The 55,658-nt window shown below is 69.4% G+C and carries 59 protein-coding genes (1 of these 59 running past the window's edge); 46 read left to right on the top strand and 13 right to left on the bottom strand.

Going from position 1 to position 55,658, the window contains the following annotated elements:
* From C5E10_RS19150 to C5E10_RS09470, 17 genes are all read left to right on the top strand, one after another.
* On the top strand, window positions 1-1,522 hold the 3' portion of the coding sequence (locus tag C5E10_RS19150; protein WP_181062713.1) for a primosomal protein. Its footprint begins 1,235 nt before the window's first position; 1,522 of the gene's 2,757 nt are visible here — the last part of the coding sequence; the start codon falls outside the window, past its left edge; it ends in the stop codon at window positions 1,520-1,522.
* Between the two features lie 180 nt (window positions 1,523-1,702).
* A complete protein-coding gene (locus tag C5E10_RS09540; protein WP_104331439.1) occupies window positions 1,703-2,740 on the top strand; it encodes an HAD-IIA family hydrolase in 1,038 nt (345 codons plus the stop codon).
* Window positions 2,737-2,910: a hypothetical protein gene (locus C5E10_RS19145; RefSeq protein ID WP_181062712.1), complete on the top strand. Its 174-nt coding sequence runs from the start codon at window positions 2,737-2,739 to the stop codon at window positions 2,908-2,910. The genes C5E10_RS09540 and C5E10_RS19145 overlap by 4 nt, the downstream gene beginning before the upstream one ends.
* Entirely contained in the window at window positions 2,907-3,788 is an 882-nt protein-coding gene (locus C5E10_RS09535) for a TlyA family RNA methyltransferase (protein WP_258071066.1), read from the top strand. Before C5E10_RS19145 ends, C5E10_RS09535 begins: the two co-directional genes overlap by 4 nt.
* The gene (locus tag C5E10_RS09530) at window positions 3,785-4,708 is read left to right on the top strand and encodes an NAD kinase (protein ID WP_104331438.1); all 924 of its coding nucleotides are present in this window, start codon (window positions 3,785-3,787) and stop codon (window positions 4,706-4,708) included. Before C5E10_RS09535 ends, C5E10_RS09530 begins: the two co-directional genes overlap by 4 nt.
* Window positions 4,705-6,453: a DNA repair protein RecN gene (gene recN, locus C5E10_RS09525; protein WP_104331444.1), complete on the top strand. Its 1,749-nt coding sequence runs from the start codon at window positions 4,705-4,707 to the stop codon at window positions 6,451-6,453. Before C5E10_RS09530 ends, recN begins: the two co-directional genes overlap by 4 nt.
* A gap of 11 nt (window positions 6,454-6,464) precedes the next feature.
* Window positions 6,465-8,186: a CTP synthase gene (locus C5E10_RS09520; protein ID WP_258071065.1), complete on the top strand. Its 1,722-nt coding sequence runs from the start codon at window positions 6,465-6,467 to the stop codon at window positions 8,184-8,186.
* Window positions 8,183-8,827 carry an NUDIX hydrolase gene (locus tag C5E10_RS09515; protein WP_104242279.1) on the top strand — a complete coding sequence of 215 codons (645 nt, stop codon included), beginning with the start codon at window positions 8,183-8,185 and terminating at the stop codon, window positions 8,825-8,827. The genes C5E10_RS09520 and C5E10_RS09515 overlap by 4 nt, the downstream gene beginning before the upstream one ends.
* Window positions 8,828-8,838: 11 nt before the next feature.
* Entirely contained in the window at window positions 8,839-9,801 is a 963-nt protein-coding gene (gene xerD / locus C5E10_RS09510) for a site-specific tyrosine recombinase XerD (RefSeq protein ID WP_104331437.1), read from the top strand.
* Window positions 9,798-10,670 (top strand): ParA family protein, encoded by an 873-nt coding sequence (locus C5E10_RS09505; protein WP_104242275.1) that lies wholly within the window; start codon window positions 9,798-9,800, stop codon window positions 10,668-10,670. Before xerD ends, C5E10_RS09505 begins: the two co-directional genes overlap by 4 nt.
* A complete protein-coding gene (locus C5E10_RS09500) occupies window positions 10,654-11,520 on the top strand; it encodes a ScpA family protein (RefSeq protein WP_104331436.1) in 867 nt (288 codons plus the stop codon). The genes C5E10_RS09505 and C5E10_RS09500 overlap by 17 nt, the downstream gene beginning before the upstream one ends.
* Entirely contained in the window at window positions 11,513-12,109 is a 597-nt protein-coding gene (gene scpB, locus C5E10_RS09495) for an SMC-Scp complex subunit ScpB (protein ID WP_104331435.1), read from the top strand. The genes C5E10_RS09500 and scpB overlap by 8 nt, the downstream gene beginning before the upstream one ends.
* Before the next feature lie 103 nt (window positions 12,110-12,212).
* On the top strand, window positions 12,213-13,118 hold the full coding sequence (locus tag C5E10_RS09490; RefSeq protein WP_104331442.1) for a pseudouridine synthase: 906 nt from the start codon (window positions 12,213-12,215) through the stop codon (window positions 13,116-13,118).
* Window positions 13,115-14,209: a prephenate dehydrogenase gene (locus C5E10_RS09485; RefSeq protein ID WP_104331434.1), complete on the top strand. Its 1,095-nt coding sequence runs from the start codon at window positions 13,115-13,117 to the stop codon at window positions 14,207-14,209. Before C5E10_RS09490 ends, C5E10_RS09485 begins: the two co-directional genes overlap by 4 nt.
* Window positions 14,206-14,997 (top strand): (d)CMP kinase, encoded by a 792-nt coding sequence (gene cmk / locus C5E10_RS09480; protein WP_104331441.1) that lies wholly within the window; start codon window positions 14,206-14,208, stop codon window positions 14,995-14,997. Before C5E10_RS09485 ends, cmk begins: the two co-directional genes overlap by 4 nt.
* The gene (gene der, locus C5E10_RS09475; protein WP_104242269.1) at window positions 14,990-16,537 is read left to right on the top strand and encodes a ribosome biogenesis GTPase Der; all 1,548 of its coding nucleotides are present in this window, start codon (window positions 14,990-14,992) and stop codon (window positions 16,535-16,537) included. Before cmk ends, der begins: the two co-directional genes overlap by 8 nt.
* 199 nt (window positions 16,538-16,736) lie before the next feature.
* The gene (locus C5E10_RS09470) at window positions 16,737-18,188 is read left to right on the top strand and encodes a glyceraldehyde-3-phosphate dehydrogenase (protein ID WP_104331433.1); all 1,452 of its coding nucleotides are present in this window, start codon (window positions 16,737-16,739) and stop codon (window positions 18,186-18,188) included.
* Window positions 18,189-18,271: 83 nt separating this feature from the next.
* On the opposite strand, the gene C5E10_RS09465 is transcribed toward C5E10_RS09470, so the two are convergent.
* Window positions 18,272-19,774, bottom strand: a complete 1,503-nt coding sequence (locus C5E10_RS09465) for an APC family permease (protein WP_104242265.1) — start codon at window positions 19,772-19,774, stop codon at window positions 18,272-18,274.
* A 233-nt stretch (window positions 19,775-20,007) separates the two neighbouring features.
* Between C5E10_RS09465 and C5E10_RS09460 the strand changes: the two genes are divergently transcribed.
* From C5E10_RS09460 to C5E10_RS09435, 6 genes are all read left to right on the top strand, one after another.
* Window positions 20,008-20,556: an RNA polymerase sigma factor gene (locus tag C5E10_RS09460; protein WP_104242263.1), complete on the top strand. Its 549-nt coding sequence runs from the start codon at window positions 20,008-20,010 to the stop codon at window positions 20,554-20,556.
* Entirely contained in the window at window positions 20,553-21,128 is a 576-nt protein-coding gene (locus tag C5E10_RS09455; protein ID WP_146080222.1) for a hypothetical protein, read from the top strand. The genes C5E10_RS09460 and C5E10_RS09455 overlap by 4 nt, the downstream gene beginning before the upstream one ends.
* Window positions 21,125-21,421 carry a hypothetical protein gene (locus tag C5E10_RS09450; protein ID WP_104306405.1) on the top strand — a complete coding sequence of 99 codons (297 nt, stop codon included), beginning with the start codon at window positions 21,125-21,127 and terminating at the stop codon, window positions 21,419-21,421. The genes C5E10_RS09455 and C5E10_RS09450 overlap by 4 nt, the downstream gene beginning before the upstream one ends.
* 69 nt (window positions 21,422-21,490) lie before the next feature.
* Complete coding sequence (locus C5E10_RS09445) at window positions 21,491-22,972, top strand: S1C family serine protease (RefSeq protein ID WP_104331432.1); 1,482 nt, start codon at window positions 21,491-21,493, stop codon at window positions 22,970-22,972.
* A gap of 58 nt (window positions 22,973-23,030) precedes the next feature.
* Entirely contained in the window at window positions 23,031-23,456 is a 426-nt protein-coding gene (locus C5E10_RS09440) for an NUDIX domain-containing protein (RefSeq protein WP_219820346.1), read from the top strand.
* Window positions 23,457-23,570: 114 nt separating this feature from the next.
* Window positions 23,571-24,227 carry a PadR family transcriptional regulator gene (locus tag C5E10_RS09435; RefSeq protein WP_104331430.1) on the top strand — a complete coding sequence of 219 codons (657 nt, stop codon included), beginning with the start codon at window positions 23,571-23,573 and terminating at the stop codon, window positions 24,225-24,227.
* Window positions 24,228-24,283: 56 nt separating this feature from the next.
* On the opposite strand, the gene C5E10_RS09430 is transcribed toward C5E10_RS09435, so the two are convergent.
* Entirely contained in the window at window positions 24,284-24,880 is a 597-nt protein-coding gene (locus C5E10_RS09430; protein WP_146080221.1) for a hypothetical protein, read from the bottom strand.
* A 71-nt stretch (window positions 24,881-24,951) separates the two neighbouring features.
* A complete protein-coding gene (locus tag C5E10_RS09425) occupies window positions 24,952-26,400 on the bottom strand; it encodes an alanine--tRNA ligase-related protein (RefSeq protein ID WP_104331428.1) in 1,449 nt (482 codons plus the stop codon).
* Window positions 26,401-26,507: 107 nt separating this feature from the next.
* Here C5E10_RS09425 and C5E10_RS09420 point away from each other — a divergent pair, with 107 nt between their 5' ends.
* Window positions 26,508-27,221 (top strand): RraA family protein, encoded by a 714-nt coding sequence (locus tag C5E10_RS09420; protein WP_219820345.1) that lies wholly within the window; start codon window positions 26,508-26,510, stop codon window positions 27,219-27,221.
* A 37-nt stretch (window positions 27,222-27,258) separates the two neighbouring features.
* On the opposite strand, the gene C5E10_RS09415 is transcribed toward C5E10_RS09420, so the two are convergent.
* Window positions 27,259-28,185, bottom strand: coding sequence for an SDR family NAD(P)-dependent oxidoreductase (locus C5E10_RS09415; protein WP_104331427.1), 927 nt, complete (start codon window positions 28,183-28,185; stop codon window positions 27,259-27,261).
* A gap of 89 nt (window positions 28,186-28,274) precedes the next feature.
* Between C5E10_RS09415 and C5E10_RS09410 the strand changes: the two genes are divergently transcribed.
* From C5E10_RS09410 to C5E10_RS09395, 4 genes are all read left to right on the top strand, one after another.
* A complete protein-coding gene (locus C5E10_RS09410) occupies window positions 28,275-28,682 on the top strand; it encodes a MarR family winged helix-turn-helix transcriptional regulator (RefSeq protein WP_104242245.1) in 408 nt (135 codons plus the stop codon).
* 34 nt (window positions 28,683-28,716) lie between these two features.
* Entirely contained in the window at window positions 28,717-29,565 is an 849-nt protein-coding gene (locus C5E10_RS09405) for an oxygenase MpaB family protein (protein ID WP_104331426.1), read from the top strand.
* A 135-nt stretch (window positions 29,566-29,700) separates the two neighbouring features.
* A complete protein-coding gene (locus C5E10_RS09400; RefSeq protein ID WP_104331425.1) occupies window positions 29,701-32,007 on the top strand; it encodes a glycoside hydrolase domain-containing protein in 2,307 nt (768 codons plus the stop codon).
* Window positions 32,004-33,293, top strand: coding sequence for a glycosyltransferase (locus tag C5E10_RS09395; RefSeq protein WP_104331424.1), 1,290 nt, complete (start codon window positions 32,004-32,006; stop codon window positions 33,291-33,293). The genes C5E10_RS09400 and C5E10_RS09395 overlap by 4 nt, the downstream gene beginning before the upstream one ends.
* Before the next feature lie 167 nt (window positions 33,294-33,460).
* Here the strand turns inward: C5E10_RS09395 and C5E10_RS09390 are convergent, their stop codons facing one another.
* The 3 genes from C5E10_RS09390 to C5E10_RS09380 all read right to left on the bottom strand — a co-directional run bounded on the left by C5E10_RS09390 (window position 33,461) and on the right by C5E10_RS09380 (window position 34,994).
* Window positions 33,461-33,946 carry an SRPBCC family protein gene (locus C5E10_RS09390; RefSeq protein ID WP_104331423.1) on the bottom strand — a complete coding sequence of 162 codons (486 nt, stop codon included), beginning with the start codon at window positions 33,944-33,946 and terminating at the stop codon, window positions 33,461-33,463.
* Window positions 33,943-34,344: a helix-turn-helix transcriptional regulator gene (locus C5E10_RS09385; protein ID WP_104331422.1), complete on the bottom strand. Its 402-nt coding sequence runs from the start codon at window positions 34,342-34,344 to the stop codon at window positions 33,943-33,945. The genes C5E10_RS09390 and C5E10_RS09385 overlap by 4 nt, the downstream gene beginning before the upstream one ends.
* 89 nt (window positions 34,345-34,433) lie before the next feature.
* Window positions 34,434-34,994, bottom strand: a complete 561-nt coding sequence (locus C5E10_RS09380; RefSeq protein ID WP_104331421.1) for a TetR/AcrR family transcriptional regulator — start codon at window positions 34,992-34,994, stop codon at window positions 34,434-34,436.
* Between the two features lie 54 nt (window positions 34,995-35,048).
* On the opposite strand from C5E10_RS09380, the gene C5E10_RS09375 reads away from it, so the two are divergent.
* From C5E10_RS09375 to moaA, 4 genes are read left to right on the top strand one after another with little or no spacing between them, the layout of a single operon-like run.
* Window positions 35,049-35,453: a DUF1304 domain-containing protein gene (locus C5E10_RS09375; RefSeq protein WP_104331420.1), complete on the top strand. Its 405-nt coding sequence runs from the start codon at window positions 35,049-35,051 to the stop codon at window positions 35,451-35,453.
* A 44-nt stretch (window positions 35,454-35,497) separates the two neighbouring features.
* Window positions 35,498-36,019 carry a molybdenum cofactor biosynthesis protein B gene (locus C5E10_RS09370; protein WP_104331419.1) on the top strand — a complete coding sequence of 174 codons (522 nt, stop codon included), beginning with the start codon at window positions 35,498-35,500 and terminating at the stop codon, window positions 36,017-36,019.
* Window positions 36,016-36,438 (top strand): molybdenum cofactor biosynthesis protein MoaE, encoded by a 423-nt coding sequence (locus C5E10_RS09365; RefSeq protein WP_104331418.1) that lies wholly within the window; start codon window positions 36,016-36,018, stop codon window positions 36,436-36,438. The genes C5E10_RS09370 and C5E10_RS09365 overlap by 4 nt, the downstream gene beginning before the upstream one ends.
* A complete protein-coding gene (gene moaA, locus C5E10_RS09360; RefSeq protein ID WP_104331417.1) occupies window positions 36,435-37,553 on the top strand; it encodes a GTP 3',8-cyclase MoaA in 1,119 nt (372 codons plus the stop codon). Before C5E10_RS09365 ends, moaA begins: the two co-directional genes overlap by 4 nt.
* Before the next feature lie 16 nt (window positions 37,554-37,569).
* Here the strand turns inward: moaA and C5E10_RS09355 are convergent, their stop codons facing one another.
* From C5E10_RS09355 to C5E10_RS09330, 6 genes are read right to left on the bottom strand one after another with little or no spacing between them, the layout of a single operon-like run.
* Window positions 37,570-37,818, bottom strand: coding sequence for a MoaD/ThiS family protein (locus C5E10_RS09355; protein ID WP_104331416.1), 249 nt, complete (start codon window positions 37,816-37,818; stop codon window positions 37,570-37,572).
* Window positions 37,815-38,096 carry a DUF6457 domain-containing protein gene (locus C5E10_RS09350; RefSeq protein WP_104331415.1) on the bottom strand — a complete coding sequence of 94 codons (282 nt, stop codon included), beginning with the start codon at window positions 38,094-38,096 and terminating at the stop codon, window positions 37,815-37,817. The genes C5E10_RS09355 and C5E10_RS09350 overlap by 4 nt, the downstream gene beginning before the upstream one ends.
* Window positions 38,097-38,121: 25 nt before the next feature.
* Window positions 38,122-38,883 carry a molybdenum cofactor guanylyltransferase gene (locus C5E10_RS09345; RefSeq protein ID WP_104331414.1) on the bottom strand — a complete coding sequence of 254 codons (762 nt, stop codon included), beginning with the start codon at window positions 38,881-38,883 and terminating at the stop codon, window positions 38,122-38,124.
* A complete protein-coding gene (moaC, locus tag C5E10_RS09340; protein WP_104331413.1) occupies window positions 38,865-39,338 on the bottom strand; it encodes a cyclic pyranopterin monophosphate synthase MoaC in 474 nt (157 codons plus the stop codon). Before moaC ends, C5E10_RS09345 begins: the two co-directional genes overlap by 19 nt.
* Window positions 39,339-39,340: 2 nt before the next feature.
* Entirely contained in the window at window positions 39,341-40,600 is a 1,260-nt protein-coding gene (gene glp, locus C5E10_RS09335) for a gephyrin-like molybdotransferase Glp (RefSeq protein WP_104331412.1), read from the bottom strand.
* Window positions 40,597-41,850, bottom strand: a complete 1,254-nt coding sequence (locus C5E10_RS09330; protein WP_104331411.1) for a ThiF family adenylyltransferase — start codon at window positions 41,848-41,850, stop codon at window positions 40,597-40,599. Before C5E10_RS09330 ends, glp begins: the two co-directional genes overlap by 4 nt.
* A 200-nt stretch (window positions 41,851-42,050) precedes the next feature.
* On the opposite strand from C5E10_RS09330, the gene fdhD reads away from it, so the two are divergent.
* The 14 genes from fdhD to C5E10_RS09260 all read left to right on the top strand — a co-directional run bounded on the left by fdhD (window position 42,051) and on the right by C5E10_RS09260 (window position 55,630).
* Window positions 42,051-42,995 carry a formate dehydrogenase accessory sulfurtransferase FdhD gene (gene fdhD / locus C5E10_RS09325; RefSeq protein ID WP_104331410.1) on the top strand — a complete coding sequence of 315 codons (945 nt, stop codon included), beginning with the start codon at window positions 42,051-42,053 and terminating at the stop codon, window positions 42,993-42,995.
* Entirely contained in the window at window positions 42,986-43,471 is a 486-nt protein-coding gene (locus C5E10_RS19140) for a hypothetical protein (RefSeq protein ID WP_181062711.1), read from the top strand. The genes fdhD and C5E10_RS19140 overlap by 10 nt, the downstream gene beginning before the upstream one ends.
* A 99-nt stretch (window positions 43,472-43,570) precedes the next feature.
* Window positions 43,571-43,984, top strand: coding sequence for a molybdopterin-binding protein (locus tag C5E10_RS09315; protein ID WP_104331408.1), 414 nt, complete (start codon window positions 43,571-43,573; stop codon window positions 43,982-43,984).
* A 118-nt stretch (window positions 43,985-44,102) separates the two neighbouring features.
* Complete coding sequence (gene modA, locus C5E10_RS09310) at window positions 44,103-44,813, top strand: molybdate ABC transporter substrate-binding protein (RefSeq protein ID WP_219820344.1); 711 nt, start codon at window positions 44,103-44,105, stop codon at window positions 44,811-44,813.
* A gap of 56 nt (window positions 44,814-44,869) precedes the next feature.
* Window positions 44,870-46,423, top strand: a complete 1,554-nt coding sequence (locus C5E10_RS09305; protein ID WP_104331406.1) for an MDR family MFS transporter — start codon at window positions 44,870-44,872, stop codon at window positions 46,421-46,423.
* Window positions 46,424-46,558: 135 nt separating this feature from the next.
* Window positions 46,559-47,026, top strand: a complete 468-nt coding sequence (locus C5E10_RS09300; protein ID WP_104242204.1) for an SRPBCC domain-containing protein — start codon at window positions 46,559-46,561, stop codon at window positions 47,024-47,026.
* Window positions 47,027-47,220: 194 nt separating this feature from the next.
* On the top strand, window positions 47,221-48,234 hold the full coding sequence (locus tag C5E10_RS09295; RefSeq protein ID WP_104331405.1) for a dimethylarginine dimethylaminohydrolase family protein: 1,014 nt from the start codon (window positions 47,221-47,223) through the stop codon (window positions 48,232-48,234).
* Window positions 48,235-48,237: 3 nt separating this feature from the next.
* Complete coding sequence (locus C5E10_RS09290; RefSeq protein ID WP_104331404.1) at window positions 48,238-49,914, top strand: thiamine pyrophosphate-binding protein; 1,677 nt, start codon at window positions 48,238-48,240, stop codon at window positions 49,912-49,914.
* Window positions 49,911-50,504: a helix-turn-helix domain-containing protein gene (locus C5E10_RS09285; protein WP_104242199.1), complete on the top strand. Its 594-nt coding sequence runs from the start codon at window positions 49,911-49,913 to the stop codon at window positions 50,502-50,504. The genes C5E10_RS09290 and C5E10_RS09285 overlap by 4 nt, the downstream gene beginning before the upstream one ends.
* A 172-nt stretch (window positions 50,505-50,676) precedes the next feature.
* Complete coding sequence (locus tag C5E10_RS09280) at window positions 50,677-51,567, top strand: ABC transporter substrate-binding protein (RefSeq protein WP_104242197.1); 891 nt, start codon at window positions 50,677-50,679, stop codon at window positions 51,565-51,567.
* Between the two features lie 41 nt (window positions 51,568-51,608).
* A complete protein-coding gene (locus C5E10_RS09275; protein ID WP_104242195.1) occupies window positions 51,609-52,574 on the top strand; it encodes an amino acid ABC transporter permease in 966 nt (321 codons plus the stop codon).
* Window positions 52,574-53,356: an amino acid ABC transporter ATP-binding protein gene (locus C5E10_RS09270; RefSeq protein ID WP_308471710.1), complete on the top strand. Its 783-nt coding sequence runs from the start codon at window positions 52,574-52,576 to the stop codon at window positions 53,354-53,356. The genes C5E10_RS09275 and C5E10_RS09270 overlap by 1 nt, the downstream gene beginning before the upstream one ends.
* Before the next feature lie 10 nt (window positions 53,357-53,366).
* Window positions 53,367-54,341, top strand: a complete 975-nt coding sequence (locus C5E10_RS09265) for an NAD(P)-dependent oxidoreductase (protein ID WP_104331403.1) — start codon at window positions 53,367-53,369, stop codon at window positions 54,339-54,341.
* Window positions 54,338-55,630 carry a M20 family metallo-hydrolase gene (locus C5E10_RS09260; protein WP_104331402.1) on the top strand — a complete coding sequence of 431 codons (1,293 nt, stop codon included), beginning with the start codon at window positions 54,338-54,340 and terminating at the stop codon, window positions 55,628-55,630. The genes C5E10_RS09265 and C5E10_RS09260 overlap by 4 nt, the downstream gene beginning before the upstream one ends.
* Window positions 55,631-55,658: the final 28 nt, after the last annotated feature.

Raw genomic sequence — 55,658 nt, 5'->3', positions numbered from 1 at the left:
TGGCGAGCGCAAGTCGTACCCGCCTCGTGATGGTGAGCGCAAGACCTACGCGCCTCGTGATGACAACCGCGGCGAGCGGAAGTCCTACCCTCCCCGTGACGGCGAGCGTCGCTCATCCGGTCCCCGTGGAGACAGCCGTGGCGGACGCGACGATCGCGGCTTCTCCGGCGGCCGCGGACGTCCGGCGCCTGAGCGTCCGGAGCTGACCGAGGAGGAGCTGCTCGCACGTGAGCTCCGCCCCGTTCGGGCAGAGCACATCGACCCCATCGTTCCCGACGAGGTCAGCGAGTCGGATCTCCCCAAGGGCGCCCGCAACGAGCTCAAGACGCTCGAGGCGACCAACCAGGAATTCGTCGCCAGGCACCTCGTGATGGCATCGGTCCTGATCGACAGCGATCCCGAGCTCGCGCATCAGCATGCCGTCTCGGCGGCACGCCGCGGCGGACGTATCGCCATGGTGCGCGAGACCCTCGCCATCACGGCGTACACGATCGGCGACTACGCGCTGGCACTCCGCGAGCTGCGCACCTACCGTCGCATCAGCGGCAAGGAAGACCAGCTGGCGCTCATGATCGACAGCGAGCGCGGCCTCGGCCGCCCGGACCGGGCCCTCGAGCTCGGTCGCGCCGCCGACCGCACGGGGCTCGGCCCGGCCGAACTGGTCCAGGTCGCCATCGCCATGTCCGGAGCGCGTCTCGATCAGGGCGCCGCCGACCTCGCGCTTGCTGAACTCGAGATCCCGCAGCTCGACCCGAAGCGCGCCTACTCGTACAGCCCGGCCTTGTTCGCCGCCTACGCGACCGTGCTCGAGGAACTCGAGCGCACCGGAGAGGCCGAGCGCTGGACTGCCCTCGCCACCAGGGCGCAGGATGCTCTCGACGCCGTCAAGCACGACGAGCACGAGACCATCGAAGTCGTCACCGAAGGCGAGTTCCCCCCTCTCGAGGAGGACGAGATCGACGGGGACGGGATCGCAGCCGAGACTGAGATCGCGGGCGGCGTTTCGACGAGCGCTGTCGAAGGCTCGGGAAGCGTCGCAGATGGCGAAGCATCCGAGGCCGCGGAGTACTCGCGTGACGAGGACGACCTCGAAGCCGAGGTAGATGAGCTGCTCGCGGCGGCCGGTGACACGGTTGCAGCTGAGGCCGAATCGGAGGCTGAGGCTGAGGCCGACGTCATCGACGAAGCCGCTGCCGTGCTCGACGACGAACTGGTCGCCGAGGTCGAGGAAGAGGCGGACGAGATCGTCGCCGCTGCCGAGGATGCCCAGGAACTCGAGACCGACGAGCACGACATCGACGAGCACGAGAGCGCGCCTGTCGCCGTCGACGTCGAGCTCGATGTCGTCCCGGCGCCTGCTGAGGCTGAGGTCGCATGGGAGTCAGACGCTGACGCCGCGACTGCCGATGCTGCACCGGCGGCTGCTGACAGCAACGCTGAGAACAGTGACGCTGAGGACGACGACGAAGACGAGGAGAAGAAGCGCAAGGGCGACGAGCCCGAGCCCCTCTTCGACCTGTGATCGGAAGCGGGGCGGCGGATTCACGCCGCCGCCCCGCGCCCGCCTGCAGGACCTGCAGCGCCCGCTGCGCCTGTACCTCGCGCGAAGTGCGCGAACGGCGTCGATCCTGCCTGGGTCGGCGGCAAGATCCCAAGAGTCAGGCTGCCGAAGCCGACGAGCTGAGAGAGACGAGAGATCCTGATGGCTTTGTTCAAGAAGAGCACCGGAACCGGACCTTCCCCGCTCGACGGCGTGGACGTGGTGCTGGCGGATCTGGACGGCGTCGTCTACCGCGGATCGAACCCGGTGCCGTACGCGGTGGAGAGCCTGAACGCGCTTGCCACCGCTGGGCTCCGCTCTGGGTACATCACGAACAACGCCTCCCGCACCGATGAGCAGGTCGCGCAGCATTTGCGCGAGCTGGGGCTCACGCTGACGGCCGAGGACGTCGTGACGAGTCCGCAGGCGGCGGTGCGTCTCCTAGCTGACCAGGTAGCCCCCGGCGCGCTTGTGCTCGTCGTCGGTGGGGACGGTCTCATCGACGAGCTCGCCAAGGGTGGATTCCGCGTGACGCGATCCGCGGACGACGAACCCGACGCGGTCATCCAAGGCTTCGCGCCGCACGTCGGCTGGGAGCACCTCGCGGAGGCCTCGTTCGCGCTCGCGCGCGACATCCCGTGGGTCGCGACGAATCAGGACTGGACGATCCCTGTCGCTCGCGGCATCGCCCCGGGCAACGGAACGCTGGTGTCGGCCGTGCACACGGCGGTGCAGAAGCTGCCGCTCGTCGCCGGGAAGCCGGAGAAGGCGATCTTCGACGAGGCGGTGCGCCGCTTCGACGCGAAGAAGGCGCTGTTCATCGGCGACCGACTCGACACCGACATCAAGGGTGCCTCGAACGCCGGCATGGCCTCGGCGTTCGTGCTCACGGGCGTCGACCGCCCCAAGCAGCTCATCGCGGCGCCCCCTGGTCAGCGTCCCGACTTCATCTTGAGCGACCTTCGCGAGCTCTCGCAGCCGTACCCGAAGGTCGTCAGCGAGCGTCCACAGGCCGAGGTGGCCGTTGCACGCGTCGGCGACGCGCAGGTCACGGTACGTGGCATCGACGTCATCGTCGACCGCGCCGGCTCCTCGCCCATCAACCTCCTGCGCGCTGGCTGCGCGGCGATCGCGGCCTCGGAGAAGCTCATCTACGCGCTCCGGGTGCCGGAGGTGCTGTACTCGGAACTCGCGTCGTGAGCATCGACGCAGGCGGGACCGGCGACGACTCGGAGCTCGCCCCCGAGCTCGATCGCATCTCTTCCCTGCCCGTCTCGGAGCGTGCGGCTGAGTTCTCGCAGCTGCACCAGCAGCTGGGGGAGCTCCTGGAGAGCACTCCCGTGCAGCTCTTCGACGGGGACAGCGCGTGAACGGTCCGATCACGAGCCCCGAGGGTGGGCCACTCAAGCGTCTCGACACCGAACTCACCCACCGCGGGCTCGCGCGCAGCCGCACGGCCGCGGCGCGCCTCATCGAGGCCGGACTGGTGTCCGTGAACGGTGCGCAGGCGAGCAAGACGGGCCTTCGCGTCGCCGACCACGACGAGCTGACGATCGCTGGGGGAGATGACTTCGTCTCGCGAGCCGCGCACAAGCTCGTCGCGGGTCTCGACGCGGTGCCGACGCTCGACCCCACTGGTCGAGTGGCGCTCGACGTGGGCGCATCCACCGGCGGCTTCACACAGGTGCTGCTCTCTCGCGGCGCACGTCACGTCGTGGCACTCGACGTCGGGCACGACCAGCTGGCGCCCTCGGTGCGCGAAGATCCTCGCGTCTCGAACCTGGAAGGCGTCAACGCCCGGTTCGTCGACGCCGAGCAGCTCGACGAGCTGCTCGCGGCCGCGGAATCGCCCGTGCGGTCCGCCGACATCGACCTCGTCGTCGGCGACCTCTCGTTCATCTCCCTGACCAAGGTCATCGCCCCCATCCTGGCGATGGCGCCCGGGATCGTCGACGCCGTGCTGCTCATCAAGCCGCAGTTCGAGGTCGGGCGGACGGGCGTGAAGGGCGGCATCGTCCACGACCGCAGGCTGGTCGCGCCCGCACTCGAGCGAGTGCTCGTCGAAGCCGCCGGCTGCGGGCTCGAGCTCGTCTCGCTGCGGCCGTCTCCCATCGTGGGAACGCACGGGAACTCGGAATTCGTCGCCGTCTTCCGCACGTCGAGAGGCTCGAGTCCAGCGGATGCTGACAGACTCGACACTCTGCGGCGAGCCATCGTCGAAGCGGAGGACTTGGAGGCAGATCGATGAGCGGGAACTCGAAGCGGCGGATCCTCGTCGTCAGCCACGTCGCACGCGAAGACGCCATCGAGGCGGCCATGACGGTGCTGCAGCTGCTCGACGATGCCGGTGTGGTTCCCGTGCTCGAGCCTTCGACGCACCGCGAGCTGCTGCGCCTCGACAGGAACCGGGTGCCCCGGACGACCATGGCGCTCGGCGATCAGCTCGCGGCCGACGAAGTCGAGATCGCCATCGTGCTCGGGGGCGACGGCACCATCCTGCGTGCCGCCGAGCTGGTGCGCGATGCCGGGGTCCCGATTCTCGGGGTCAACCTCGGTCACGTCGGCTTCCTCGCCGAGAGCGAGCGAGACTCGCTCGCGGACGCCGTCGGACGAGCCCTCGATCGCGACTACGAGGTCGAGGAGCGGATGACGCTCGACGTCCAGGTCACGCTCGGCGGCCAGACCGTCTACGAGACCTGGGCCCTCAACGAGGCATCCATCGAGAAGGCCAGCCGTGAGCGGATGCTCGAGCTGGTTCTCGAGGTCGACGGGCAGCCGCTGCTCAGCTTCGGCGCCGACGGCGCGATCTTCTCGACGCCGACCGGCTCCACCGCTTACTCGTTCTCGGCGGGCGGCCCCATCGTGTGGCCGACGGTCGAAGCGCTGCTGCTCGTGCCGATCAGCGCGCACGCCCTCTTCGCGAGGCCCATCGTCGTCGGCCCGAGCTCGACGCTCGCCGTGGAGATCATTCCTCGCACCGGCACGCCGGGTGTGCTGTGGTGCGACGGGCGGCGCACGTACGACCTCACGGCGGGCTCCCGCGTGACGGCGACGCGGGGAGGCGCCCCGATCCGTCTCGCGCGACTCCACAGCGCGCCGTTCAGCAAACGACTTGTCGAAAAGTTCCAACTCCCGACTTCAGGATGGCGAGGACCCGCACGCGCATGATTCTTGACATCGACATCTCCGGCCTCGGCGTCATCGAACGCGCCGAGCTTCCCCTCGGCCCCGGCTTCACCGCGATCACGGGTGAGACCGGCGCGGGAAAGACCATGATCGTCACGGCGCTCGGCCTGCTCCGCGGCGGGCGCGCCTCCGCGGACGCGGTGCGATCGGGCGCGAGCAAGGCAGTCGTGGAAGGGCGCTGGCAGCTCGACGCCGATAGCGCCGCAGCGCGCCTCGCGGCAGATGCGGGCGCAGAGCTCGACGAGAACGATGAGCTCCTCGTGGCCCGCCAGGTGAGCGCTGAGGGGCGCAGCCGAGCCTGGCTCGGCGGGCGCGGGGTGCCAGCCTCGATTCTCGCCGACCTCGGAGAGCGCCTTGTCGTGGTGCACGGGCAGAGCGACCAGTGGCGACTTCGCAGCGAGGGAGCGCAGCGTGCCGCGCTGGATGCGTTCGGCGGCGCCGAGCTGCGCGGCGCACGCACCACGGTTCGCGAGGCGCATGTTCGCCGGGGCGAGCTGCGCGCCGAGCTGCAGACGCTGAGCGATGCTGAGGCCGAGCGCGAGCTCGAAGCCGCCCGACTGCGTCGGGCACTCGCCGACATCGAGCCGGCCGAGCCGCAAGCGGGGGAGGACGTGACGCTCCTCGCCCGCATCGAGCGGCTCTCCAACCTCGAGGCGCTCCGGCGCGACGTCGGCCAGGCGCACGAGCTCCTCGCCGGTGACAGCTCCACAGGCTTCGGTGGACAGGGCGGTGCGAGCTCCACCGAGCTGGTCTCGCAGGTGCGGGCCCTCATCGACAGCGCGACAGCGAGCGACCCCGCACTGGGTGAGCTCGGACAGGCGGCGGCCGACATCTCGTTCGCAATCGACGAGCTCGGCCTGCGCCTCGCCAGCTACCTCGACGGACTCGAAGCCGAGGGAAGCGGTGAACTGGCGGAGCTCAACGAGCGGCTCACGCTGCTCACGAGCCTCACGCGCACCTACGGACCGACGCTCGACGACGTGATCGAGCTCGGCTCCCAAGCGGGCATCCAGCTGCTGGAACTCGAGAACGACTCGACGCGCATCCAGCAGCTCGAGGCGCAGATCTCCGAGGCGGAGGAAGCGCTCGCCGCCGCGGCTGCGCGCCTCACGGCACTCCGGACCGCGACGGCTGCGGTGCTCGAGGAGCGAGTCACGGAGGAGCTCCACGCACTGGCCATGCCGGCAGCCCAGCTGACCGTGGCGATCTCCCCGCTCGACGAGATCGCGGCCCACGGTGGAGACCGGGTCGCCTTCATGCTCCGTCCGCATCCGGGAACCGAGCCCGCCCCGCTCGGCAAGGGCGCGTCCGGCGGCGAGCTCTCTCGCGTCATGCTCGCGCTCGAAGTCGTGCTGGCGGACGTGAGCTCGGTGCCGACCCTCGTGTTCGACGAGGTCGACGCCGGCGTCGGCGGGTCCGCGGCGATCGAGATCGGGCGCCGCCTGCAGCGGCTCTCCGCGAACGCTCAGGTCATCGTCGTCACGCACCTGGCGCAGGTCGCGGCGTTCTCGGACAACCACATCAGCATCGAGAAGTCGAGCGACGGGCAGTTCACGACCTCCAGCATCCGCCAGATCAGCGGTTCAGACCGGACGCAGGAGATCGCCAGGCTCCTGTCGGGGCTCTCCTCCAGCGAGACCGGGAACGCCCACGCAGAGGAGCTGCTGGAGCTCGCCGCGGCGAATCGCACAGCGTCAGGCGCAGACGGATCGCGGTCCGTCGGCTAATATGGAATTCCGTGACTAGCGCAGATATCCCAGTTGCGGGAAACGACCAGGCCGTTGTCAAGCAGATCTATGTGACCGGGGGCGTGGTCTCCTCTCTCGGCAAGGGCCTGACCGCTGCCAGCTTGGGCAACCTCCTGAGGGCCCGAGGCCTGCGCGTCGTCATGCAGAAGCTCGACCCGTACCTCAACGTCGACCCGGGCACCATGAACCCGTTCCAGCACGGCGAGGTGTTCGTCACCAACGACGGGGCTGAGACCGACCTCGACATCGGCCACTACGAGCGCTTCCTCGACGTCGACCTCGCGCAGTCGGCCAACGTCACGACCGGGCAGATCTACTCGAGCGTCATCGCCAAGGAGCGCCGCGGCGAGTACCTGGGCGACACGGTCCAGGTGATCCCGCACATCACCGACGAGATCAAGCGACGCATGCGCCTCCAGGCCAGCGAGGAGCCTCGCCCCGACGTCATCATCACCGAGGTCGGCGGCACGATCGGCGACATCGAGTCGCAGCCCTTCATCGAGTCTGCCCGCCAGCTGCGCCACGAGCTGGGACGCGACAACGTGTTCTTCGTGCATGTCTCGCTCGTCCCGTTCATGGGAGCCTCAGGCGAGCAGAAGACCAAGCCGACCCAGCACTCGGTCGCGGCCCTCCGCTCCGCGGGTATCCAGCCGGACGCGCTCGTACTGCGCAGCGACCGCCCCGTGACCGAGAGCAACAAGCGCAAGATCGCCCTCATGTGCGACGTGCCGGAGCGCGCGGTCGTGAACACCATCGACCTGCCGTCGATCTACGACATCCCCCGCGTCCTGCGCGAGCAGGGACTCGACGAGTACATCATCGAGCAGCTCAAGCTCCCCGCCGAGCCCATCGAGTGGAGCGCCTGGGAGCGACTGCTCGAGGTCGTCCACCAGCCGAAGCACCAGATCACGGTCGGCCTGGTCGGCAAGTACATCGACCTCCCCGACGCCTACCTGTCCGTGACCGAGGCGCTGCGGGCCGGCGGCTTCGCGAACCAGACGCGCGTCAAGCTGCGCTGGATCCCATCCGACGAATGCGAGACGGCAGAGGGCTCCGCAGCACAGCTGAGCGATGTCGACGCGATCTGCGTGCCAGGTGGCTTCGGCATCCGCGGCATCGAGGGCAAGCTCGGCGCGCTGCGCTTCGCTCGCGACAACGGCATCCCCACGCTCGGGCTGTGCCTCGGCATGCAGTGCATGGTCATCGAGTACGCGCGCAACGTCGTCGGCATCACCGACGCGAGCTCGTCCGAGTTCGACCCGGAGACGCCGAACCCCGTCATCGCGACCATGGCCGAGCAGGTCGACATCATCGAGACCGGCGACCTCGGCGGCACGATGCGCCTCGGGTCCTACCCGGCAGCCCTCGACGAGGGCTCCATCATCGCCGAGCTCTACGGCTCGACCCTCGTCGAGGAGCGCCACCGTCACCGCTACGAGGTGAACAACGCGTACCGCGATCAGATCTCGGATGCGGGTCTCCACTTCTCGGGACTCTCACCTGACGGCACTCTCGTCGAGTACGTCGAGCTGCCGCGCGAGGTGCACCCGTTCTACGTGGCCACGCAGGCGCACCCTGAGCTCAAGTCGCGCCCCAACAGCGCGCACCCGCTGTTCTCCGGCCTCGTCGCCGCCGGCCTCGAGCGTCAGCGCTCCGGTCGCCTCGTCGATGTCGAGGAGAGCGTCCAGGACGTGGACCAGGTCCAGCAGTGACCTCGTCCGCCGAATCGGGGCCCTTCGCCGACGCTGTCGCGGAAGACACGGTGCTCGAGTCGAGCGTCGTCTTCCGCGGCGCCGTCTGGGACATCGTCCGCGAGCGGTTCCGTTTCGGCGGAGAGGTGCTGACGCGGGAGTTCATGTCGCACACGGGAGCGGTCGCAGTGCTCGTGCTCGACGACGCCGACCGCATCCTCTTCATCCGCCAGTACCGTCACCCGGTCGGGAGGCGCGACTGGGAGCTGCCGGCAGGGCTCCTCGACGCGCCAGGCGAGGACCCGCTCGACGCCGCGAAGCGCGAGCTCGGCGAGGAGGTCGACCTGCTCGCGGACCGCTGGGACGTGCTGCTCGACCAGTACACCTCGCCTGGGGGCAGCAGCGAGAACGTGCGCGTCTACCTCGCCCGCGGTCTCTCGGCCACTCCGGAGGCGTTCGATCGCACCGGCGAGGAGGCCGAGCTCGAGCAGCGCTGGGTTGCGCTTCCCGACGCGCTCGAGGCCGTCCTCGACGGCTCCGTGCAGAACCCGTTCGTCGTCTCGGGCGTCATGGCCCTCCACCTCGCGAAGGAGCGCTCCTTCTCGACGCTCCGACCCGCGGATGCGGCCTGGCCGACCCGCTCGCCGGGGCGCCCGGAGTAGTCGGCCAGCCCATGGCCGCGGATCCGGGCGAGGCCACGTCGGACGCGGCCCGCCTCGACACCTACCTCAGGCATCTGACGATCGAGCGCGGCCTCTCCGCCAACAGCCTCGGGGCCTACCGCCGAGACCTCGTCAAGTACCTCGACTGGCTCGAGCAGGGTGACCGCGGCCCGGTCGCGGCCGCGAAGCCCGAGGACGTCACCGCCTTCCTCGCGCACCTGCGCGACGGCGAGCAGCTGGCCGCCTCCTCCATCTCGAGGACACTGTCCTCGGTGCGCGGCTTCCACCGGTTCCTGCTCGACGAGGGCGTGCTCGAGGTGGACGCCACCGCGCGGGTGCGCGCGCCGAAGCTGCCGTCGCGGCTCCCGAAGGCGCTCACCGTGGCGGAGGTCGAGCGGCTGCTGCAGGCAGCAGACGGCGAGACGCTCGAGGCGATGCGCGACACCGCGCTCGTCGAGCTCCTGTACGCGAGCGGCGCGCGCATCTCCGAACTCGTCGACCTCAACGTCGACGACCTGCTCGAGCCCGGCATCCTCCGGGTGCGGGGCAAGGGCAACAAGCAGCGCATCGTGCCGGTCGGCAGCTTCGCGCAGCGAGCCCTCGACCGCTACCTCGTTCGAGCGAGACGCGAGCTCTCCTCGCGGGGGAGCGCAACCCCGGCGCTGTTCCTCGGCACGCGCGGCGCGCGGCTCTCCCGGCAGAGCGCCTTCAACCTGCTCGACGCGATCGCAGCGCGGGCGGACCTCGCTGGGCGTGTCTCCCCGCACACCCTCCGCCACTCGTTCGCGACGCACCTGCTCGAGGGTGGGGCGGACGTGCGCGTCGTGCAGGAGCTGCTCGGCCACGCCTCCGTCTCGACGACGCAGATCTACACGCTCGTGACGGCCGACACGCTCCGGGACGTCTACGCGACGAGCCATCCGCGCGCCACCCTCGGCGGAGGCCAGGCCGGGGATAGGATGCAGAGGTCATGAGCGAAGAGACCATCGAATCCACTCCCCGCAGCGCAAGCGCGGTGTCGACGCGACTCTATAACCACTTCGACGTGCCAGAGGAACTCGACGACCACGGCCCTGCGCGCATCATCTCGATGTGCAACCAGAAGGGTGGCGTCGGGAAGACCACGACGAGCATCAACCTCGGCGCCTCGCTCGCGCTGTACGGCCGCCGTGTGCTCGCCGTCGACTTCGACCCGCAGGGTGCGCTGAGCGCGGGCCTCGGCATTCGCACCTACGACGCCCCGACGGTCTACGACCTGCTCATCGGCACGGTCAAGGACCCGCACGAGGTCATCCAGCCGACGGCCTTCCCCGGCCTCGACGTGATGCCCGCGAACATCGACCTCTCGGCGGCGGAGGTGCACCTCGTCACCGAGGTCGCGCGCGAGCAGATCCTCGCGAGCGTGCTGCGCAAGGTCTCGAGCGAGTACGACGTCATCATCGTCGACTGCCAGCCCTCCCTCGGACTCCTCACAGTCAACGCCCTCACCGCGAGCCACGGCGTGATCATCCCGCTCGAGTGCGAGTACTTCGCGCTCCGCGGCGTCGCACTGCTCGTGGAGACCGTCGACAAGGTGCGCGACCGCCTCAACCCCTCGCTCGAGCTCGACGGCATCCTGCCCACCATGTACGACGGCCGCACCCTGCACTCGCGCGAGGTGCTCGACCGCGTCTACGAGGCGTTCGGCGACCGCGTCTTCGACACGGTCATCGGCCGCACGGTGAAGTTCCCCGACGCCTCCGTCGCCGGCGTGCCCATCGTCAGTTTCGCTCCAGAGCACACCGCGGCGAAGGCCTACCACCAGCTCGCGCGCGAGTTGGTCGAACGTGGCGCCGTCGCCTAGCACGCTGACCGCACGGGCCGCTCCGGCCAGGCAGGGGAGCTCGGCCGCCGCCGACATCGAGGCGGCCCCTGACGCGGACTTCCGTGTCTCCCTCAGCAACTTCGAGGGCCCGTTCGATCTCCTGCTGACGCTCATCTCGAAGCACGAGATGGACATCACCGAGGTGTCGCTCAGCCGCGTCACGAGCGAGTTCATCGGGTACCTGAACGACCTGTCCACGCCGGAGGAGCTCGATCGGGCGAGCGAGTTCATCGTCGTCGCGGCCACGCTGCTCGACATGAAGATCGTCAGCCTGCTTCCGCAGGGCGAGTACGTGGATGCGGAGGACGTGGCGATCCTCGAGGCACGAGACCTCCTGTTCGCGCGCCTCCTGCAGTACAAGGCGTTCAAGGAGGTCTCCGCATGGTTCGCGGCGGCGCTCGGCGTCGAGGGGCAGCGCACGACGCGTGCCGTGCCCTTGGAGGCGAAGTTCCGAGAGCGCATCCCGGAGCTCGTCTGGACGCTGTCCGCCGCCGACTTCGCTGCGCTCGCGACGCTCGCGCTCGCGCCACGGGAGATCCCGACCGTCGGCCTCACCCACCTCCACGCCCCCAAGGTGAGCATCCGGGAGCAGGCCCGCATCCTCGTCGCGGTCCTCCAGGACGGCGAACCGCGCACCTTCAGGGAGCTCGTCGCTGACGCCAGTGCTCGCGGTGTGGTCATCGCCCGCTTCCTGGCCCTCCTCGAGCTGTATCGCAGGGCCGCGTTGAGCTTCGAGCAGGAGACCCCGCTCGGTGAGCTCATCGTGCAGTGGGACGCGCAGGACTGGGATGCGGCGCAGCTCTCGAGCCTCGGAGACGACGATGACTGACCTCACCGCGACCGAGCAGTCCTCCGACCGGGGAGAGCAGCCAAGCGTCGAACTCGACCGTGCCGTCGAGGCGATCCTCTTCGTCGCCGACGAGCCGCTGTCGCTCGTGACCATCGCCGGCGCGGTCAGCCGCCCCGTCTCCGACGTCCGTGCGTCCATCGGCCGGCTCGTCGCCGACTACAACGGCGACCTCGGCGGGCCGGAGCGCGGCTTCGAGCTGCGCGAGGTGGGCGGGGGATGGCGGCTCTACGTGCGCGAGACGCTCGATGACATCGTCGCCGACTTCGTGCTCACCCGCCAGCCGTCGAGGCTCTCGCAGGCCGCGCTCGAGACGCTCGCCGTCATCGCCTACCGTCAGCCCATCACCCGTTCGCAGGTGGCGCAGGTCCGCGCTGTGAACGTCGACTCGGTGGTGCGTACTCTGGTAGCACGTGGCCTCATCGCAGAAGACGGCCACGACGACGTGACCGGGGCCATTCGCTACGTCACGACCCAGGCGCTTCTGGTGCACCTGGGACTCAACTCGCTCGACGAGCTGCCAAAGATCTCACCTCTGCTCGACGAAGGACAGGACGGATTCCATGAGTGATCAGCGAGGGCGCGCACCGCGCCGCGGCGACACCGACCGCACCGCCGACGAAGCCGCGGCGCTCCGCCAGGCTGCGCAGGCGCGACCGGAAGGCGGCTACTCGATGGACGACTTCGCCGACATCCCGCTGCCCGGCCGCGACGTCGCCCCGGTGGAAGAGCGCAACGACGGCGTCCGTCTGCAGAAGGCGCTCGCGGCGGCAGGCGTTGCCTCCCGTCGTGTCTGCGAGCAGTACATCACGCAGGGACGCATCGAGGTCAACGGGGTCGTCGTGACCGAGCTCGGCAGCCGCGTCTTCCCCGACCGTGACGAGGTCGCGGTAGATGGGACCCCCATCCAGCTCGACCCGAGCAAGCGCTACGTCCTCCTGAACAAGCCCACCGGCGTCGTCTCGACGATGCGCGACGAGCAGGGCCGCCCTGACCTGCGCGAGTTCACGAGCGAATTCGAGGAGCGGGTCTACAACGTCGGCAGGCTCGACATCGACACGAGCGGCCTGCTGATCCTCACGAACGACGGCGAACTCGCGCACGTGCTCGCGCACCCGTCCTTCGGCGTGGAGAAGACGTACATCGCCCGTGTCGAGGGTCGCGTGTCCGCGAAGTCCCTGCAGCGCCTTCGCCAGGGGTTCGAGCTCGAGGACGGCTTCATCAAGGCCGACAGTGCGAGGCTGCTCGCCGATCAGCCGAGTCACACGGCCTCGCTCGTCGAGATCGTGCTGCACTCCGGCCGCAACCGCATCGTGCGTCGCATGCTCGAAGAGGTCGGGCACCCCGTCAGCGCGCTCGTTCGCCGGAGCTTCGGGCCGTTGAACCTCGGCACGCTGCGCGAGGGGGAGATGCGCGAGTTCACTACACTGGAACTCGGCCGCATCCTGAAGCTCGCCCGGCGAGCCGGTGAGCAGCGCGAGAGCGGCGCCCCCGCGCAGTCAGCAGCCCCCGAGCGCGGGGCGAGGCAGGGGAGAACCGCGCGGCAGACGCCGTCTGCCAAGTCGAAAGGTCGTCGATGACGCCAACTCGAACCAACTCCCCGGTGCGGGTGGTCGGTGCCGGGCTGCTCGGCACGAGTGTCGGTCACGGGCTCCGGAGGCTCGGTGTCGACGTCCAGCTCGACGACATCTCGCCGTCTGTGCTGCAGCTCGCGGTCGACTACGGCGCGGGAACCCCCGCGGCGGATGCTGCCGGGGGAGAGCCACCCCGCATCGTCGTGGTCTGCGTGCCGCCTGACGTGACGGGGCAGGTCGTCGCGGCCGAGCTCGAGCGCTGGCCAGACGCCATCGTGACCGACGTCGCGAGCGTGAAGTCGGCACCGCTCGCCGAGCTCGTCGCTCGGGGAGCCGACATCAGCCGGTACCTCGGCTCGCACCCCATGGCCGGCCGCGAGACGGGCGGGCCGCTCTCGGGCCGCGCCGACCTCTTCGTCGGACGCCCGTGGGTCATCGCGCACCACGAGCAGACGAGCGTCTTCGCGCTGCAGGAGGTCGAAGGCCTTGCGCTCGACCTCGGCGCGACTCCCGTCGCGATGACGGCCCACGACCACGACCGTGCCGTGGCGCTCGTCTCCCACGTCCCCCAGCTGGTCTCCACGCTGCTCGCCTCCCGCCTCGTCGACGACGAGGACGGCGCGACCGCGCTCGCGGGCCAGGGGCTGAGAGACCTCACGAGGATCGCCTCGAGCGACCCCGTCCTGTGGACCCAGATCCTCACCGCGAACGCGGCCCCGACTGCTGAGGTGCTCCGCAAGCTGCAGGCCGACCTCGACAAGGTCGCGAGTGCGCTCGAGCGCAGCCAGGAGCGCGGCTCCGGGCGCATCATCGCGGAACAGCTCGCGACCGGCAACGCCGGCGTCGCGCGCCTGCCAGGCAAGCACGGCTCCTCGCGACGCGAGTTCGACTCCGTCACGGTCATGATCGACGACAAGCCCGGCCAGCTCGCACGCCTCATGGGCGATGTGGGCGACGCGCAGGTCAACGTCGAGGACTTCCGGATGGAACACGCGCAGGCATCGAACGTGGGCCTCGTCGTCATCTCCGTCGTGCCATCGGCAACGGCGAAGCTCGTCGAAGAGCTCGAGCAGCGAGGGTGGAGGATCGCCGCATGAGCGCGCCCGCCTCACCGCTCGCCGCCTCCGTCGCGGTCACCCCCCTTGTCGTCGCCGTCGACGGCCCGGCCGGGTCGGGCAAGTCCAGCGTGTGCCGCGAGAGCGCGAGGCGCCTCCGCTTCGGCTACCTCGACACCGGCGCCGCGTACCGCGCGCTCACCTGGTTCGCCATCGAGCGGGGCTGCGACCTCGACGACGCCGCGACCATCGTCGCCCTGCTGCCCACCTTCATCGCCGAGTACCGCATCTCGCAGAGCCCGGACGAGCGCTGGGTTCGCGTTGGCGAGACCGACGTCTCGGAGCACATCCGCGACACCGCCATCTCCGGCGAGGTCTGGCGGGTATCCCGGGTGCCAGAAGCCCGTGCGGCCCTCACGGCGCTCTTCCGGAGCACCATGGCCGAGACGGCAGCTGCCGGCATCATCGCCGAGGGCCGGGACATCACGACGGTCGTGGCCACGGATGCGCCCGTGCGCATCCTCATGACCGCGGACGAGGCCGTTCGCATCGCACGCAGGGCAGGCGAGAAGGCAGGCGAGGCGGTCTCCGCCGTGGCCGAGTCCGTCTCGGCGCGCGATGCCCGCGACGCCAAGGTCACCAACTTCACCGAGGCCGCCGACGGCGTCACGGTGCTCGACACGACGAGGCTCGATTTCGAGCAGTCGGTCGAGGAATTCCTGCGAATCGTCGCCTCGGCGCCCGGTTCGCACCAGACGACAGCACCGTCGCTGATAGCCGCCCCGAGCGCGCTGTCAGACACGACAACACGAAGGAGTCACGATGACTGACGACCAAGGGAACAACGACGAGGCCACCCAGGCCTCAGACGAGTTCGACGCAGCAGGAGGCGAGGAGCTCGTCTCGCGCCTGGAGGGGCTCGACGAATCCGTCGTCGAGCAGCGCACCAACGCGCTGCGCCAGAGCCTCGACGACTACGAGCTCGAGGAAGACGACCTCGAGGTGCTCCTGGGCGCCTCCGAGGACGGCGACGCCATCACGTACCTGCCGGCGCTTCCCGTGCTCGCGGTCGTCGGCCGACCCAACGTCGGCAAGAGCGCGCTCGTCAACCGCATCATCGGCCGGCGCGAGGCCGTCGTGGAGGACACGCCAGGCGTGACCCGCGACCGCGTCTCGTACAAGGCCGAGTGGAACAACCGCTGGTACACGATCGTCGACACCGGCGGATGGGAGCCCGACGCGAAGGGCATCGACCTGTCGGTCGCCCAGCAGGCGGAGATCGCCGTCGAGCTCGCTGACGCCGTGCTCTTCGTCGTCGACGCGAACGTCGGCCCCACCGCCACGGACGAGCACGTCGTGAAGCTGCTCCGCAAGACGGACCGGCCCGTCATCCTCGTCGCGAACAAGGTCGACGACGCCGTCCAGGAGCCGAACGCGGCGCAGCTGTGGAGCCTCGGGCTCGGCGAGCCGTGGCCGGTCTCGGCAGTCCACGGCCGCGGTGTCGCCGACCTCCTCGACAAGGTCATCGAGATCCTCCCCGAGGTCTCCAAGGTCGCGAAGGAGGAGATCGGCGGACCCCGCCGCGTCGCCATCCTGGGACGCCCGAACGTCGGCAAGTCGAGCCTCCTCAACAAGGCGGCCGGCGAAGAGCGTGTCGTCGTCAACTCCCTCGCCGGCACCACTCGCGACCCCGTCGACGAGCAGGTCGAGCTCGGCGGCAAGATCTGGCGCTTCGTCGACACGGCGGGCATCCGCCGTCGCGTGCACCTGCAGCAGGGCGCGGACTTCTACGCGTCGCTGCGCACGACGGCCGCCCTCGAGAAGGCCGAGGTCGCCGTCGTCGTCCTCGACGTGACCGAGGCCGTCAACGTGCAGGACCTGCGCATCATCGACCTGGTGCTCGAATCCGGGCGCGCGCTCGTGCTCGCCTTCAACAAGTGGGACATGCTCGACGACGAACGCCGCTGGCAGCTCGAGCGTGAGGTCGAACGCGACCTCGCCCACGTCGCCTGGGCGCCGCGCGTCAACATCTCCGCGAAGACCGGCCGCCACCTCGAGAAGCTCGTGCCGGCCCTCGAGCTGGCCCTCGACTCGTGGGACACGCGCATCCCCACGGGCAAGTTCAACGCGTTCCTCGCGGAGCTCACGGCGGAGTTCCCGCACCCGCTCCGTGGCGGCAAGCAGCCGCGCATCCTGTTCGGCACCCAGGCACAGACGCGTCCGCCGACATTCGTGCTCTTCACGACCGGATTCCTCGACCCGGGCTACCGTCGCTTCATCCAGCGTCGACTCCGCGAGGTGTACGGCTTCGAGGGTTCGCCGATCATCACGAACATGCGTGTCCGCGAGAAGCGGGCGAAGCGCAGCTAGCGAGTCCGCCAGCGCCGAGGGGTCCGTTCCGCAGTCGCGGGACGGGCCCCTCGTGGCAAATTCGGCCCTTTTTTCCTCATCGTGAATACGGGCGTGCCCCTCGACCCGGATTCCCGCATGTCAGCCAGCGCAGAACCGTAGGATTTTTCGTGAGCCTGGCTTTCAGGCGTGAACTTTCGACGTTGAGGGGTCCCATTCGATGATGGAAAAGTCCGAGAAGACGCAGCACGAGTGGCTGGAGAAAGTCGGCATCGCCGAGCGGATGATCCCGCTCATCGGGAACCTCTACCGCACCCGCAACGTCGTGACCTCCATCTACGGTCACCGCCTCATCAACCTCTCCGCGATCGACATCATCAAGGCACACCGCTTCGCGCGCCGCATCAACGACGTCGAGCTGTCGCTGGATGCGACGCTGCCCCTCCTCGAGCGGCTGCAGGAGTTCGACCTCGGCACGGCCTCGATCGATCTCGGCGAGCTCGCGACCCGATTCGCGGCGCAGGCGGAGGACCTCGACACCTTCCTCGCGAATCAGCTCCTCGAAGTCATCGGCACCGGCTCGCCGGACTCCGGCGCCGACGTCGTCCTCTACGGATTCGGCCGCATCGGCCGCCTGCTCGCCCGCATCATCATCTCGCACGCCGGCACCGGGCGCGGGCTGCGCCTCCGGGCCATCGTCGTGCGCAAGGGCAGCGATAACGACCTCGAGAAGCGGGCGAGCCTGCTTCGACGCGACTCCGTGCACGGCGCCTTCGCGGGGTCGATCTCCGTCGACCAGGCAGCCTCGACGATCCAGGCCAACGGCACCGTCATCAAGGTCATCTACTCGAACGACCCGGCCACCGTGGACTACGCGTCGTACGGGATCCGGGACGCCATCGTCGTCGACAACACGGGCCGCTGGCGCGACGCCGAGGGCCTCGCGCAGCACCTGCAGAGTCCCGGCGTGCGCCGGGTGCTGCTGACGGCGCCGGGCAAGGGCAAGCTCAAGAACATCGTCTACGGCATCAACAACGCCGGCATCACGGACGACGACCGCATCCTCTCGGCAGCATCCTGCACGACCAACGCCATCACGCCCGTCCTCAAGGTCATCGACGAGCGGTACGGGGTCGTGCACGGACACGTCGAGACGGTGCACTCGTTCACCAACGACCAGAACCTCATCGACAACTTCCACAAGGGAGACCGACGCGGACGCGCCGCGGGACTCAACATGGTCATCACGGAGACCGGCGCGGCGAAGGCGGTCGCGAAGGCGCTCCCGCACTTCGAGGGCAAGCTCACCGGCAACGCCATCCGCGTCCCGACGCCGGACGTCTCCATGGCCGTGCTCAACCTCACGCTCGAGCGCCCGACGACCCGCGGCGAGGTGAACGACTTCCTCCGACAGATCTCGCTCAGCTCCGTCCTCCGTCAGCAGATCGACTACATCGAGTCGAGCGAGGTCGTCTCCACGGACTTCGTGGGCACGACCCGGGCCGGCATCGTCGATGGGCTCGCGACCATCGCCGAGGGCAAGAACCTCGTGCTCTACGTCTGGTACGACAACGAGTTCGGCTACTCCACCCAGGTGGTGCGCATCATCGAGCAGCTGGGTGGCGTGCAGCCCCCGATCGTGCCGCACCGCAAGGAGCTGTCGCAGATCTAGCTCCGCGCCGCGGCACGCAGCGAGACGGCCCCCGTCCACCGGAAGGTGGACGGGGGCCGTCTCTGCGAGCAGGGACCCACCGGCTACTTCAGCTCTCCGGAGCCCAGCTTGTCGGCGAGCGAGTGCTGCTCCTTGCCGAGGCGCGAGTTGCGGCGGCTGTAGAGGAAGTAGATCGCGAGGCCGATGACGAGCCAGATGGCGAAGCGCAGCCAGGTGAGCGTCGAGAGGTTGAGCATGAGCCAGAAGCACAGCACCGCCGAGAGGATCGGCAGGAACGGCGACCACGGCATGCGGTAGGCCAGTTCACGATTCGGGTACTTCTTGCGCAGCACGAGGATGGAGAGGCTCACGAGCACGAACGCGGAGAGCGTGCCGATGTTGATCATCTCCTCGAGCCAGTCGACGTTCGTGAGCCCAGCGAGCAGCGCGACCGCGACGCCGACGCCGATCTGCAAGCGGATCGGCGTCTTGCGCTTCTCGCTCGTGATGCTCCACGAGCGGGGGAGCAGCCCGTCGCGGCTCATCGAGAACAGCACTCGGGCGAGGCCCATGAGGAGCACGAGGATGACGGTCGTGAAGCCCAGGAGGATGCTGATCGAGATGATCTGCGCGGCCCAGTCGGCCCCCACGAGCACGAATGCCGTCGCGAGCGACGGGGTCTCGGAGGCCGCGAGGTCGGTGTAGGACACCATGCCCGTGATGACGAGGCTCACCGAGAGGTAGAGCACGGTGACGATGGCGAGGCCGAGGAAGATGCCGCGGGGCAGGTTCTTCTTGGGGTTCTTGACCTCTTCCGCGCTCGTCGCGACGACGTCGAACCCGATGAACGCGAAGAACACGATGGAAGCGCCGGCGAGGAGGCCGAAGACGCCGTACATGCTCGGCTCAGCACCGGACATGAAGGAGAACAGCGACTGGTGCCACGCATCCGCTCCCGAGTCCTGCGCGGGCTGGGACGGCGGGATGAACGGCGTGTAGTTCTTCACGTTGACGAAGAAGGCGCCGACGACGATGACGAAGAGCACGGTCGCGACCTTCAGGATCGTCAGGACCGCGCTGACGCGAGAGGACAGCTTGGTGCCGAGCGCGAGCAGCGTCGTGAGGACGGCGACGATGAAGAACGCGGCCCAGTTCAGCTCGAAGAGCCCGAAGATGCTGAGCTTCGGGGGGATGTCCCAGCCCCAGATGTTGACGACCTCCTGCAGGTACACGCCCCAGTAGCTGGCGATGACGGCGGAGGCGGAGAGCATCTCGAGGATGAGGTCCCAGCCGATGATCCACGCGAGCAGCTCTCCGAGCGTCGCGTACGTGAACGTGTAGGCGGAGCCGGCGACGGGCACCGACGACGCGAACTCGGCGTACGCCATGATCGCGAGACCGCACGTGACGGCCGCCAGGAGGAAGCCGATCGTGATCGAGGGGCCGGCGTTGTTGGCGGCCGCCTTCGCTCCGACGGAGAAGATGCCGGCGCCGACGGCAACGGCGACGCCCATGATGGCGAGGTCCCACACGCCGAGGGAGCGCTTGAGCGACCGTCCCTCGGAGTGCGAGTCCGCAAGTGATGCCTCGATGCTCTTCGTGCGCATCAGGCTTTCGAAAAAGCTCAAGGAGTTCCCCCAGGATTGTCGCAAGCGCGCGTGGGCACGCGCGCGCGAGTGGAGTTTACCTGTTGGAAACACGATGGTGGACGCTCGAATTCGCCGCTTTCGTCGGCGGTCTCCCCGGGCACCAGGCATTGGCAGGAAGCGGCGAGGATCGGTGTCATAGGGTTGCTCGAAGTGGAGCCGCCTGGTCCACTGGTTTTCGCGAAGGAGGGGCCATGCCTGACCTCGCCGAGGCGCCGGACGCGCTGCTCGTCGCCCGCGCCAGAGACGGTGACCAGCGCGCGTTCGAGGTGCTCATCCGTCGCCACTGGGGGCTCATGATCGCCACCGCGATCCGACTGCTCTCGTCCCGCGCCGACGCCGAAGATGCGGTGCAGGACGCCTGCATCGTCGCCTGGAAGCGACTCGACCTCCTCCGCGAGCCCAGCGCCGTGCGCGCGTGGCTTGTGCAGATCGCGGCTCGCAAGGCGACCGACCTGCTCAGGAAGAGGAAATTCGAGCAGGACATCGACGACGTCGTGGCACCCGCCGCCAAGGAGCTCGGGCCGTCGGCCCAGCTCGAGCTGAACGCCAAGCTCGATACCGCATCCCGAATCCTCGGCACGCTCCCCGAGCTCCAGCGGCAGTGCTGGGTCCTGAAGGAGACGGCGGGCTTCACCTACGCCGAGATCGCCGAACAGCTCGAAACGAACACCTCGACGGTGCGAGGGGCCCTGTCGCGGGCCAGGCTCGCGCTGCTGCGGGGAATGGAGGAATGGGCATGAGCGAAGACGACGAACCGACCATCGGCGCGGCGGGGTACACCCTCACGCAGCTCTCCGAGTATCTGGAAGCCGGTCGCGTGCCCTACAACGCCGACATCGAGAGCGACCCGGAGTGCGAGCGCGCGCTCGAAGCCCTCGAGCGCGTCACGCGCGCCTCCCACGACCTCATCGAAGCCGAGTCGGCAGCGACACCAGGGCCGAGCGGAGCGTGGCTGCAGTCGATGCTGCGTGGCATCGCGATGGATGCTCGTGCAGGCCGTGAGATTCCGCTCACCTCGGTTGAGCCCGAGTACGAGTTCTCGCAGAGCGAGGGCGTCGTGCGTGAGATCGTCCGGCGCACGGGCGATGCCCTGGACGGCGTCCTGATCGGTCGCTGCGTGCTCGACGGCGAGGTGACGGAGCCAGGCGCCCCCGTGCACCTCACGGTCTCCGTCACAGTTCTGGGCTTGAGACCGCTGCATCCGCTGGCCGACCGCGTGCGGGAGGCGATCGCCGAGGCGCTCGCCGTCCACACGACCCTGCAGGTCACCGGCATCGACATCGTCATCGCCGACGTGAGGAGCGCCGAATGATCGATCGCGAGCGTATCGCCGAAGCCGTCGAGGCGGCGACCATCGGTGCCCCCGGGGTGGTGGAGCTGCTGCCCATCACGAGCATCCATCTCGGATCGCTGCACGTGGAGGTCGGCACGTCGGGCGACGCCACGACCGTCGCCGTCCGGGTGCGGGTCGAGGCATCTGCGCCGCAGGCGCAGATCCTGGAAGGCCTCGCCGAGCGCATCAAGGCGGCTGCGCTCACCGTGCTCCCGCCCGGATCTCTGGTGCGGGTGCGGATCAGGGTGCACGCGCTTGCGGGTCGAAGCTGAGCCACAGCTTCGCCATAGGAAGGCCATAGCCCCGGGTTGGATGCTCAGTGGTGTCGAAAGGAACCACACATGTCCACCCCCTCCTTCCCGGAAACGAACCCGCAGGACGGCGCCAAGCCGCACCTCGAGTCCTCCGCTCAGCAGCCCTCCTCGTCCTCGCAGTCGCACGCCTTCGCGCCGCAGTACTCCTCCGGCCCGTACCAGCCCGGCCAGTACGCGCCGGCCGGCTACCAGGCGCCCCAGTACCAGGACTACTCGGCGCCCCAGTACTCGACCCCGGACTACGCGGGCGCCGAGTACCCGTCGAACAGCTTCGGCCCGGCAGGGTCGCCGGCAACGGCGCAGGCCCCGAAGCCCCGCAAGCGCCGCTTCGGCACGGTTGCGCTCCTCACCGCGGGCCTCCTCGTCGGCGGCGTCGTCGGTGGAGGCGTTGGCGGAGCCGTCGTCGGCGGCTTCGGCTCGTCCCAGGTGGCCGCGGGCTCTTCCAGCTCGCAGTCGATCACGGTCAACAACCCGCAGGACGCAACGCTCGTGACGAGCATCGCCGCGGTGGCCTCCCCGAGCGTCGTCACGATCTCCGCATCCTCCGGTCAGACGGGGGCGAGCGGCTCCGGTGTCGTCGTCGACGGTTCCGGGTACATCGTCACGAACAATCACGTCGCGACGATCGACGGCGCAACCGGCAACGCCGAGCTCTCGGTCCAGACGAGCGACGGCCGCCTGCTGCCTGCGACCCTCGTCGCCGGCGATCCTGTGCTCGATCTCGCGATCATCAAGGTCGAGGACACATCGCTGACCCCCATCACGTTCGCCGACTCCGACTCGCTCAATGTGGGCGATGTCGCCGTGGCCATCGGCGCTCCGCTCGGGCTCTCCGACTCGGTGACCGAGGGCGTCGTGAGCGCCCTCGACCGTGGCATCCTCGTCAGCTCCTCCGCGGTTCCGGAGGAGGTCCAGTCTGACGGCACCCAGGAGGACAGCCCGTACAACTTCTGGCGCGGCGACCCGAACTCGTCCGAGGGGCAGACCAGCACCCAGGGCTCGTCGTCCGTCGCCCTCCCGGTCATCCAGACCGATGCCGCCATCAACCCGGGCAACTCGGGTGGCGCGCTGGTCAACCAGGACGGTGCCCTCATCGGCATCAACGTGGCGATCGCTGGCGCCGGCAGCAGCAGCAGTGGCGCGTCCGGCAACATCGGCGTCGGCTTCTCGCTGCCCTCGAACCTGGTGAAGCGGGTGGCGGAGCAGCTCATCTCGAGCGGCGCCGTCTCGCACGGATTCCTCGGAGCGAGCGTCAGCGACCCGACGGCGGCAGACTCGAGTGTGGCCGGGGCGTACGTGACGCAGCTCACCGCAGGAGGGCCAGCGGCGCAGGCAGGCGTCCAGGCCGGTGACGTGATCACCTCGTTCGGTGGGCACCGAGTCTCCAGCTCGACGGACCTGACGGCCCAGATCCGCGCTCTCGAGCCCGGTACGCAGGTCGAAGCCGTGCTCATGCGCGGCGGCCAGGAGCAGACGGTCCGGGTCACGGTGGGCGAGCTCGGGCAGTAGCGGCAGGAACGGCGACGCCTCCTTTCGGCGCCAGCGGGCACGCACCTATCCTTGGTGCGTGCCCGCTTCTGTGTTGACTGTCGCCGCCATCTGCTTCGAGGATTCCGAGGGGCAGGTGCTCACGGTCCGCAAACGCGGGACGACGAAGTTCATGCTCCCCGGCGGGAAGCTCGAGCCGGGGGAGTCGCCGAAGGCGGCGGCTCTTCGCGAGATCGAGGAGGAGGTGGGGATCGTGCTCGACGACGCCGACGTGACGCTCCTCGGGGAGTGGACGACGGCGGCCGCGAACGAGGAGGCAACCGGCCTCATCGGCACGGTGTACCTGGCAGAGCTGACCGGGACGCCGCTGGCTCGCGCCGAGATCGCGGAGCTGCGCTGGGTGGATGCCTATCCGGCCCCTGGAGCTGACCTGGCCGACCTCGCGCCGTTGCTCAGCGAGTGCGTCATGCCCGAGCTCCGGAGGCGCCGCGACGCGCGTGGCTGAGCACTTCCCGAACCGCTCGAACATTCTCCGATATATCGCTTGACAGCGACTCTTCTCCGATATATCGTCGAGCTATCGGAGTTGCATCGTGCAGCTCCGGCAGAAAGGTTCATCATGCGAAAGCACTTCACCCACAACCATCACCCGTTCGACGCAGACCGAGGCCGCTCCTACGAGCAGGGCCACGGGTTCGGCCACGAGGCCGCTCAGGACGAGCGCGTCCGTCGCTTCTCGCACGGATTCGGCCCAGGACGAGGATTCGGTCCCGGATTCGGTCCGGGGGCCGGCCACGGTCCAGGCTTCGGCCCGAAGTTCGGCCCACGCGGTCACCGCCGGGCAGGCAAGGGCGATGTCCGCGCCGCCATCCTCTCCCTCCTCGCGGAAGGCCCCTCCAACGGCTACGGCCTCATCAAGGGCATCGCGGAGAAGACCGACGGCGTCTGGCGCCCAAGCCCCGGCTCCGTCTACCCGACGCTGCAGCAGCTCGTCGACGAAGACCTCATCGAGCAGGGCGGCACTGAGAAGAAGCCGGTCTTCGAGCTCAGCGAATCGGGCCGCACCTACGTGGCCGAGCACGCCGAGGAGCTCGAGCAGGGCTGGCGCGGCGTCGCCGGGATGTCAGAGTCCGCGAGCGGGCTTCGCGAATCGGCAATGCAGTTCATGGGCGTCATGCAGCAGTTCCGTCTCGGTGCGACCGAGGAGCAGCAGCAGGAAGCCACCAAGGTGCTGGACGACGCCCGCAAGGCGCTCTACACGATCCTCGCCAAGTAGCGGCATGCGGATGCCGACGGCCGAGAGCGCCTTCCCGCGGCGCCGGAGAGAGAAGCTCAGGAGCGGTCGCGCTGCTTGGACTCGCGTCGCTCCTGGATCTTCGCCTCGCGCGCGAGCTTCCGCAGCTCCTTCTCGAGGTCGTCGAAGCGATCGCCGCGTTCCGGGTCGTCTTCCGGCGAGTTCGGCAGCTGCATCCGAGGGCTCCCCTTCGACCACGGGTCGAGCAACTCGTGCTCGATGTGCGCCGAGATCTCGGTCCACGCGTCGGCTCGCGCCTGCTCGATGAGCCCGTCGATGAACGCCTCGTTCTCTCGGTCTGCTTCGATGCGCTCGCTCACCGCCTGCGAGGCCCGTTCTCGGAAGCTCAGCGTCTCGATGTCCGCGTGCCGGTAGTCGTGGGCGCTCAGCGACCTGCCTGGTCGCGCGCGGTCCCGAACCCCGGCCACGCGCTCCGCCGAGTACCGCAGCTCCTTGAGCACCCGGTCGAGCGAGGCGTTCGCAGCCTCGCGATAGTCGGCGGCAGCGAATGGCACCTTCTCGCCCACGGTCCGCTTGATGATCGAGTTCTTCACGTCGAGTCGCACGATGCGCATCGCCAGCAGCAGGCCGTCGTCGATGGCCTCAGAGAGCTCAGGGAAGATGACCGGAGGCAATCCCGTCTTCTTCTTGGGCTTCGTCTGCTGACTCGTGGAAGCTGTCCGTGCTTTGCGGCGCCAGCGGAACATCATCCCTGGCCTTTGGGAGCCTGAGACTCCTGGTGCGGGAGTCCAGCCGCGCCGAGCTTCGTGGCTCCGCGTGAGCGGGCTCGCTGCTCCTCGAGGGCTTCCAGGAACTCCGCCTCCCAGGCCACATCGACGTCGATGCCCTGTCGCCTGGCTTCCTCGACGCTCAGCTCACGCGGGAACCCGTGCGTGTCGGAGAGCAGGAACACGTCGGCACCGGTGAGGGTCGATCCCTTGTACGCGGCGAGTGCCTTGAGTCCGCCCTTGAGCGTGCGCCGGAACGAGCGCTCCTCCTTGACCAGCACCGCGACGACTTCCTCGCGTCGCTCTCGCACCTCCGGGTAGTCATCCACGTAGAGGTCCGCGATCGTCGGCACGAGCTCCGCGAAGAAGTTCTCGGAGATCCCGAGGATGAGGGCCTCGCGGATCGCGCGACGCACGAGGCGGCGCATGACGTACCCCTGCTCCTTGTTCGACGGCACGACTCCGTCGACCGCCAGGAACGTCGCCCCGCGCAGGTGGTCGGCGATGATGCGCATCGAGAGCGTGTGCTCTTCGTAGCTCTTGCCGCTCAGCTGCTCGATCTGCTCGACGATCGGGCGCAGGAGTGAGATCCGGAACACGTCGGGGGAGTGGATCGCGGCCGCGGCGATGCGCTCGAGTCCACCGCCGAAGTCGACGTTGCGTCGTTCGAGCTCGACGAAGGAGCCGTCTTCGACGCGCCGGTACTGCATGAAGACCTGGTTGCCGATCTCCATGAACTGGCCGCTGTCGCTCGCCGGGTGCGCGCGACCGTACGAGGGGTCGTGGTTCTCCGGTCCGAAGTCGTAGAAGACCTCGCTGTCGGGGCCGCAGGGGTCTCCGATGGGGGTCGCCTCGAGCGATCCGCCGCGCGACCACCAGTTCTCGCCGCCGTCGTAGAAGAAGATGCGCTCGCCGGGGTTCACGCCGCGGGCGTCGCCGTCCGCCTGGCTCCCCATCTCGACGATGCCGGCTTCGATGCCGCGCTCCGCGAAGGCTGCCTGCCAGATGCGGGCGGCCTCGTCGTCCCTCGGGATGCCCGCGGCCTCGTCGCCGATGAACGCGGTCACGTAGAGGCGGTTCGGGTCGATGCCGACCTCGTCGACGAGGAACGACAGGAACGCGGGGATCTGCTCGGCCTTGAAGTAGTCGCCGAGGCTCCAGTTGCCGAGCATCTCGAAGAACGTCGTGTGGCGGTTGTCGCCGACGTCCTCGATGTCCTGCGCGCGCACGCAGGGCTGGCTGTCGGTGAGGCGCGTTCCGGCGGGGTGGTCCTCGCCGAGGAGGTAGGGGAGAAGGGCCTGCATGCCGCTCCCGGTGAAGAGCGTCGACCCGTCCCCGCGGGGGATCAGCGGGGCTCTGTCGATCCTGACGTGCCCGAGTCGCTCCTGGTAGTCGAGGTAGGCATTGCGAATCTCATGCGCGTCCATGTGGAGAGTGTTTCACAACTCCGGATGTCGTATCGTGATCTCGCCGAACGTGGGGGCGTTCAGGCACTCGGCGACGAGTGCTCGAGTGAGGTTCAGGGGAGTCGTCTGTGCAGAAGATCGCGCAATTGTGGACCGGTGCGACGGGACTGTCGACCGCGCACGTCGCCGACGGGTGCGTGCGGGCCGGGGTGGACGTGCGCTGTGGGCCCGCAGGGGTGAGACCCGTGGCGGAGGACACGCCGCGGCTCGCGGGGCGCTGCCTCCCCGTTCGCCACTGCGGCAGTATCGACGTCCTCCTCGAGGCCATGGATCGGGCGCATCCCGGTGACGTGCTGGTCGTCGACAATCAGGGCCGCACCGACGAGAGCTGCGTCGGCGGCCTCATCGTGCTCGAGGCGACGGCGGCAGGGCTCGCGGGCATCGCTCTCTGGGGACTGCACCGGGATACGCGCGAGGTCCGTCGCGCCGGCTTCCCGGTGTTCAGCCTGGGCTCGCTGCCCGCGGCGCCCGCGCGCCTCGACGAGCGTCGGCGCAGCACGTTCTCGTCCGCGGAGTTCGGTGAGCACACCGTGCGCACGCGCGACGTCGTCTTCGGAGACGAGGACGGGGTCGTCTTCGTACCTGGAGATCGGGCCAACGAGGTGCTCATGCACGCCCTGCAGCTCAGGGACGCCGAGCGCTCGCGGGCCACGAGCATCCGCCTCGGCACGACCCTGCGCCAGCAGGTGCAGTTCTCCGCCTACCAGTGGGCGCGCCGGACCGAGCCGGAGCTCACGCTGGACGAGCACCTCGCCCGGACCGGCGACGCCGGAAGCGTGTGAGCCCTCGTAGCTTCCCAGGCGACCGTCTCGCTGAGGCCTAGGCGACCGTCTCGCTCAGGCGAAACGTCGCTGAGGTCGACTCCTCGCTCAGCTGCCACAGACGCTCGGCGCGCTCGCGGTCGCGCTGCGTGGTCGGCTTGTCCAGCTTCACGGGGGCGCCGCGCACGGTACGCGCCGGGCCGAGGTAGTCGCCACCGGCGACCGTGTCGCTCGTCAACGCGTGCACGGCGATAGCCGCGGCGCGATGCTTGCCGTGCGCGAATGGTCCGGCGAGGCGCGACGCGAAGCGCTGCCAGGCGGTCGGCTCGTTCACGCCCGTGCGCACTGGGGTCGCCCCGTTGACGGGGATGCCCGGGTCGACGACCAGCGCCTCCGCGGGTGCGCCGGCTGCCCGCAGACGACGGTCGAGCTCGAACGTGAACATCTCGAGCGCATGCTTCGACGCGGCGTAGGCGCGGCGCGGCTCGTACAGGTGCGTGCTCTGCCAGTCCTCGAGGTCGAACGGGTAGATGCGCGTGGCGAGGCTGCCGACGGCCACAACCCGGCTGATGTCCGTCGCATCGCCGTGGGCTGCGGGCTTCGGGGCGACCAGCGCATCCATGAGGCGAGCCGTGAACTCGAAGTGGCCGAGGTGGTTGGTCGACATCGTGAGCTCGCGACCGGCCGCATCGTGCTCGCGCTGCGTTCCCGGAGCCATGTGCGCGGCGTTCAGCAGTACCCCGTCGAGGCGCTCGCGGGAGCTCAGCGAAGCGGCTGCGCTCGCGATCGACTCGCTCGACGTGAGGTCGAGGACGATGCGGCTCGTGCTCGCATCCGGCACCTGCTCGGTGATGGAGATCAGGGCCGTGTTGAGTTTCTCGATGCTGCGCCCGAGCAGCACGACGTGGTGCCCGCGGCGTGCGAGCTCTTCCGCGGCGAAGTAGCCGACACCCTGTGTGGCACCGGTGATGGCGAAGGTCTTCATCGTCACACTCCTTCAAGCCTCGAACGTTTCGAGACTCAGAGTACAACGCTTCGATTGCTGAAATATTTCCGTGGCGTAAGGTACTGAATATGGATTCGCTGGAACGGGCGATGCGTGCCGTCTACGAAACCGCGCAGAGCACCAATGTGGCTGCTGAGCGGGAACTCGAAGCGCTCGGGCTCACCTTCCCGACCGCGCAGGCGCTCTGGGCGATCGATCCGGACGCGCAGCCCCCCGCGATGAAAGAGCTCGCGACCAAGCTGCACTGCAACGCCTCGAACCTCACCTTCGTCTCCGACCGCCTCGTCGATCGCGGCCTCGTCGAGCGCCGGGAGAGCGAGCACGACCGGCGCTCGCGGGTGCTGACGCTGACCACCGAGGGCAAGCGGGTGCGCAAGCTCGCGATCGCAGCGCTCAAGCGCGCATCGCCGCTCGCCGGCTGCAGCAGCACCGAGCTGAAGGCCATCGCGAAGAGCCTGACCTCTCACGACGCGTGACCTTTTCAGCAGCCCCCGAGCGGGGGAGTGACTGATGGAGACGTGGACCGCCGCCTCCGTCGACGACCTCGTGTGCGTCGAGCTCCCACGCAGCTCTCGCCTGCTCGCCCTGGCCATGGGTGCCGCGAACGTCATCATGCAACTCTCCAACCCCGCCGTCGGGCAGGGGGTCGCGCACAGCCGCGTCACGAGTGGTCGCCTCGACGTGCACCCCATCAAGCGCACCAGGACGACCCTGAGCTACCTCGCCGTGGCCGTCCTCGGCACCGTGGAGGAGCGCCGCGCGTACCGCAGGGCGGTCACGCGGCAGCACGCGAAGGTGCGCTCCGACCGTGACCCGCGAGCCACCGAGGAGTACTCGGCCCTCCGCGTCGACCTGCAGCGCTGGGTCGCGGCATGCCTGTTCGTGGGCTCCCGCGACGTGCTCGAGCTCGTCGAAGGCCCGCAGGCAGGCGCATCCGCGGAGCGCTTCCTGCTCGAAGGGCGCGTCTTCGGGACCACCCTGCAGATGCCGCCGAGCGCGTGGCCGGGCAGCACCGCCGCTTTCGAGGAGTACTGGCGCGGCGAGCTCACGAAGCTGCGCATCGACGACGAGGTTCGCAGCTACCTGCTCGGCATCGCCAGGCTCGAATTCGCCGCGGCGGTGCTTCCCGAGCGGATGCGGGCGTGGCATCAGAGGCTCACGGTCGGCTTCCTGCCGCCCGAGTTCCGGCGCGCGCTCCGCGTCAGGTGGACGCCGGGTGACGAGACGTGGTTCCGGCGGCAGCGCGCCGTCTTCGTGCGAATCGAGCGCGTGCTCCCGCTCGCCGCCTCCGGCCTCGTGTACCGGCTCCTGCTGGCCGACGTGCGCTGGCGCATCCGCCGCGACCGCCCACTGGTGTGACGGACGCGCGCCGTCGCCGTGCCCACGCTCGCCCCGCGAGCTCGCGTGCGCGACCCAGGGCGTGCACAGTCTCCCGACGCGTGAACGTAACGTGACGTCCACACTCCCGTAGCAGGGCCCGTCCAGGCTCACAGCATGACCACCCGCGTAGACCCGTTCATCGGCACAGAGCCCACCGCGCTGCCGACGCAGACGGGCCTCGCCGCGACCTGGTGGTGGCCGAAGCCGCAGATCGGCAACACGCATCCGGGCGCCACCTACCCACTCGGGATGGTCTCGGCCTGCGCCTACTCTGGCGCGTACCCGACCGGCTACGGTCGCTACGACCTCAGCCTCGAGGGCATCCCCGAGACGATCTACGACGGCACGCTCGCCTCGGGATTCACGCACTTCCAGCAATCGGGCACCGGGGCGATCCGCAAGTACTACAACTACTTCCGCGTCACGCCCATGATCGAGCCGCTCGACGTGCTCGGGCGCACCTGGTCGCTCGACGACGAGGACGCCTCACCCGGCTACTACGCGGCGACGCTCGGCAACGGCATCCGCGCCGAGATCACCGTGGGCCCCAAGAGCGCCGTGCACCGATACACGTTCCCGAAGCACTCGAGCGCCAGGGTCGTCGTCGACTTCTCGCTCGGCGGCCTCGCCATCCCCTACGGGGCCACCGTCCCGCTGCGGGCCCACCTCGAGACCGTCAGGCCCGGCGTGGCGAGGGGAGAGATCGTGGCGGAGGGCGCCCCGCTCGCCGTGCACATCGAGTGCGACACTCCCCAGTGGCGCCAGATGCTGTGGCACGATCGGCGCCTCATGCCCGGCGGCACGCGGCTCGACTTCGACCACATCCGCCCCACGACGCTGCGGCCCTTCGGCCTCATGTGGGCGGGCCCGAGCGAGGAGGGCCAGGTCGTCGAGGTGCGCATCGGCTTCTCCCTGCGCGGGGTCGAGCAGGCCGAGCAGAACCTCAGGGACGATTGCGGCGACGGGGAGGGCAGGTTCTCGGACCGACTCGCCGAGACCGGGCGCGCCTGGCAGGAGCTGCTCGACGAGGTCCAGGTCGAGACGGGCTCGACCGAGCGCGAGACGGTCTTCTCGACGGCCATGTACCACTCGTTCGTCAAGCCCTCCTTCGCGCTCAACGAGAGCCCCTTCTGGCCAAGCGACGGACCCTTCGTCTTCGACCTGTCGACGATGTGGGACATCTACCGCACCCAGCTTCCCCTGCTCACCGCGCTGCGTCCGGACAAGGCCGTCGAGCTCGCCAATGCGCTCCTCACCATCTGCGAGGAGGAAGGCAACTTCCCGATCGGCTACCGCATGGCCAAGGGCAGCGACCGCTTCTCCCGACAGGGCAGCGCACTCGCGCACACCTTCCTCGCCGACCTCTGCCAGCTCGGACTGCCCGGCATCGACTGGGACTGGGCGCTTGTGCACATGGCCGATGACCTGCGGCGCACGTACGGCGAGGAGTTCCTGCTGCGCGGCGTCGCGCATCCCATCACGCACACCCTCGACCTCGCGTTCGGGTACTGGTGCACGGCCCGCGTCGCGGCTCGCGTCGGCGACCTCCAGCTCGTCCAGCAGCTCGAGAAGCGCGCAGGACAGTGGCGGGGCGCGTTCGACCCGGCCACGGGCCTGCTCGTCGACTCCAACTTCTACGAGGGCTCCAAGCACAACTACTCGTTCCGGATCCTCCACGACATGGCAGGGCGGATGCAGCTGAGCGGTGGGCCGGAGGGCTTCGTCGCGCAACTCGACGAGTTCTTCGGCTACGGCGCCCAGCCGGTCGTGCAGCCCGGCCGCTCGCCCGGCATCGAGGAACTCGCGGCCGGCTACGCCCTCGGACGCTTCGAAGGCCTCAACAACGAACCGGACATGGAGGCGCCATGGGCGTACCACTACGCCGGACGACCGGACCGGACCGCGGAGATCGTGCACGCCATCATCACCCAGCAATACGCGACGGGACGAGGCGGCCTGCCAGGCAACGACGACTCGGGCGGCCTCAGCTCCTGGTACGTCTGGGCCTCGCTCGGGCTGTTCCCCGTGGCAGGACAGGCGAGCTTCCTCATCAACGCGCCCGCCTTCGCCGAGTCGTCGCTCGCGGTCTACGGGGAGCGCTTCCGCATCACGACGACAGGGTTCCGCGAACCCGCGCACGGCGGCCCAGTCCAGTACGTGCAGAGCGCCCACCTCGACGGCAGGCCGCTCAGCAGGAGCTGGCTGTCGCCCAGCGAGCTCATGGCGGCGCAGGAGCTGCACCTGGAGCTCGGGCCCGAGCCGAGCGACTGGGGCACCCGCGAACAGGACCTGCCGTCGTCATTCCCAGCCCCAGCATCCGCCCCACCAGCCGCACCTACCTCACCCGCAGCATCCATCCCCGCCACCCCACCCCTCGTCGACGGCCAGCCGGCGACACCAAACCCGGGAGGACCCTCATGAACAAGATCCAGAACCGCCTCGTGATCGTCGTCCGCGCCGATCCAGTCATCTGCGGGCACTCCGTCGAGGCCCGCAACCTGGCGGAGGCCGCACGCCTTCGCGGCTTCGACGAGGTGCGCATCGTCACGTGGCCCATCGAGCGCCTGCAAGCGGCAGGGCTGCCGCTCAAGCCCCTCGAGACGGTCATGCCCTACAGCGAGGGCATCTTCGTCGACCGACCCGCGCCCGTCGGCGACTACAAGGTTCCGGACGGCCGCTACCTCGCGGGGCTCGTCGGGCGCCTCGTCGAGCTCTTCACGGACGGGGTGCCGACCGTCTGCATGTCGCTCTACCTCAGCCCGCACACGCTCGCCGTGGCGGAGGCGCTCACCGTCGCCCGTTCGACGGGCCTGCCCGTCAACGTCACCACCATCGCCGAGGCCGTCGGCTCCGACGTCACCAACGTCGTCAAGCACGCCGTCGAGGACGGCCGCCTCGGCGCGGCAGCCCACATCCTCTCGGCGTACCTGTCCCAGGACGTGTGCGTCGCTGTCTCCGAGTACACACGCGACCTCATCGTGGGTGAGGCTGCCAAGGTGGATGCACAGCACGGCACCCGCTACGCGCCCCAGTGCCAGGAGCGCATCGACATCTCCTACCCGGCCATCGACTCGAGCGCGTACGTCGACCTCGCCGACGACGACATCACCGCCGCCGTAGAAGCTCGTGGGCTCAAGCGGGACGGCTACGTCATGTTCCTGTCGAGGCTGACAGAGGCGAAGGGCGTCGAGGACCTCATCGCGGGCTTCGAGCAGTCCCGCGTCGCGGACGACCCCGAGATCCAGCTCGTCATCGCGGGACGAGGGCCGCAGGCCGAGGAGCTGAAGGCGATCGGCGCGGCGTCACCGCTGGCCGACCGCATCCACTTCCTCGAGGACGTGGGCGACGCCGAGAAGCCCTTCCTGATGGCCGGATGCGCGGCGTTCGTGCTGCCCACGAAGCCGCGCCCCGAGTTCATCGAGACCTTCGGCATCGCGCTCGCCGAGAAGATGCTCGCAGGCGGCGGGCCGGTCATCACGACCGTCACCGGCGGCGTGGGGGAGGCCGTGGGTGACCACGCACTCATCGTGCCCGTCAACAGCCCGTCGTCGATCGCGGACGCGCTCAACACGGCAGTGCTCGAGACGAGCGCCGCCGAGCGGCGGCTGCTCGCCGTCCAGGCGCGCGACTACGCGCTCCAGTTCGACCGGCTGGCGGTCTTCGACAAGCTCTTCGACCGGCTGCCTCGAGTCGCGATGGCGGCCTGACCCGCGCGGCACGTGAGTGCCTGCTCGAGTGCCTGTCCAACTTCAGTGCAATTCCGGGGTCTCGCGCCATCGCGAGGTCGATTGGGTCGAATATTGCACTGAAGTTGGACAGGCTGGCTGGTGCGCGCCCGCCTCGGAGGGACGCGGCGCCTTCGAAGAGGGGCGGCTCAGGGCGCGAGGAGGGCGTCGAGCTTCTCGTACCCCTCTCGCACGCCGTGCTCCATGCCGCTCGCGACGAGCCCGTCGCGCATCTCGAACGACTCGAGCAGGCTCGTGCTCGTCACTCGCGTGCGGCCTCCCTCGAGCGCCTCGAACACGATGGTCTCGAGGAGCACGCCGTCCGGAATCATCTCGAAGGTCTGCGTCTGCACGATGCGCTCGTTCTCCCGGACCTCGTGGAACGAGCCGTAGAAGGTCGCGATCTCCTCGCCGTCCTTGAGATTCACCCACCGGTAGGCGCCGCCCGTGGCCGCGTTCCAGTGGTCGATATTCGTCGAGACCTCGTGCGGGCCGACCCACTTCGTGAAGAGGTCGGGGTCGACGAATGCGCGGAACACGCGGTCCGGGGCGGCCTCGAACTCGCGGACGACGGAGACGTTCGGCACGTCTTCGCCAACCGTGACGGCGGTGTCGTTGGCTGATGTGGTGCTCATGATGTGGTTCCTTTCGCTGGTTCTGGTTCTGGTTCTGGTTCTGGTTCTGGTGCTGGTGCTGGGCGCTGCGTGGCGTCGTCCGGCAAGGTCTCGAGCAGCGCATCGAGTCGGCGGAACCGCGCCTCTGCGGCTGCCTGGTAGCGCTCGATCCACGCGGTCATGAGGCTGAGGACCTCGGCTTCGAGGTGCCGGGGTGCGCGGACCGCGCTGCTCGTGCGGGTGACGAGGCCCGAGTCCTCCAGGACGCGCAGGTGCTTCGAGATCGCCTGCACGGAAACGTCGTAGGGGGCTGCGAGCTCTCCGACGGTCGCGTCGCCGCTGGCGAGCCTCGCGACGATGTCGCGTCTCGTCGGGTCGGCAAGCGCTGCGAAGACGGGGGAGAGCGCGTCGGTGGTCATAGCTCCTCGACTTGTTTCGTCAACCGTGTGGTTGATGAAACCAGTGTGCGACGCGCGGGAGGCCTTGTCAACCCTTTGGTTGATGAACCTCAGGCTCGAAGGAGCTGGCGAGCCGCCTCGAGAGCGTCGCGTGCTGCATCGCCATCGACGCGGGCGATCGTCAGGGCGCCGACGACGGCCGCGGTCACGAGCGTGGCGGCGCCCTCAGCGAGGTCGAGGGCGCGGGTGCCGCGCGAGATCGCGCGCTCGAGCGTTGCTCGGTAGTCGGTGATCGAGGCGCGAATCTCCCGGTCTTCGGAGAGTGAGCTGGCGGCCGTCGCGAGCAGGAGGCAGCCGCGGACGTCGTCGCGGCGCCCTTGGGCTGCGACGGCAGCGGCGAGGCGAGCGAGGTAGTCGTCGAGCGCGGATGCGGGAGTCGGGTCCGCAAGCAGTGGTGCGAGCAGTGGGTGCACGACGTCGTCCAGGTAGCTCCGCACGCAGGCGTCGAAGAGGCCGCGCTTGCTGCCGAAGGTGTTGTAGATGCTCGATCGGCTCAGGCCAGTGGCGGCTTCGATGTCGCTCGTCGACGCGGAGTCGTAGCCACGGCGCCAGAAGAGGGTTCGTGCTCCGGCGATGGCATCTTGGCGGTCGAAGCTCATCGTGCGTGCCATGTGGCCTCCGATACTGTAACGTTCGTTGCAGAATACACCGATCCTGGAGCTGACATGCTTATCGCCGCCCTCGTCTTCGCTGCCCTCGCGGCGCTTGTCCACGTCTACATCTTCATCCTCGAGTCCGTCCGCTGGACGGCGGAATCGACGAGGAAGACCTTCGGCATCCCCTCCCTCGAGGTCGCCCAGACGACCAAGTCGATGGCCTACAACCAGGGCTTCTACAACCTCTTCCTCGCGATCATCGCCGGACTCGGCGTCATCCTCGCGATCGCGGGCAACAGCGTGGTCGGCGCGACGCTGATCTTCGCCGGTGCGGGCTCCATGCTGCTCGCCGCGCTCGTCCTGGTCACGAGCGACCGCACGAAGCTGCGCGCCGGCACCGTCCAGGGCAGCTTCCCGCTGCTCGCCGTGGTGCTGCTCGGCATCGCGGCGGCCACGGGAGCGCTCGCCGCCTGAGTCGAGCTGGGCTGACGGGCAAGACAAGCGGGTACGCTCGATCCATGCAGGAAGCGTCCCCAGCACAGCAGGCCACGATCGCCGTCATCACGGTCTCGGATCGGTCTTCGCGGGGCGAGCGCGAGGATCTCTCGGGTCCAGCGGCGCTCGAGGCGCTCGCCAGGCATGGCTACACGGCGGTGACGCTCAGCGTCGTCCCCGATGGAGCCACGGTCGTTCGTGACGCCATCGCCCACGCGGCGGACTCGGACGCACACATCATCCTCACCCTCGGCGGCACGGGTCTCTCGCCCCGCGACGAGACGCCGGAGGCCACCTGGCCCCTCATCACCCGCGAGCTTCCCGGCATCGCCGAAGCGCTGCGAGCGACAGCGCGCGACCGGGTCCCGACGGCCGTGCTGTCGCGCGGGCTCGCCGGCATCATCGACCGACCGGGGCGCGGAGCGCCGAGCCTCGTCGTCAACCTCGCCGGCTCACCTGGTGCGGCACGGGACGGCGTCGCGCTGCTAGCACCGCTCATCCCGCACATCCTGGACCAGCTCCGCGGCGGAGACCACGCTCCGTGAGTGCCAGCCCCCTCGCCCGAGTCACGAGCGACGAGCTGCTCCTCGCCGAGCACCTCGCCGCCGTCGAGGATCCCCACGCGGGCGCCGTCGTGACCTTCGTCGGCCAGATCCGGGACCATGACCCCGAAGCGAGCGGACGAGTCGTCTCGCTCGACTACACCGCGCATCCCGACGCCGAGCGAGTGCTCGAGAGCCTCGTCGCGCACCACGCCCGCGACGGCGTTCGGGTCGCCGTGAGCCACCGCATCGGACACCTCCGAGTGGGCGACATCGCCCTCATCGCCTGCGTCGCCAGCGCGCACCGCGGCGACGCCTACGAGGTGAGCCGGGCTCTCGTCGAGGCGGTCAAGGCCGAGGTGCCGATCTGGAAGCAGCAGCACGAGGCCGACGGCGCAACCTCCTGGGTGGGTCTGCCATGACCGGCGTCCCCGTCACGATCGCACGCCGCCCGAGGCTCGTGGAGCCGCAGCTCGAGCCGGCTCCCGGCGACCCGATCGTCGACAAGCACGGCCGGGTGCACCGCGACCTCCGCATCTCCCTCACCGACAAGTGCTCGCTGCGGTGCACGTACTGCATGCCGGCCGAGGGCGTCGAATGGCTGGCCAAGGCGAGCATCCTCTCCACCGAGCAGATCGTGCGCATCGCGCGGATCGCGGCGGCCTCCGGCATCACCACGTTCCGGCTTACCGGCGGTGAGCCGCTCCTGCGTCCCGATGTCGTCGACGTCGTGCGGCGCATCTCCGAGCTCCGGGGCCCGGATGGCCCCGTCCAGGTCGCGATGACCACCAACGGCATCCGCCTCCCGCAGATGCTTCCCGACCTCATCGACGCCGGCCTCGACAGGCTCAACATCTCCATCGACACCATCAGACGCGAGCGCTTCACGGCGCTCACGAGGCGAGACAAGCTCGATGAGGTGCTCATCGGCATCCGCGCCGCCCAGAACTCCTCCCTGCGGCCCCTCAAACTCAACGCTGTCGCGATGCGCGGCGTGAACGACGACGAGATCGTCGAGCTCGTGGAGTTCGCCATGGAGCACGACGCGCAGCTGCGCTTCATCGAGCAGATGCCGCTCGATGCCGGACACACCTGGGACCGCGCGCAGATGGTGACGCGCGAGGAGATCCTCGAGTCGCTCAGCGCGAGGTTCACGCTTGAGCCCGTGCCCGGCCGCGGCGGCGCCCCCGCCGAACGGTGGACGCTCGACGGCGGCCCGCACACGGTCGGCGTCATCGCCTCTGTCACGGCGCCCTTCTGCGGCAACTGCGATCGCCTGCGCCTCACCGCCGACGGTCAACTGCGCAACTGCCTGTTCTCGACGAGCGAGTACGACCTCATGCCGATCCTCCGAGCCGAGGCCGCCGGCTCAGGAGCCTCCGGCGCTGCGGCCGACAGCGCGGCAAGCGCCGCCGCGACGGATCTCGCGATCGACGGCCTGCTGCGCTCGTGCATCCACAACAAGCTGCCGGGGCACGCCATCAACGACCCGAGCTTCCTCCAGCCAGCTCGCGGGATGAACGCCATCGGCGGCTGACCACCCGGCGGTCGCTTCAGCCTCCCGCGAAGGGCGGCAGCACGTCGACGGATGCACCGGGTGCGATCGGTGCTTCGGCGTCGGAGGTGCGCACGCCGTCGATCAGGAACGAGCACCGGGAGAGCACCTCCGCGACGTGGACGTCGCCCGAGGGGTTGAGCGTGCGGACGAGCGCGGCCACCGTCGCTGCTTCGAGCGTGAAGTCGCTGCCGCCGACGGCCTCCGCCGCTCCGGCGAAGACGCGGACGCGGCTCGGGGCGCTCACGACTCCTGCTCCCAGGAGAGCGCGCGAGCCGTCACGAGCTCAGCGAGTCGGCTGAAGGCTTCGGGGGAGCCGGTGGCGGAGCTCCGCCGGCCGAGGGCGAGCCCGAGCGCGAAGGTCGTGAGGGGTGCCGCTGGCCTGGCGACGTTGTGCGCGACGTCCTTCGCGACGTCGAGGAGCGCTGCGATGTCGATCTCGTCGTCGATCTCGAGCACGCGCTTGGCCTCGGCGAGCCAGGCGTCGAGTGCTTCCGGTGGCAGGTGCTTGGGAGTTTCGGTCATGGTCTCTGGGCCCTTCCGTGAGCGGTCATGGTCTGCTGTGCGGCGCCAGCACGTCGACCGCCGCGTCGGCGCGTGCGGCCGCGAGCTGCTCTGGGGTGTCGATGTCGGCGCTGGCGCCGCGTCGGTCCGGCACCCGGGTCAGTGCGAGGGGCTCCAGGACGTGGCGGAGGGCCAGGCCATGGGCACCGGACGCTGCGGCCGCACGCTCGAGGGCGCGCTTGAGCGCCGTCGTGCGGTAGATGCCGGCAAGCCACTGCGGGCGTCCATCGCTATCGACGACCACGAATCCGTCGGGGCCGCCCACGGGTGCGCCATGTGCCGAGGCAGCCCCCACCGCCGAGGCAGATGGGGAGCCGTCCCCGTCAGTGTCAGCTTCAGGTTCAGACTCACCGTCCGACGCCTGCAGGCCCCGGCCGCTCGCCTCCGTGAGGAGCTCGACGAGCGCAGGAGCTCGTGGCAGGTCGCAGGCGAGCAGGAGCAGCCACGGCGCCGAGACGCTGGGGAGGGCGGCCGCGAGGCCAGCTGCCGGTCCGCCGAACAGGGGTTCCTCGCGGATCAGCTCGGCGGGTGTCTGCACGGCGAGTGCACCGACCACGAGGGTACGGATCGCGCCGGCGTCGTGAGCCGCGCCGACCGCGACGTCGATGAGGCGCCTGCCCCCGACCTCGAGGTCGCCCTTGCTGACGCCACCGAGACGGGAGCCGCGGCCACCCGCGAGGATGACCGCATCGAGACCCGGGGTCGGGCGGCGGCTGCGCGGCGGCTGCGCTACTGCTCGCGCTTCCACGGCCCCGACTTCCCGCCCGTCTTCGCGATGAGCTTGATGTCTCCGATCGTGACCGACTTGTCGATGCCCTTGACCATGTCGACCAGCGCGAGCGCTGCGACCGAGACGGCAGTGAAGGCCTCCATCTCGACGCCGGTGCGGTCGGCGGTGCGCACCGTCGCCGTGATGAGCACGCCGTCGCCTCGCAGCTCGAGATCGACGGTGGCGCCGTGGACGCCGATGATGTGGGCGAGCGGCAGGAGCTCAGCGCACTTCTTCGCGCCCTGGATGCCGGCGATGCGCGCCACGGCGAACGCGTCTCCCTTCGGCACCGCATCGTTGGTGAGTGCCTCGAGCACGTCGGCGCCGCAGTAGACCATGCCGGATGCCGTCGCGGCACGCACCGTCGGCTGCTTCTCGGTGACGTCGACCATCCGTGCGTGGCCGGCTGCGTCGAGGTGCGTGAAGTTCGTCATGGTCAGAGTCTGGCATCCACGTCCGACATCAGGCGGACCACCTGCACGACGTCGCCCTCTTCGACCCGCTCGACACGCGCATCCACGATGGCGTAGCCGTTCGCGTCGGCGAGGCTGCCCACGAGGTGCGAACCCGATCCCCGAGCGGCGGCCGGCGAGACCACGACCCCCGAGTCGGTGGTGCGGATGCGCGCGGGCAGGTACTGGCGGCGCCCGGGCGGTGTGCGCCAGCCGGTCTCGGCGCGCGCGCTCAGGCGCGGGTCCTCGACGACGGAGGCTCCCTGCAGGGCGCGCAGGCACGGCCGGACGAAGACGAGGAACGACACCCAGGCGCTGACGGGGTTGCCGGGGAGGCCGAAGACGAGTGGGCCGAGCTCGCCCTCGCCGACCCACGGCTCGGCGAGGCGACCGAAGCCCTGTGGCTTGCCCGGCTGCATCGCGACCTTCTCGAAGCGCACCTGGCCGCCGGGGGAGAGGAGCTCCTTGACGGGGTCGTAGGCGCCCATGCTCACGCCGCCCGTCAGCACGATCACGTCGCAGCGGCCTGCGAGCGCCTGCAGCGCCGCCTCCAGTTCGGCGACCTCGTCGGAGACTCGGATGACGTCGACGAGCTCGCTCCCGTGCTCGATGGCCAGGGAGGAGATGAGGAGCGAGTTCGAGTCGGGGATCTGCCCGCGCTCGAGCGCCTCGCCTGGTGCGACGAGCTCGCTTCCTGTGGCGATCACGGCGACGCGTGGGCGTCGCGCGACGGAGACCGTGCCGTACCCGGCCGAGGCCAGTGCGGAGAGGGCCTCGGCGCTCCCGCGCGACCCCGCGGTGACGAGCGGGTCTCCCGGCTGGCGGTCCTCGCCGGCCGAGCGGATGTGCACGCCGCGCTTGGCCGAGGCGGTGATGCTCACCCGCCGCTCGCCGCCGTCGGTCGCCTCGACGGGCACGATCGCGTCGGCGTCCGCCGGGACGGGGGCGCCCGTCATGATGCGGGCGGCCTGTCCGCTCGCGAGCGAGGGGTCGGAGGCGGTGCCCGCCGGAAGGTCTGCGACGACGTCGAGGACCACCGGCGACTCGGGGCTCGCTGCGGCCACGTCGTCGGAGCGGACCGCGTAGCCGTCCATGGCCGAGTTCGTCCAGGGTGGCAGTGCGTATCGCGACACGAGGCTCTCCGCCAGGTACCTGCCGTGGGCTGCTGCCAGCGGAACGGTATCGCTCGGAAGCTGGCGGGACTCGCCCAGCACGCGTGCAAGCTGCGTCTCGACCTCGATCATGCCCGTGCCCCCGTTTGCGACGCATCCGCGCCGAGCGTGCCGCTGGACGCTCGCAGCACCTGCAGCTGAGGTGTCTGCACCACTCGCACGTCGAAGCCGTGCGGCGCGAGGAGCAGCGCCGCCCGCCTGGCCCTCGCGGCGGAGACGCAGTAGAGGTTGAACGGGGCATCCGACGTGCTGGCGTGCCCAGCCTCGAGCCCGAGGAGCCGCGCCCTCAGCACGTCCGGCTCGCGCTCGAGCTGGAGCAGCTCGCTGAGCGGCAGCGAAGAGGCACCTGGGAGCGCATCGACGGCGTATTCGTCCGGCTCGCGCACGTCGATCAGCCGGCCGTGCGAGTCCCGAACCGGATCGAAGTCGAGCGGGGCCAGCCTCGCCTGCGGGGCTGCTCGGTCCTCCTCCGGTGCGGGGGATGCTGTCTGCGACGTCGAGTATGCCGCCGACGGGGCCGAGGCGCCCGCCACGTGGTCACGGGCGGCGTGATCGGCCGCCCGGAGCGGGACCTCGGAGACGCGCATCGTGAGCGCCTCGACGACGAGGAGCCTGCCGAGGAGCACGTCGCCGATCCCGGTGATGAGCTTGATCGCCTCGGTCGCCATCATCGAGCCCACGACGCCGCAGAGCGCGCCGAGCACACCCGCCTCGGCACACGACGGCACCGAGCCCTCCGGCGGCGGCTCGGGGAACACGTCGCGCAGGGTGACGCCCTCCGCGGGCGCCGGCGGCGTCGACCAGAACACCGTGAGCTGCGCGTCGAAGCGCAGCACGGAGCCCCACACGAGCGGCAGGCCGAGGCTCGTGCACGCGTCGGCGACGGCGTAGCGCGTCGGGAAGTTGTCGGCACCGTCGAGCACGAGGTCGTAGCCGCCGAGGATGCGCTCGGCGTTCGCGCCATCGAGGCGCTCGTCGTGCTCGACAACCGTCACGTCCGGCGCGAGCCGCCGGAGGCTGCGGGCCGCGCTCGCGGTCTTGCGAGCGCCGACGTCGTCGATGCCGTGGATGACCTGCCGGTGCAGGTTGCTCGGCTCGACCGCATCCGCGTCGATGACCCCGATCGTGCCGACTCCCGCGGCCGCGAGGTACTGCAGGGCCGGAGCGCCGAGGCCCCCGGCTCCCAGGACCGCGACCCGGCTGGCGGCGAGGCGGCGCTGCCCGATCTCGCCGAGCTCGGGCAGGCGGCGCTGTCGAGCGGTTCGGGCGAGCTCGTCGCCCCGGAGCTCTGGGGACGGTTCGACAAGCGGTGCGAGGCGCATGGCGTCACCCTACCGCCGTATCCCGCGCAGCCAACCGGCAGCCGACCCTGCCCGGGTTCGCCTCGCCCTCGCGACGCCCGCGACGCCCGCCGACCAGAGCTGACTTGTGGTCGCTACCCGCGAAGAATGACGACCACAAGTGCGCTCTCGGCAGGAATGGTGGGCGGGCGCGGACGCGCGCGGCGAGCTAGCATGATCGCGTGGGTCGGATCACGGTGCGACGGAGCGTCACACGGCTGAGCCTCGGGAAGCCCCCGAGCAGGAAGGCCGACTTCCTCGCGGCCGAAGAGCCCCTCGAGATCCGCGTCGGCGGACAGCAGCTGGCGATCACGATGCGCACCCCGGGCAACGACTTCGAGCTCGCAGCAGGCTTCCTCGTCTCCGAGGGCGTCATCTCGCGCGGCGAGCAGTTCCGCTCGGCGATGTACTGCGCCGGTGCCGACGGGAGCGCGGATGGTCTCAACACCTACAACGTGCTCGACGTCCGCCTGTCCGCTGAGACCCCGCCACCTGACCCCGACCTCGCGCGCAACTTCTACACCACGAGCTCCTGCGGGCTCTGCGGCAAGGCGAGCATCGACGCCGTCGAGCTGACCTCGAGCTACGACGTGGCCCGCGACCCCGTCACGCTCCAGGCGGCTCGGCTCGTCACGTTCCCCGACAAGCTCAGGGAACAGCAGGAGGTGTTCGAGAAGACCGGCGGCCTGCACGCGGCGGCGCTCTTCGACGCCGCGACCGGCGACCTCCTCGTGCTGCGCGAGGACGTCGGACGGCACAACGCCGTCGACAAGGTCGTCGGCTGGGCGGTGCAGAACGACCGGCTCCCGCTGACCGGGACGGTGCTGCAGGTGTCGGGCCGATCGAGCTTCGAGCTCGTCCAGAAGGCGAAGATGGCGGGCATCCCCATCCTCGCGGCCGTCTCAGCCCCCTCATCGCTCGCCGCCGACCTCGCCGAGGCCAGCGGCATGACCCTCATCGGGTTCCTCCGCGGAGAGTCGATGGTCATCTACTCGCGCCCCGACCGCATCGTGGCCGCCGAGGAAGCAGCGCTCGACGTGGAGACGGCGCTCGACTCGGAAACCGACGCCGACGCCGAGGCAGACGCAGACGCTGACGCAGAGGCCGGTGCGGGGGCATGGAGCTAGCGAGCTGGGAGAGCTTCTTCGTCGCGACGGTGGGCGCCGGCGCCGCGCTCGCGGGCCTCATCATCGTCGCCATGTCCGTCAACGTCGCGACCATCATCGCGATCGAGAGCATGCCGTCCAGGGCCGGGGCCACCATCGCCTCGCTGCTCCTCATCGTCATCGTCGGCGCGGCCGGTCTCATCCCCGCCATCAGCCTTCCGGATTTCGGCGCAGTGACGCTCGTCTTCACCCTCGTCGTGGCCGCGCTGTACTGGCGCACAAGCGTCATCGGCTTCAGGACCCCTCACGGGCACCTGCGGGATCACGTGCTGCGCGCGCTCTGGAGCATCCTCCAGCTGCTGCCCATGATCGTCGGAGCAGTGCTCGCCCTCGGGGCATCGGAAGAGGCCTTGTACTGGGTCGCTGCGGGCTTCCTCCTCACCTTCGCCGGGGCGACGCTCAACGCGTGGGTGCTGCTCGTCGAGATCCTGCGCTGACTGTCCTGCGAGCGCGCATCAGCGGCCCGGCAAGCGCAGCTGCGGTTCCCACCAGAGCACGGGCCACGCACATGCGGGAGCGCGTGAGAAGATGCCCGCATGGCAGAACAGCGATACCGGGTCAGCGAGGCCGCATCGCTCCTCGGGGTCAGCGACGACACCGTTCGTCGCTGGGGTGCGAGCGGCCGCCTCGACCTGCAGGGAGACGCCGGCGCGAAGACCGTCGCGGGCGCTCAGCTCGCGGCCCTCGCCAAGGAACTCGCCGACAGCGACGCCAGAGCCGACTCGGGCGAGCTGCCGCCCGCATCCGCCCGCAACCGGATGCGAGGCATCGTCACCAAGCTGACGCTCGACACCGTCATGGCCCAGGTCGAGGTGCAGGCGGGCCCCTTCAGAATCGTGTCGCTCGTGTCACGCGAGGCCGTCGACGAGCTCGGCCTCGAGGTGGGGAGCCTCGTCGTGGCCAGCGTGAAGGCGACGAACGTGGGAATCGAAGGAGTGCACAGTGCCTAGGAAGCGGAGAGCAAGAACGCTCCGGTCCGTCGCCGCCGCCCTCGGGATCCTCGTCCTTGGCGCGCTCGCAGGGTGTGCTCCGATGACAGCCCCGACTGGGCCTTCCGGCGAGGCATCCGTGTCTCCATCACCCAGCGAGACCGGCCCGACCGGCAACGTCACCGTGTATGCCGCGTCCTCGCTCACCGAGACGTTCACGCAGCTTGCGGGGGAGTTCGAAGCGGAGCACCCCGGCGTCACCGTGACCCTGAACTTCGGGGGCAGCACGACGCTCGCCGACGAGATCGTGGCGGGCAGCACTCCCGTCGACGTGTTCGCCTCCGCCGACGACGCGACGATGAAGACGGTCGTGGATGCCGGACTCGTCGAATGGACCCCCGCGACGTTCACCCGCAACGCGCTGGTCATCGTGACGCCAAAGGGCAACCCGGCCGGTGTCACGGGCCTCAAGGACTTCGCCGACCCCACGCTGAAGATCGCCGTCTGCGCCGCGAAGGTTCCCTGCGGCGCCGCGAGCGCCAAGCTCTTCGAGCAGAACGACATCGTTCCGAAGCCCGACACCAAGGAGAGCGACGTCAAGGAGGTGCTCTCGAAAGTGCGCCTCGGCGAGGCCGATGCAGGACTCGTCTACGCGAGCGACGCGAAGGCCGCGGCGAGCGAGGTCACGGCCATCGAGTTCCCCGAGGCGCTCGACGCGGTCAACAACTACGGCATCGTCCCGCTCAAGGCCGCGCCCAATCCGGAGGCGGCCGCCGCCTTCACCGAGTTCATCCTCACGGCGAGAGGCGTCGAGGTGTTCGATGAGGCCGGCTTCCTCAGCCTGACGTGAGCGACGCGCCGGGGAATGCGGAGAGCGGTCACCGCGTTAACCCCGACCGTGCGGGCATGCCCGCACGCCAAGATCTGAACCTCTCAAGGAGTACTGTGACCGACTCGCGCACCGCGACCCGCGACGCCGAACCGACCCCAGCTGAGTCCGCATCCGCGGGCGCAGCCGCCTCCACGAGCGAGCTCGGCGCGGACCCGCGCACTCGCTTCGTGATCCCACTCCTGCTCGTCTCCGCGTTTGTCGTCATCCTCAACGAGACGATCATGGGCGTGGCCCTGCCCGCCCTCAACGCCGACCTCGGCATCCCGCTGGCGACCGGCCAGTGGCTCACGACCGCCTTCATGCTGGTCATGGCCGTCGTCATCCCCATCACGGGCTTCCTGCTGCAGCGGTTCCACGTGCGCCAGGTGTTCATGGCAGCGATGATCCTCTTCTCGCTCGGAACGCTGCTCTGCTTCCTCGCGCCCGGCTTCGAGGTCCTGCTCCTCGGCCGCATCGTGCAGGCCTCCGGTACCGCCATCATGATGCCGCTGCTCATGACGACCGTGCTCAACATGGTCCCGCCGGAGCGTCGTGGCCGCACGATGGGCAACATCTCCATCGTCATCTCGGTCGCACCCGCTATCGGACCGACGGTCTCCGGCCTCATCCTGCAGGTCTTCGAGTGGCGCTGGATGTTCGGCTTCGTCCTCCCGATCGCCATCGTCGCGCTCGTCCTCGGAGCCCTGTTCATCAAGAACGTCACCGAGCCGCGCCAGGCGAAGATCGACGTGCTCTCCGTCATCCTCTCCGCCTTCGCGTTCGGCGGCCTCGTCTACGGCTTCTCCGGGCTCGGCGAGAGCTCGGCGACGGCCGTCGTCCCCGCGTTCGTCCCGATCCTCGTCGGCGTGCTCGCGCTCGGCGCATTCATCTGGCGCCAGATCGCGCGGCAGAAGACGGACTCCGCGCTCCTCGACCTGCGCGTCTTCACGAGCCGCCAGTTCACGGTGTCGCTCATCCTCCTCGCGGTGAGCTTCATGTCGCTGTTCGGCACGATCATCCTGCTGCCCATCTACATGCAGGAGGTGCTCGGCTACGACACTCTCCGCGCCGGCCTCACCCTGCTGCCCGGTGGCCTCACGATGGGTCTGCTCGCGCCGTTCGTCGGCCGTCTCTTCGACCGGTTCGGCACCAAGCCGCTCATCATCCCCGGCTCGCTCGTCGTGAGCACGGCGATCTGGGGCATGACGATGCTCGGCGAGAACTCCGAGCAGTGGATGGTCATCGCCGCCCACGTCACTCTCTCGATCGGCCTCGCGCTCATGTTCACGCCGCTCATGACCAGCGCGCTCGGCGACCTGCCCAAGTCGAGGTACTCGCACGGCTCCGCCGTCGTGACCACGGCGCAGCAGCTGGCCGGAGCCGCAGGCACGGCGATGTTCGTCGTCGTCATGGCCAACTCGACGCTCGCGGCGGCCGGTGAGGGCCTCGCCCCCGTCTCGGCGGAGGCGCAGGGCATCCACTCTGCCTTCCTCGTGGGCGCGTGCATCTCGCTCGTCACCATCGTCGGCACGTTCTTCGTGAAGTCGACGCCGAAGCGCGCCGACGCGGAGATCCCGATGGGTCACTGAGCCTGCTCAGCAGACGGAGGGCCCGGCACCAGAGACTTCTGGCGCCGGGCCCTCCGTTCGTCCGGCCTCGGACGCTCTTCCTGTCGAGATTTGCGAAGATGGGGAGTCGAACATCCACCGAGCTGAGGAGCGACCATGGCTGACGCGCCCGAGATCGTCGAGAAGTCCATCACCTTCGAGGCCGCACCGGAGCGGCTCTGGAGCATGCTCACGGAGCAGGAGTCGTTTGCGAGCTGGTACGCGTTCGGTGGCGCGACGATCGAGGCAGAGCCCGGGGGAGTGCTCGCCGTGCACTGGCCGGAGCACGGCACGTTCCGCGGCGAGGTCACGCTCGTGGAGTCGCCTCGTCGCTTCGGCTACCGCCTCGCCGCGGTGCCGGAGGAGGACCCGCAACCGCAGAACAGCACCGTCGTCGAGTTCACGATCGAGCCAGCAGACGGCGGGTCGGCGCTGACCGTGCGCCATTCGGGCTTCGAGGAGCTCGAAGGGCTCGCCGCGGATTCGACCTCGGCCGAGATCGAGACGATGGCCTGGACGGCGGCGCTGCCGCTGCTGCGAGAGGCGCTCGGCGAGGCCCCTGCGGAGGAGATCCCGCTGCTCTGATCCCGCTGCTTGACCTGATCCAGCTGCTGGGTGACAGGCGCGCCATCGTGCCTGGACTCAGCAGAAGTTACGGGCTCGAAACATGGGCGTCACGTGCTCGGAAACGAGCAACCGTAGTTTCGCACTAGACAACGCATGATGTCGTGAGCGAAACTTCTCGGAGTCGCAACGACGCGACCACGAAAGGTTTTCACATGACCGACGTCGACCCCACCCTCGAGATGTCAGACGGCGCCTTCCACCGCCTCCTCGGCCCTGAGGCCGAACCCGGCTTCCTCGCCGACTCCGAGCTGCCCGCCTACTGGGGCCGCAAGTGGGGTGCGCAGGACGAGGTCGGACGCCTCCGCACCATCATGATGCGCCGCCCCAGCGCCGGCCTCGAAGCCGTCGAGAAGGCGGGGGAGTCGACCTGGATGCCCGAGATCGGCGCCTACGTCGACCCGGACCGCCGCTGGTACTGGTCTGGCCGCGAGTTCCCCGACCTCGAGAAGCTGCACAGCGAGTTCGACAGCTTCGTGAAGGTGCTCGAAGACAACGAGGTCGAGGTCGTCATGGCCCCCGACCTCGCCCCCAGCTTCACGAAGTCGGTCTTCACCCGCGACCCGCTCGTCACGATCCCCGGCGGCGCGATCATCGGCCGCCTCGCACCGCGCATGCGGCGAGGCGAGGAGCAGTCGATCACCCAGACCGTTGCGGCCCAGGGCATGCCGATCCTCGGCACGATCACGGGCACGGGCCTCGTGGAGGGCGGCAGCTTCATCAAGGTGCGCCCCGACCTCGCGTTCTTCGGCACCTCCGTGCGCTGCAACGTCGAGGGGTACCGTCAGCTCAGGAACATCCTCGAGGAGCAGGGCATCGAGCTCGTCCACTCGCAGATGCCCGGCTACCAGATCCACCTCGACCTGTGCTGCGCCATGCTCGACGACGACCTCGCGCTCGTGAACTCGCGCATCGCGCCATACGACTTCCTCGACGCGCTCTGGAAGCTCGGCATCGAGACCGTCGACGTCGCACCGCAGGAGGACTGGGCCTGCAACCTCCTCACGCTCGACCGCCGCAAGCTGCTCTTCCCCTCGCACCTGCCGCGCACGGCGGAACTCCTCAACTCGAAGTACGGCGTGGAGATCATCCCCGTCACCTACCGCGAGATCAACAAGAACGGCGGCGGGCTGCACTGCTCGACCATGGAACTCCAGAGGGACTGGTAAGCGATGTCAGAGAAGGTCACCGGCGGGGAGCTCGTCATCCGAACGCTCGAGGCGCTCGGCGCTGAGCGAGTGGTCGGGCTGCCCGGCCAGCACGCTCTGCCCATGTTCGACGCGCTCGGCGACTCGTCGCTCGACTACCTCGGCGCGCGGGTCGAGAACAACGCCGCGTTCATGGCGGATGGGCACGCACGCGTCACCGGAACCGTCACCCCGCTGCTGCTCTCGGCCGGCCCCGGAGCGCTGACGGCGCTTCCCGGACTGCAGGAGGCGGCGACGGCGAGCTCTCCCGTGCTGCTCATCTCGGCGCAGGTGCCGACCCCCGGTATCGGCGGCCAGGCTCACGGCTACCTGCACGAGCTGCGCGACCAGGAGTCGCACTTCCGCGGCATCGCCAAGGGCACGTGGAGCATCCGCTCGGTCGACCAGATCGTGCCGACCCTCGTCGACGCGTGGCGTACGGCGCAGAGCGCCCCCGCTGGCCCCGTCTACGTCGAGGTGCCGCACGACGTGCAGCAGGCGAGCGTCGAGCTCGCGGACGGGCAGCTCGGCGGCCTCGCTGCGGAGGCGTACGCGCTCGCTCCTGAGGCTACGGGGGCGCAGCTCGACGCCGTCGCGAGGCTCCTCGCCGAGTCCTCCACGCCGCGCATCTACGCGGGCGGCGGCGTCGTCCGCTCCGGCGCCGGGGAACTGCTCGAGCAGCTCGCCGAGCAGCTGCAGGCCCCCGTCGTCACGACCTACGGCGGGCGCAGCGCCTTCCCGTGGGCGCATCCGCTCTCGGCCGAGGGGTGGATCGAGGACATCGCGACCACCGAGTTCCTCGAAGCCGCCGACGTGCTGCTCGTCGTGGGCACGGGCCTGAGCGAACTCTCGTCGAACTACTTCCGACTCGCCCCGACGGGCACCGTCATTCACATCGACGCCGACGCGCGTGTGCTCGGCGCGAACCACGAGGGCACGATCACGCTCCGCTCCGATGCGGGCCTGGCGCTGCAGGGAGTCCTCGACCGCCTCCGCGCGAGCGAGCTCGGGGAGCGAGCGAATGCGCGCCCCGCCATCGACGAGCTCCTCGCGACCGTGCGCGGCAGGCTCGACGCGCAGCCCCTCGCCACGGAGCGGCAGCTCATGGACACCCTGCGCTCGGCCATCCCCGACGAGGTCGCGACCTTCTGGGATATGACGATCAGCGCCTACTGGGCTTGGTCGGCGTGGGATGCGCGCGGCGGCGTGTACGAGAACGGGCAGTGCGGCGGGCTCGGCTTCGGGCTGCCGGCGGCCATCGGCGCCTCCTTCGCGTCCCGCTCGCGCGAGACGCCGAACGGCGCCCCCGTCGTCGCGATCTCCGGCGACGGCGGAGGGCTCTACGGTGTCGCCGAGCTGTCCACACTCGCGCAGTCGCAGCTCAGCGTGACCTGGCTCGTCGTCGACGATGGCGGCTATGGGGTGCTGCGCGGCTACATGAACGAGGCCTACGGGCGGGCCACGGCGACCGAGCTCACGGGCCCCGACTACCTGGCGGTGGCGCGTGCGTTCGGCATCGAGTCGAGGGCCGTGGAGCTGGACACGCTCGCCGACCAGCTCGCCGCGAGCATCCGCACCCCCGGGCCCCGCGTGCTCGTGCTGCCCGCCACCCTCGAGCTGTTCGAGGCGACCCACACGGACCGGCCGGCGGTCCACCGATGAGAGCCCTGCCCGTCGTGCCGCGCAACGAGCCCGCCGCCATCGGCGGCAGGCTCCGGTCGGTGCGCCAGCTTCGCCAGATGACGATCGAGCAGCTCGCCAGCGCGACGGGGCTCAGCAAGAGCTTCCTCAGTCGTGTCGAGCGCGACCAGACGTCGCCGAGCGTCTCCACGCTCGTGCTGCTCTGCGACGTGCTCAACATCGAGGTCGGCGAGCTCTTCAGCGCACCGGATGCGCAGCTCGTCCGCTTCGACGACGCACCGCAGATCAACCTCGGCGGCACCAACGTGTACGAGCGCCTGCTCAGCCCCCGCAACGACCCGCGCTTCCAGGTCGTGCGCTCCCGCGTCGACGCCGGCATGTCCGGAACCGGCGGGGAGGAGCTGTACTCCGTGAACTGCGAGGTCGATTTCCTGCACGTGCTGCGCGGGTCGATCACGGTGGTGCTCGCCTCCGAGACGTGGGAACTCGAATCCGGGGACTCGATAACGCTCGACGGTCGTGAGCCGCACACGTGGCACACGCGCGACTCGACAGAGGGGGTCGAGCTCCTCTGGGTGCTCGCCCCTGCCGCGTGGGGAGGCACGACCTGACCTTGCCCGACCCACTACTGTCGTTCACCGGCACAGACCGAGCGATCGCTCGGCACGTAACGCCCTTGTAAACCCTGCGTGACTTGGCGCCTCCGGCGGCAAGTTGCCTCCTAGATTACGCATGTTGCCTACAGATGATCACTGCTGGTGATCAAGAGAAGGAGAAATTCACATGGCATCCAAGAAGCTCATGAAGGCGGGCCTGGCTGGCGCCTCGTTCGTCGCCCTCACCGCACTGCTCGCCGGATGCTCGTCCGGTGACGCGCCGGAGGCCGACGTCTCCGAGGTCGCCGTCGACGAGGCGGCCGTCGCGCTCCTCCCGCAGGAGATCGCCGACGCCGGCACCCTCACGGTCGGCACCGAGGCGTACTACCCGCCCTACGAGTACCTCGACGCCGACGGCGCCACCGTCATCGGCCTCGACATGGACCTCATCAAGGCCGTCGGGCAGAAGCTCGGCCTCGAGGTCCAGATCGAGAACGTCGCATTCGACACGCTCCTCCCGTCGCTCGACACGGCACGCTACGACGTCGTCGTCGCCGCCATGACCGACACCCCCGAGCGCCAGGAGAACTACGACTTCGTCGACTACTTCAACGCCGGCCAGGGCATCGTCGTCGCAGAGGGCAACCCGGAGGGCATCACCGCCGAGGCAGATCTCTGCGGCAAGGCCGTCTCCGTGCTCCGCGACTCCGCGCAGCAGGGCATCCTCGAAGCCTTCAACACCGACATCTGCGCATCGAGCCCCATCGAGATCTCCGCGCAGGCCACCGACAACGACGCCCTCATCCAGGTGCAGTCCGGCCGCGCAGCAGCGTCGGTCAGCCAGTACCCGGTCGCGAGCTACAACGTCGAGCAGGCAAGCGGCTTCGAGCTCGCCAACGAGGAGCCCTTCCAGCCAGAGCCCCTCGGCATGGCGGTCGCGAAGGACAACCAGCTGAGCGCAGCCATCCAGGCGGCGGTCCAGTCCCTCATCGACGACGGCACCTACACCGAGATCCTGACCTCCCACGGTCAGGAAGGCGGAGCCGTCGAGGAAGTCACGATCAACGGCGCCGAATAGGCCCCGCGGAGACTGACGAACAACAACGGAGCTGAAGAACAGTGAACACCTCGACCGGCCCCTCCACGGGCGCGACGGGAGCGGTCACCACCGCCCCCGCCGCGCCCGCGGCCGACGCCCCCAAAATCGTCCCGCTGCGGCACTACGGCCAATGGATCTTCGCCGCGATCGTGCTCCTCTTCCTCGCGAAGCTCGTCTACGACGTCGCGACGGGATCGAGCATCCGCTGGGAGAAGGTCGGCTCGAGAGTCTTCGCAGAGGCCATCATGCAGGGCCTCCTCATCACCATCATGCTGACCGTGGTGAGCATGATCCTCGGCATCATCGGCGGCATCACCCTCGCCGTCATGCGCATCTCCAGCAACGGGGTGCTTCGCGCCATCTCGAGCGGATTCGTCTGGATCTTCCGCGGGACGCCGATCCTGGTGCAGATCCTCATCTGGTTCAACCTCGCGCTGTTCTTCCCGCAGATCGACCTGATCTTCATCCAGCTCGACACCAACGCCCTGATCCTGCCGCTCACCGCGGCCGTCCTCGGCCTCGCGGCCAACGAATCCGCCTACATGTCGGAGATCATCCGCGGCGGCATCATCTCCATCGACCCGGGCCAGAAGGAGGCGGCGGAGGCGCTCGGCATGACGCAGGGCAAGATCATGTTCCGCATCATCCTCCCGCAGGCGCTGCGCTCCATCGTGCCGCCCATGGGCAACGAGCTCGTCACGCTCCTCAAGGAGACGTCGCTCGTGTCGGTGATCGGCGCTGGAGACCTCCTCACGAGAGCCCAGCAGATCGGCGCCGCCGACTTCAGCCGCATGGAGATGCTGCTCGTCGCGAGCATCTGGTACCTGATCCTCACCTCGATCGCGAGCATCGGCCAGGGATTCCTCGAGCGCAAGCTCGGCAAGTCCCGCGGCTTCACGACCCCGGAACCCGTGTGGAAGCGAGTGCTCACCTCGATTCTGCCCAACCGCAGGTCTGCAGGAACAAGCAGAGAGGCAATCCGCTGATGCCCGCATCCGCATCCACCGCACCCATGATCGAGCTGCGCAACGTCGCGAAGTCGTTCGGCAGCGTCGAAGTGCTCAAGGACATCTCGCTCGACGTGCACGCCGGCGAGGTCGTCAGCATCCTCGGTCCGTCAGGCTCCGGAAAGTCGACGCTCCTGCGCTGCCTCAACCACCTCGAGACCGCCGACCGCGGCGTCATCAGGGTGGCGGGGGAGCCCGTCGGCTACAAGGAGAAGAACGGCAAGCTCTACGAGCTGCGGCCGAACGAGATCGCGAAGCGCCGTCGCGACATCGGCATGGTCTTCCAGCGCTTCAACCTGTTCCCGCATATGACGGCGATCGAGAACATCATCGAATCGCCTGTGCAGATCCTCGGACACAAGAAGTCGGCGGCCATCGCGGCCGCCAAGGAGCTGCTTGAGCAGGTCGGCCTCGCCGACAAGGGCGACAACTACCCGTCGCAGCTGTCCGGCGGGCAGCAGCAGCGGGTCGCGATCGCCCGTGCGCTCGCCATGAAGCCCAGCGTGCTGCTCTTCGACGAGCCAACCTCGGCACTCGACCCGGAGCTCGTCGGCGAGGTGCTGCAGGTCATGACGAAGCTCGCCAAGGAGGGCATGACCATGGTCGTCGTCACGCATGAGATCGGCTTCGCGCGCGATGTCTGCGACCGTGTCGTGTTCATGGACGGCGGCGTCATCGTCGAGGAGGGCGCCCCGGAGGACGTCATCCAGAACCCCAGGCACGAACGCACGAAGCGCTTCCTGGCGCGCGTGCTCAAGTGAGCGAGCTGACATGACACGACCGCTGGTCATCTTCACCGACACGACCGACCTCTCGCAGGAGCCCGCCTCGAGGCTCCTGCGGGAAGCGGGCTACGCAACCGCCCACCTCGAGCTGCCGACTTCACCGGGGCCCGACGCGGTCGTGCCCCGTGAGCACCTCGCCGCCGTCGCCGCGGTCGTCGGCTACGCCCGCATCACCGCGGACGTGCTCGCGCAGCTCCCATCGCTCCGGCTCCTCGCGACGAGCTCCGTCGGCACCGACATGATCGACGCGGATGCGGCGGCCGCCAGAGGCGTGAAGATCGTGACCCTCGCGGGGGTCGCGACGGAGGAGGTCGCGGCGCACGCGCTCACGCTGCTGCTCGCCGCCGAGCGCTCCCTGCTGCGGAGCCTGCAGCTCGTGCGCAGCGGAGAGTGGACGGACGAGGCCACCGAGCGCCTGCACGTGCCGCGACGCCTCAGCACGCTCACGCTCGGTCTTGTCGGGCTCGGCCGCATCGGCGGCAGGCTCGCCGAGATCGCGCGCCCCAGCTTCGGTCGCATCCTCGCCTTCGACCCCTACGCGCAGGCGGCACCGGACGGCGTCGAGCTCGTCGGCTCACTCGAGGAGCTCCTGCGCTCCTCCGACTCGCTGAGCCTCCACCTGCCGCTCACCCCCGAGTCGAGGGGCATCATCGGCGCCGAGGCGCTCGCCCTCCTGCCGGATGGCGCCGTCGTCGTCAACGTCTCGCGGGCGGGCCTCGTCGACGAGGCCGCCGTTCAGGCCGCCCTGGCTGACGGCTCCCTCCGCACCTATGCCGCCGACGTCCTCGACGGGGAGCCCCCGCATCCGAGCGATGCCATGCGCGCCGACCCCGGCGCGCTCATCACTCCGCACACGGCCTGGTGGTCGGACGCGGCACTCGCCGGCTACGAATCGCAGCCAGCGCTCAACATCATCGCCGAGCTCGGCGCACCAGCCGACCCCACCGGGAGCACTTCATGACAGACAAGCCCGGCCTGCCGCACGCGCAGGCAGACGCCACAGCATCCACCCCCGCCGCCGCGCACGAGAGCTTCCTGAGCGACTTCGACACGATGGGCGAATTCGGGGCGACGGGGCACGGCGGCGTCGACCGCCAGGCCGCGAGCGACGCCGACAACGAGCAGCGCCGCTGGTTCCAGGCGCTGCTCGAAGGGCGCGGCTTCACCGTCGAGTACGACCGGATCGGCAACCAGTTCGGCCTGCTCGAGCTCGTCCCCGGTGCGCCGTTCGTGCTCATCGGCTCGCACATGGACTCGCAGCCGACCGCCGGCAAGTACGACGGCGCCTACGGCGTGCTCGCCGCGGCGCACGCGGCGTTCCGCATCGCCGACGAGACAGCCGCCGGCGGCATCGACGGCGTGAAGTACAACGTCGCCGTCGTCAACTGGTTCAACGAGGAGGGCTCGCGTTTCGTGCCCTCCATGATGGGATCCTCCGTCTACACCGGCGTGCTGCCGCTCGAGAAGGCCCTCGCCGTCCGCGACAAGGCCGGCATCAGCGTCGAGGAGGCGCTGCGGCCCACCGGCTTCCTCGGCGAGGGCACCGGCCCCGTCGCGGCACTGTGCGCTGAGATCCACATCGAGCAGGGTCGCCTGCTCGAGAACGCTGGCACGACCATCGGACTCGTCACCGCGACCTGGGCCGCCAGCAAGTACCGGGTCGTCGTCAAGGGCGAGCAGGCCCACTCGGGGGCGACCGTCATGGAAGACCGCAAGGATGCGCTGTACGGCGCCTCCCTGCTCGTGGTCTTCGCCCGCGAGCTCACCGACCGCTTCCCCGGCAAGCTGCACACGGCCGTCGGGCAGCTCGACGTCTACCCGAACTCGCCCGTCGTCGTCGCGAGCGAGGTGACGCTGCTGCTCGACCTGCGCAGCGACGACGAAGCCCTGCTCGCCGAGGCGAACGCCCTCCTGGACGCGCGCTTCGCGGAGATCGAGGCGAAGGCCCAGGTTGAGATCGAGCGCACCCTGTCGCACTCGTGGGACGTCAACCCGTACCAGCCAGCCGGCGTCGATCTGGCCCGCTCCGTCGCCGAGGAACTCGGTCTCTCGAACGACGAGATCATGACCGTGGCCGGCCACGACTCGACGAACATGAAGGAGCTCGTGCCGACGGTCATGCTGTTCGTGCCCTCCGTCGACGGCATCTCGCACAACGAGGGGGAGTACACAGAGCCCGCCGACCTCGTCGCCGGCCTCGATGTCCTCACCGGAGTCGTGCGGCGCCTCGTCACCGGCCACCTCTCCTGACCCGCCTGCCATCCGGCCCCTCCCTGCC

Origin of the sequence: Pseudoclavibacter sp. RFBG4, from assembly GCF_002931515.1 — a bacterium.
Classification (GTDB): Bacteria; Actinomycetota; Actinomycetes; order Actinomycetales; family Microbacteriaceae; genus Pseudoclavibacter.
The sequence above is the reverse complement of the archived record's forward strand: the minus strand, read 5'-3'. Positions and strand labels throughout refer to the sequence as shown.

Coding starts and splice junctions, on each gene's coding strand:
- C5E10_RS09540 (WP_104331439.1), top strand. CDS start 1,703: ATGGCTTTGTTCAAGAAGAGCACCGGAACCGGACCTTCCCCGCTCGAC.
- C5E10_RS09530 (WP_104331438.1), top strand. CDS start 3,785: ATGAGCGGGAACTCGAAGCGGCGGATCCTCGTCGTCAGCCACGTCGCA.
- recN (WP_104331444.1), top strand. CDS start 4,705: ATGATTCTTGACATCGACATCTCCGGCCTCGGCGTCATCGAACGCGCC.
- xerD (WP_104331437.1), top strand. CDS start 8,839: ATGGCCGCGGATCCGGGCGAGGCCACGTCGGACGCGGCCCGCCTCGAC.
- C5E10_RS09505 (WP_104242275.1), top strand. CDS start 9,798: ATGAGCGAAGAGACCATCGAATCCACTCCCCGCAGCGCAAGCGCGGTG.
- scpB (WP_104331435.1), top strand. CDS start 11,513: ATGACTGACCTCACCGCGACCGAGCAGTCCTCCGACCGGGGAGAGCAG.
- C5E10_RS09490 (WP_104331442.1), top strand. CDS start 12,213: ATGGACGACTTCGCCGACATCCCGCTGCCCGGCCGCGACGTCGCCCCG.
- C5E10_RS09485 (WP_104331434.1), top strand. CDS start 13,115: ATGACGCCAACTCGAACCAACTCCCCGGTGCGGGTGGTCGGTGCCGGG.
- cmk (WP_104331441.1), top strand. CDS start 14,206: ATGAGCGCGCCCGCCTCACCGCTCGCCGCCTCCGTCGCGGTCACCCCC.
- der (WP_104242269.1), top strand. CDS start 14,990: ATGACTGACGACCAAGGGAACAACGACGAGGCCACCCAGGCCTCAGAC.
- C5E10_RS09470 (WP_104331433.1), top strand. CDS start 16,737: ATGATGGAAAAGTCCGAGAAGACGCAGCACGAGTGGCTGGAGAAAGTC.
- C5E10_RS09465 (WP_104242265.1), bottom strand. CDS start 19,774: ATGCGCACGAAGAGCATCGAGGCATCACTTGCGGACTCGCACTCCGAG.
- C5E10_RS09460 (WP_104242263.1), top strand. CDS start 20,008: ATGCCTGACCTCGCCGAGGCGCCGGACGCGCTGCTCGTCGCCCGCGCC.
- C5E10_RS09455 (WP_146080222.1), top strand. CDS start 20,553: ATGAGCGAAGACGACGAACCGACCATCGGCGCGGCGGGGTACACCCTC.
- C5E10_RS09450 (WP_104306405.1), top strand. CDS start 21,125: ATGATCGATCGCGAGCGTATCGCCGAAGCCGTCGAGGCGGCGACCATC.
- C5E10_RS09445 (WP_104331432.1), top strand. CDS start 21,491: ATGTCCACCCCCTCCTTCCCGGAAACGAACCCGCAGGACGGCGCCAAG.
- C5E10_RS09435 (WP_104331430.1), top strand. CDS start 23,571: ATGCGAAAGCACTTCACCCACAACCATCACCCGTTCGACGCAGACCGA.
- C5E10_RS09425 (WP_104331428.1), bottom strand. CDS start 26,400: ATGGACGCGCATGAGATTCGCAATGCCTACCTCGACTACCAGGAGCGA.
- C5E10_RS09415 (WP_104331427.1), bottom strand. CDS start 28,185: ATGAAGACCTTCGCCATCACCGGTGCCACACAGGGTGTCGGCTACTTC.
- C5E10_RS09410 (WP_104242245.1), top strand. CDS start 28,275: ATGGATTCGCTGGAACGGGCGATGCGTGCCGTCTACGAAACCGCGCAG.
- C5E10_RS09405 (WP_104331426.1), top strand. CDS start 28,717: ATGGAGACGTGGACCGCCGCCTCCGTCGACGACCTCGTGTGCGTCGAG.
- C5E10_RS09400 (WP_104331425.1), top strand. CDS start 29,701: ATGACCACCCGCGTAGACCCGTTCATCGGCACAGAGCCCACCGCGCTG.
- C5E10_RS09395 (WP_104331424.1), top strand. CDS start 32,004: ATGAACAAGATCCAGAACCGCCTCGTGATCGTCGTCCGCGCCGATCCA.
- C5E10_RS09390 (WP_104331423.1), bottom strand. CDS start 33,946: ATGAGCACCACATCAGCCAACGACACCGCCGTCACGGTTGGCGAAGAC.
- C5E10_RS09385 (WP_104331422.1), bottom strand. CDS start 34,344: ATGACCACCGACGCGCTCTCCCCCGTCTTCGCAGCGCTTGCCGACCCG.
- C5E10_RS09380 (WP_104331421.1), bottom strand. CDS start 34,994: ATGGCACGCACGATGAGCTTCGACCGCCAAGATGCCATCGCCGGAGCA.
- C5E10_RS09375 (WP_104331420.1), top strand. CDS start 35,049: ATGCTTATCGCCGCCCTCGTCTTCGCTGCCCTCGCGGCGCTTGTCCAC.
- C5E10_RS09370 (WP_104331419.1), top strand. CDS start 35,498: ATGCAGGAAGCGTCCCCAGCACAGCAGGCCACGATCGCCGTCATCACG.
- moaA (WP_104331417.1), top strand. CDS start 36,435: ATGACCGGCGTCCCCGTCACGATCGCACGCCGCCCGAGGCTCGTGGAG.
- C5E10_RS09350 (WP_104331415.1), bottom strand. CDS start 38,096: ATGACCGAAACTCCCAAGCACCTGCCACCGGAAGCACTCGACGCCTGG.
- moaC (WP_104331413.1), bottom strand. CDS start 39,338: ATGACGAACTTCACGCACCTCGACGCAGCCGGCCACGCACGGATGGTC.
- glp (WP_104331412.1), bottom strand. CDS start 40,600: ATGATCGAGGTCGAGACGCAGCTTGCACGCGTGCTGGGCGAGTCCCGC.
- C5E10_RS09330 (WP_104331411.1), bottom strand. CDS start 41,850: ATGCGCCTCGCACCGCTTGTCGAACCGTCCCCAGAGCTCCGGGGCGAC.
- C5E10_RS19140 (WP_181062711.1), top strand. CDS start 42,986: ATGGAGCTAGCGAGCTGGGAGAGCTTCTTCGTCGCGACGGTGGGCGCC.
- C5E10_RS09315 (WP_104331408.1), top strand. CDS start 43,571: ATGGCAGAACAGCGATACCGGGTCAGCGAGGCCGCATCGCTCCTCGGG.
- C5E10_RS09305 (WP_104331406.1), top strand. CDS start 44,870: ATGCCCGCACGCCAAGATCTGAACCTCTCAAGGAGTACTGTGACCGAC.
- C5E10_RS09300 (WP_104242204.1), top strand. CDS start 46,559: ATGGCTGACGCGCCCGAGATCGTCGAGAAGTCCATCACCTTCGAGGCC.
- C5E10_RS09295 (WP_104331405.1), top strand. CDS start 47,221: ATGACCGACGTCGACCCCACCCTCGAGATGTCAGACGGCGCCTTCCAC.
- C5E10_RS09290 (WP_104331404.1), top strand. CDS start 48,238: ATGTCAGAGAAGGTCACCGGCGGGGAGCTCGTCATCCGAACGCTCGAG.
- C5E10_RS09285 (WP_104242199.1), top strand. CDS start 49,911: ATGAGAGCCCTGCCCGTCGTGCCGCGCAACGAGCCCGCCGCCATCGGC.
- C5E10_RS09280 (WP_104242197.1), top strand. CDS start 50,677: ATGGCATCCAAGAAGCTCATGAAGGCGGGCCTGGCTGGCGCCTCGTTC.
- C5E10_RS09270 (WP_308471710.1), top strand. CDS start 52,574: ATGCCCGCATCCGCATCCACCGCACCCATGATCGAGCTGCGCAACGTC.
- C5E10_RS09265 (WP_104331403.1), top strand. CDS start 53,367: ATGACACGACCGCTGGTCATCTTCACCGACACGACCGACCTCTCGCAG.
- C5E10_RS09260 (WP_104331402.1), top strand. CDS start 54,338: ATGACAGACAAGCCCGGCCTGCCGCACGCGCAGGCAGACGCCACAGCA.